The 57,671-nt window shown below is 50.0% G+C and carries 55 protein-coding genes and 1 pseudogene (2 of these 56 cut by a window edge); 39 read left to right on the top strand and 17 right to left on the bottom strand.

Features of this window, described 5'->3' with window-relative positions; translation table 11 throughout:
* Both BUB67_RS05295 and BUB67_RS05290 read left to right on the top strand, forming a co-directional pair.
* On the top strand, positions 1-427 hold the 3' end of the coding sequence (locus BUB67_RS05295; RefSeq protein ID WP_073236949.1) for a sulfite exporter TauE/SafE family protein. Its footprint begins 494 nt before the window's first position; 427 of the gene's 921 nt are visible here — the last part of the coding sequence; its start codon lies off the left edge, out of view; its stop codon occupies positions 425-427.
* Positions 424-1,227 carry a TIGR02186 family protein gene (locus BUB67_RS05290; RefSeq protein ID WP_073236866.1) on the top strand — a complete coding sequence of 268 codons (804 nt, stop codon included), beginning with the start codon at positions 424-426 and terminating at the stop codon, positions 1,225-1,227. The genes BUB67_RS05295 and BUB67_RS05290 overlap by 4 nt, the downstream gene beginning before the upstream one ends.
* 25 nt (positions 1,228-1,252) lie before the next feature.
* Here the strand turns inward: BUB67_RS05290 and BUB67_RS05285 are convergent, their stop codons facing one another.
* A complete protein-coding gene (locus BUB67_RS05285) occupies positions 1,253-2,578 on the bottom strand; it encodes an acetyl-CoA hydrolase/transferase family protein (protein ID WP_073236863.1) in 1,326 nt (441 codons plus the stop codon).
* 393 nt (positions 2,579-2,971) lie between these two features.
* Here BUB67_RS05285 and BUB67_RS05280 point away from each other — a divergent pair, with 393 nt between their 5' ends.
* Positions 2,972-3,130 (top strand): MFS transporter, encoded by a 159-nt coding sequence (locus BUB67_RS05280; RefSeq protein ID WP_073236860.1) that lies wholly within the window; start codon positions 2,972-2,974, stop codon positions 3,128-3,130.
* 20 nt (positions 3,131-3,150) lie between these two features.
* Positions 3,151-4,173 (top strand): sulfite exporter TauE/SafE family protein, encoded by a 1,023-nt coding sequence (locus tag BUB67_RS05275; RefSeq protein ID WP_073236857.1) that lies wholly within the window; start codon positions 3,151-3,153, stop codon positions 4,171-4,173.
* A gap of 56 nt (positions 4,174-4,229) precedes the next feature.
* Here the strand turns inward: BUB67_RS05275 and uraA are convergent, their stop codons facing one another.
* From uraA to BUB67_RS05260, 3 genes are all read right to left on the bottom strand, one after another.
* Positions 4,230-5,504, bottom strand: coding sequence for a uracil permease (uraA, locus tag BUB67_RS05270; RefSeq protein ID WP_073236854.1), 1,275 nt, complete (start codon positions 5,502-5,504; stop codon positions 4,230-4,232).
* A 168-nt stretch (positions 5,505-5,672) separates the two neighbouring features.
* The gene (gene upp / locus BUB67_RS05265; RefSeq protein ID WP_073236851.1) at positions 5,673-6,311 is read right to left on the bottom strand and encodes a uracil phosphoribosyltransferase; all 639 of its coding nucleotides are present in this window, start codon (positions 6,309-6,311) and stop codon (positions 5,673-5,675) included.
* Positions 6,312-6,602: 291 nt separating this feature from the next.
* On the bottom strand, positions 6,603-6,860 hold the full coding sequence (locus tag BUB67_RS05260) for a thioredoxin domain-containing protein (protein WP_073236848.1): 258 nt from the start codon (positions 6,858-6,860) through the stop codon (positions 6,603-6,605).
* Between the two features lie 173 nt (positions 6,861-7,033).
* Between BUB67_RS05260 and BUB67_RS05255 the strand changes: the two genes are divergently transcribed.
* Entirely contained in the window at positions 7,034-7,507 is a 474-nt protein-coding gene (locus BUB67_RS05255; protein WP_073236845.1) for a cell division protein SepF, read from the top strand.
* Positions 7,508-7,537: 30 nt separating this feature from the next.
* Here BUB67_RS05255 and BUB67_RS05250 read toward each other — a convergent pair whose 3' ends face one another.
* Entirely contained in the window at positions 7,538-8,296 is a 759-nt protein-coding gene (locus BUB67_RS05250; protein ID WP_073236842.1) for a tRNA lysidine(34) synthetase, read from the bottom strand.
* A gap of 172 nt (positions 8,297-8,468) precedes the next feature.
* Between BUB67_RS05250 and BUB67_RS05245 the strand changes: the two genes are divergently transcribed.
* The 16 genes from BUB67_RS05245 (at position 8,469) to BUB67_RS05170 (ending at position 28,636) form a co-directional block, all read left to right on the top strand.
* Complete coding sequence (locus BUB67_RS05245; RefSeq protein WP_003543540.1) at positions 8,469-8,627, top strand: small, acid-soluble spore protein, alpha/beta type; 159 nt, start codon at positions 8,469-8,471, stop codon at positions 8,625-8,627.
* Between the two features lie 603 nt (positions 8,628-9,230).
* Complete coding sequence (locus tag BUB67_RS05240; protein ID WP_073236840.1) at positions 9,231-9,506, top strand: hypothetical protein; 276 nt, start codon at positions 9,231-9,233, stop codon at positions 9,504-9,506.
* A 51-nt stretch (positions 9,507-9,557) separates the two neighbouring features.
* Positions 9,558-10,118 carry a 4Fe-4S dicluster domain-containing protein gene (locus BUB67_RS05235; protein WP_073236837.1) on the top strand — a complete coding sequence of 187 codons (561 nt, stop codon included), beginning with the start codon at positions 9,558-9,560 and terminating at the stop codon, positions 10,116-10,118.
* A gap of 48 nt (positions 10,119-10,166) precedes the next feature.
* A complete protein-coding gene (locus tag BUB67_RS05230) occupies positions 10,167-11,024 on the top strand; it encodes a CoB--CoM heterodisulfide reductase iron-sulfur subunit B family protein (protein WP_073236834.1) in 858 nt (285 codons plus the stop codon).
* 20 nt (positions 11,025-11,044) lie between these two features.
* Positions 11,045-15,490, top strand: a complete 4,446-nt coding sequence (locus BUB67_RS05225) for an FAD-dependent oxidoreductase (protein WP_073236831.1) — start codon at positions 11,045-11,047, stop codon at positions 15,488-15,490.
* 19 nt (positions 15,491-15,509) lie between these two features.
* Entirely contained in the window at positions 15,510-18,533 is a 3,024-nt protein-coding gene (locus BUB67_RS05220; protein ID WP_073236828.1) for a CoB--CoM heterodisulfide reductase iron-sulfur subunit A family protein, read from the top strand.
* 20 nt (positions 18,534-18,553) lie between these two features.
* Positions 18,554-19,000: a hydrogenase iron-sulfur subunit gene (locus BUB67_RS05215; protein ID WP_159431810.1), complete on the top strand. Its 447-nt coding sequence runs from the start codon at positions 18,554-18,556 to the stop codon at positions 18,998-19,000.
* Between the two features lie 18 nt (positions 19,001-19,018).
* Positions 19,019-20,137 carry a 4Fe-4S dicluster domain-containing protein gene (locus BUB67_RS05210; protein WP_073236825.1) on the top strand — a complete coding sequence of 373 codons (1,119 nt, stop codon included), beginning with the start codon at positions 19,019-19,021 and terminating at the stop codon, positions 20,135-20,137.
* A 401-nt stretch (positions 20,138-20,538) separates the two neighbouring features.
* Positions 20,539-21,540, top strand: a complete 1,002-nt coding sequence (locus BUB67_RS05205; RefSeq protein ID WP_073236822.1) for a glycoside hydrolase family 130 protein — start codon at positions 20,539-20,541, stop codon at positions 21,538-21,540.
* Positions 21,541-21,682: 142 nt separating this feature from the next.
* Positions 21,683-22,726: a nucleotidyltransferase family protein gene (locus BUB67_RS05200; RefSeq protein ID WP_073236819.1), complete on the top strand. Its 1,044-nt coding sequence runs from the start codon at positions 21,683-21,685 to the stop codon at positions 22,724-22,726.
* A gap of 21 nt (positions 22,727-22,747) precedes the next feature.
* Positions 22,748-23,923: a glycosyltransferase family 4 protein gene (locus tag BUB67_RS05195; RefSeq protein WP_073236815.1), complete on the top strand. Its 1,176-nt coding sequence runs from the start codon at positions 22,748-22,750 to the stop codon at positions 23,921-23,923.
* Positions 23,923-24,936 (top strand): glycosyltransferase, encoded by a 1,014-nt coding sequence (locus BUB67_RS05190; RefSeq protein WP_073236812.1) that lies wholly within the window; start codon positions 23,923-23,925, stop codon positions 24,934-24,936. Before BUB67_RS05195 ends, BUB67_RS05190 begins: the two co-directional genes overlap by 1 nt.
* A gap of 25 nt (positions 24,937-24,961) precedes the next feature.
* Positions 24,962-26,323: a phosphomannomutase/phosphoglucomutase gene (locus BUB67_RS05185; RefSeq protein WP_073236809.1), complete on the top strand. Its 1,362-nt coding sequence runs from the start codon at positions 24,962-24,964 to the stop codon at positions 26,321-26,323.
* A gap of 97 nt (positions 26,324-26,420) precedes the next feature.
* Entirely contained in the window at positions 26,421-26,981 is a 561-nt protein-coding gene (locus BUB67_RS05180; RefSeq protein ID WP_073236806.1) for a 50S ribosomal protein L25, read from the top strand.
* Between the two features lie 129 nt (positions 26,982-27,110).
* Entirely contained in the window at positions 27,111-28,214 is a 1,104-nt protein-coding gene (locus BUB67_RS05175) for a type I phosphomannose isomerase catalytic subunit (protein ID WP_073236803.1), read from the top strand.
* A gap of 131 nt (positions 28,215-28,345) precedes the next feature.
* Positions 28,346-28,636 carry a TM1266 family iron-only hydrogenase system putative regulator gene (locus tag BUB67_RS05170; protein ID WP_274377222.1) on the top strand — a complete coding sequence of 97 codons (291 nt, stop codon included), beginning with the start codon at positions 28,346-28,348 and terminating at the stop codon, positions 28,634-28,636.
* Between the two features lie 119 nt (positions 28,637-28,755).
* On the opposite strand, the gene BUB67_RS05165 is transcribed toward BUB67_RS05170, so the two are convergent.
* Complete coding sequence (locus BUB67_RS05165) at positions 28,756-28,938, bottom strand: hypothetical protein (protein WP_073236801.1); 183 nt, start codon at positions 28,936-28,938, stop codon at positions 28,756-28,758.
* A 115-nt stretch (positions 28,939-29,053) separates the two neighbouring features.
* On the opposite strand from BUB67_RS05165, the gene BUB67_RS05160 reads away from it, so the two are divergent.
* A complete protein-coding gene (locus BUB67_RS05160; RefSeq protein ID WP_084127649.1) occupies positions 29,054-30,475 on the top strand; it encodes a sodium:solute symporter family protein in 1,422 nt (473 codons plus the stop codon).
* Between the two features lie 14 nt (positions 30,476-30,489).
* Here the strand turns inward: BUB67_RS05160 and BUB67_RS05155 are convergent, their stop codons facing one another.
* Positions 30,490-30,735 carry a hypothetical protein gene (locus tag BUB67_RS05155; protein ID WP_073236798.1) on the bottom strand — a complete coding sequence of 82 codons (246 nt, stop codon included), beginning with the start codon at positions 30,733-30,735 and terminating at the stop codon, positions 30,490-30,492.
* Positions 30,736-30,964: 229 nt separating this feature from the next.
* Here BUB67_RS05155 and BUB67_RS05150 point away from each other — a divergent pair.
* Positions 30,965-31,591: pseudogene (locus BUB67_RS05150) on the top strand (cell wall hydrolase).
* Positions 31,592-31,642: 51 nt separating this feature from the next.
* Here BUB67_RS05150 and BUB67_RS05145 read toward each other — a convergent pair.
* Both BUB67_RS05145 and BUB67_RS05140 read right to left on the bottom strand, forming a co-directional pair.
* Positions 31,643-32,638 carry an asparaginase gene (locus BUB67_RS05145; protein WP_084127648.1) on the bottom strand — a complete coding sequence of 332 codons (996 nt, stop codon included), beginning with the start codon at positions 32,636-32,638 and terminating at the stop codon, positions 31,643-31,645.
* A 221-nt stretch (positions 32,639-32,859) separates the two neighbouring features.
* Positions 32,860-33,117, bottom strand: a complete 258-nt coding sequence (locus BUB67_RS05140; protein ID WP_073236793.1) for a DUF1294 domain-containing protein — start codon at positions 33,115-33,117, stop codon at positions 32,860-32,862.
* 404 nt (positions 33,118-33,521) lie between these two features.
* On the opposite strand from BUB67_RS05140, the gene BUB67_RS05135 reads away from it, so the two are divergent.
* From BUB67_RS05135 to BUB67_RS05110, 6 genes are all read left to right on the top strand, one after another.
* Positions 33,522-33,923, top strand: coding sequence for a DUF134 domain-containing protein (locus BUB67_RS05135; RefSeq protein ID WP_073236790.1), 402 nt, complete (start codon positions 33,522-33,524; stop codon positions 33,921-33,923).
* Between the two features lie 43 nt (positions 33,924-33,966).
* Positions 33,967-34,815, top strand: a complete 849-nt coding sequence (locus tag BUB67_RS05130) for an Mrp/NBP35 family ATP-binding protein (protein ID WP_073236787.1) — start codon at positions 33,967-33,969, stop codon at positions 34,813-34,815.
* A 255-nt stretch (positions 34,816-35,070) separates the two neighbouring features.
* Positions 35,071-35,430 (top strand): NifB/NifX family molybdenum-iron cluster-binding protein, encoded by a 360-nt coding sequence (locus BUB67_RS05125; RefSeq protein ID WP_073236784.1) that lies wholly within the window; start codon positions 35,071-35,073, stop codon positions 35,428-35,430.
* A 12-nt stretch (positions 35,431-35,442) separates the two neighbouring features.
* Positions 35,443-36,291 carry an ATP-binding protein gene (locus tag BUB67_RS05120; RefSeq protein ID WP_073236781.1) on the top strand — a complete coding sequence of 283 codons (849 nt, stop codon included), beginning with the start codon at positions 35,443-35,445 and terminating at the stop codon, positions 36,289-36,291.
* Positions 36,288-37,148 carry a nucleotide-binding protein gene (locus BUB67_RS05115; protein WP_073236778.1) on the top strand — a complete coding sequence of 287 codons (861 nt, stop codon included), beginning with the start codon at positions 36,288-36,290 and terminating at the stop codon, positions 37,146-37,148. Before BUB67_RS05120 ends, BUB67_RS05115 begins: the two co-directional genes overlap by 4 nt.
* 152 nt (positions 37,149-37,300) lie before the next feature.
* The gene (locus BUB67_RS05110; protein WP_073236775.1) at positions 37,301-37,687 is read left to right on the top strand and encodes a NifB/NifX family molybdenum-iron cluster-binding protein; all 387 of its coding nucleotides are present in this window, start codon (positions 37,301-37,303) and stop codon (positions 37,685-37,687) included.
* Between the two features lie 54 nt (positions 37,688-37,741).
* Here the strand turns inward: BUB67_RS05110 and BUB67_RS05105 are convergent, their stop codons facing one another.
* A complete protein-coding gene (locus BUB67_RS05105; protein WP_073236772.1) occupies positions 37,742-39,067 on the bottom strand; it encodes an acetyl-CoA hydrolase/transferase family protein in 1,326 nt (441 codons plus the stop codon).
* Positions 39,068-39,242: 175 nt separating this feature from the next.
* On the opposite strand from BUB67_RS05105, the gene BUB67_RS05100 reads away from it, so the two are divergent.
* A complete protein-coding gene (locus BUB67_RS05100; protein WP_073236769.1) occupies positions 39,243-39,701 on the top strand; it encodes a CBO0543 family protein in 459 nt (152 codons plus the stop codon).
* Positions 39,702-39,751: 50 nt separating this feature from the next.
* On the opposite strand, the gene BUB67_RS05095 is transcribed toward BUB67_RS05100, so the two are convergent.
* A complete protein-coding gene (locus tag BUB67_RS05095; protein WP_073236766.1) occupies positions 39,752-40,459 on the bottom strand; it encodes a gamma-glutamylcyclotransferase family protein in 708 nt (235 codons plus the stop codon).
* 191 nt (positions 40,460-40,650) lie between these two features.
* Here BUB67_RS05095 and hslO point away from each other — a divergent pair, with 191 nt between their 5' ends.
* The 3 genes from hslO (at position 40,651) to BUB67_RS05080 (ending at position 43,064) form a co-directional block, all read left to right on the top strand.
* Positions 40,651-41,553: an Hsp33 family molecular chaperone HslO gene (hslO, locus tag BUB67_RS05090; protein ID WP_073236943.1), complete on the top strand. Its 903-nt coding sequence runs from the start codon at positions 40,651-40,653 to the stop codon at positions 41,551-41,553.
* Entirely contained in the window at positions 41,550-42,716 is a 1,167-nt protein-coding gene (locus BUB67_RS05085; RefSeq protein WP_073236764.1) for a glycerate kinase, read from the top strand. The genes hslO and BUB67_RS05085 overlap by 4 nt, the downstream gene beginning before the upstream one ends.
* A gap of 63 nt (positions 42,717-42,779) precedes the next feature.
* The gene (locus tag BUB67_RS05080) at positions 42,780-43,064 is read left to right on the top strand and encodes a Dabb family protein (protein WP_073236763.1); all 285 of its coding nucleotides are present in this window, start codon (positions 42,780-42,782) and stop codon (positions 43,062-43,064) included.
* A 62-nt stretch (positions 43,065-43,126) separates the two neighbouring features.
* Here BUB67_RS05080 and BUB67_RS16360 read toward each other — a convergent pair whose 3' ends face one another.
* The 4 genes from BUB67_RS16360 to BUB67_RS05060 form a co-directional block, all read right to left on the bottom strand.
* Positions 43,127-43,270 (bottom strand): SdpI family protein, encoded by a 144-nt coding sequence (locus tag BUB67_RS16360; RefSeq protein ID WP_159431809.1) that lies wholly within the window; start codon positions 43,268-43,270, stop codon positions 43,127-43,129.
* Positions 43,271-43,311: 41 nt separating this feature from the next.
* Positions 43,312-45,315, bottom strand: a complete 2,004-nt coding sequence (locus tag BUB67_RS05070; RefSeq protein WP_073236758.1) for a molybdopterin-containing oxidoreductase family protein — start codon at positions 45,313-45,315, stop codon at positions 43,312-43,314.
* 110 nt (positions 45,316-45,425) lie between these two features.
* Complete coding sequence (locus BUB67_RS05065; protein ID WP_073236756.1) at positions 45,426-48,158, bottom strand: sensor domain-containing protein; 2,733 nt, start codon at positions 48,156-48,158, stop codon at positions 45,426-45,428.
* A 139-nt stretch (positions 48,159-48,297) separates the two neighbouring features.
* Positions 48,298-48,837: a YpiB family protein gene (locus BUB67_RS05060; protein WP_073236753.1), complete on the bottom strand. Its 540-nt coding sequence runs from the start codon at positions 48,835-48,837 to the stop codon at positions 48,298-48,300.
* A 269-nt stretch (positions 48,838-49,106) separates the two neighbouring features.
* On the opposite strand from BUB67_RS05060, the gene BUB67_RS05055 reads away from it, so the two are divergent.
* Positions 49,107-50,009 carry an RluA family pseudouridine synthase gene (locus BUB67_RS05055; RefSeq protein WP_238456964.1) on the top strand — a complete coding sequence of 301 codons (903 nt, stop codon included), beginning with the start codon at positions 49,107-49,109 and terminating at the stop codon, positions 50,007-50,009.
* On the opposite strand, the gene BUB67_RS05050 is transcribed toward BUB67_RS05055, so the two are convergent.
* On the bottom strand, positions 50,004-51,212 hold the full coding sequence (locus tag BUB67_RS05050) for an MFS transporter (protein ID WP_073236750.1): 1,209 nt from the start codon (positions 51,210-51,212) through the stop codon (positions 50,004-50,006). The two genes, BUB67_RS05055 and BUB67_RS05050, sit on opposite strands and share 6 nt — an antisense overlap.
* A gap of 86 nt (positions 51,213-51,298) precedes the next feature.
* Complete coding sequence (locus tag BUB67_RS05045; RefSeq protein ID WP_073236747.1) at positions 51,299-51,448, bottom strand: peptidase; 150 nt, start codon at positions 51,446-51,448, stop codon at positions 51,299-51,301.
* Positions 51,449-51,627: 179 nt separating this feature from the next.
* Here BUB67_RS05045 and glpX point away from each other — a divergent pair, with 179 nt between their 5' ends.
* The 5 genes from glpX to BUB67_RS05020 form a co-directional block, all read left to right on the top strand.
* Positions 51,628-52,596, top strand: a complete 969-nt coding sequence (glpX, locus tag BUB67_RS05040; protein WP_073236744.1) for a class II fructose-bisphosphatase — start codon at positions 51,628-51,630, stop codon at positions 52,594-52,596.
* Positions 52,597-52,729: 133 nt separating this feature from the next.
* Complete coding sequence (locus tag BUB67_RS05035; protein WP_073236742.1) at positions 52,730-53,266, top strand: RNA polymerase sigma factor; 537 nt, start codon at positions 52,730-52,732, stop codon at positions 53,264-53,266.
* The gene (locus BUB67_RS05030) at positions 53,266-54,735 is read left to right on the top strand and encodes a TolB family protein (protein WP_073236738.1); all 1,470 of its coding nucleotides are present in this window, start codon (positions 53,266-53,268) and stop codon (positions 54,733-54,735) included. The genes BUB67_RS05035 and BUB67_RS05030 overlap by 1 nt, the downstream gene beginning before the upstream one ends.
* A gap of 3 nt (positions 54,736-54,738) precedes the next feature.
* Positions 54,739-57,081, top strand: a complete 2,343-nt coding sequence (locus BUB67_RS05025) for a hypothetical protein (protein WP_073236735.1) — start codon at positions 54,739-54,741, stop codon at positions 57,079-57,081.
* A protein-coding gene (locus BUB67_RS05020; RefSeq protein ID WP_073236732.1) for an ABC transporter ATP-binding protein crosses the window boundary here: on the top strand, positions 57,078-57,671 show its 5' portion. The gene runs 336 nt beyond the window's last position; 594 of the gene's 930 nt are visible here — the first part of the coding sequence; it begins with the start codon at positions 57,078-57,080; its stop codon lies beyond the right edge, outside the window. Before BUB67_RS05025 ends, BUB67_RS05020 begins: the two co-directional genes overlap by 4 nt.

The following is a 57,671-nucleotide window of genomic DNA, read 5'->3' as shown; positions in this document are numbered from 1 at the left end:
CATTCCCGTGGTCCTAGGCATGGTGTTTGCCTTTACCGGTAAACTATGGGGTCCGGTGGCCGCTTTTATGGTGAGCCCCTTCCTGATCGTATGTTTGGATATGCCGGTAATGATGGCTGTAGGGACCGCTACGGCGGCAAACTTTATCGGCATGTTGGCTGTGGCCCTGGGTAGCGGCTTTCTGGCTCTGCCCATCAACTTACAAATTTTGTTGTGGTTATTCCTCGGTTCATCCCTTACCGTGCTGGTTCTCTCTGCCTTCATGCAGAGGAAACCCTACCCCGTGCCCGTGGCCGCAGTTTTAGTTTTAATTACTTCGGTTACCCTGTGGGTTCTCACAACCAGCCAGCCCGGCCTTCATTTACTGATCCAGCATTTTAGTTTCCCTGTTAACCTGTTGGGTTGGTTTGGGGGTGTTCAAGGGTGAAGGTGGCCATTGTGCTGTGCTTAACGCTAGCCCTTTTATTTCCTGCCACCGTGTGGGCGGCAGATTTGACCTGTCAGCTGTCTAAAAAAGAAATCGAAGTGGGGTTGAACCCCGCCCGGGAAACCGTCACGGTGTTTGGTCAGGCCCCGGAAAACGCCCCTGTCATTGTTAAGGTGGAAGGACCGGACCGGCCGGTGCTGGTGACACTTTATGAAAATGATTCTTTGATCAAGTTTAACGAAGCGGAAGTTCAGGGTTTACCCGGATTTTACCAGGTTTTAACCTCTGTGCCCACGGATCGGATAAAAGAAAACCATTGGCAAGCGCTGGGGATCGATCCGGAATACCGGCATTTGGTCCCCGGCGCCTGGGTAAGAATGCGTCAGGACATCGAAGAGGCGTATCAGAAAAACCAGCAGGATTATATTAACCTGGCCCTTAAAATCAAGAATGAAAAACACCTGTTTTCCATCCGCCAGGGCGTGGTAAACATAGACGGACGGCATTATTGGGCAGAAATCCCCCTGGTGGCAGGTATGCCACTGGGACAGATGAAAGTTACTGCTATGGCGCTGGATCATGATAAACTTCTGTCTTCCGAAGTACAAATCTTACACCTGAAACCATCTTCCATTCTCACCCTTGGGTCCCAGGAATTGTCGGTTTCCGCAGTAATGGTCATTTCCTTATTTATGGTGCCGATTCTTCTTTTAACCGTGGCACAGGTTCTGGAGATCATCGAATATCGCAGGGAACAGGAGAGAAGAGCAAGACTTCTCAGGGAGATTTGCCAAAGGTAAAGCCGTGATGCAATTGCATCACGGCTTATCTGGTTAAACCGAATTTTTTGGCTGCTTCCGACAGCCCGTCCCGGTGGTCCGGATGAGCGATGGCAATGAGGGCTTCCGCCCGCTGGCGGTAGGTTTTACCCCTTAACTTGGCAATGCCGTACTCGGTCACTACATAGTCTACGTCATTTTTACTGAGACTGACCACAGAACCGCTTTCCAGCATGGGGACAATTTTGGTTCTGCCCTTATGGGTTGAATGCAGCACCACGATGCTTTTGCCGTTGTTCGAATTCATGGCCCCCCGGGCAAAGTCAACCTGTTCTCCGGTGCCGGAATAGAGCTTGGGGCCAACGGGTTCTGAGGCACACTGACCTAACAGATCAATTTCATCCACTGAATTAATGGCCACCATATTGTTGTTTTTGGCAATGATCATCGGGTCGTTGGTATAGGAGATGGAATGCATTTCAAACAACGGGTTATTGTTCATAAACTGATACAGTCGTTTGCTCCCCACAGCAGAACTGCAAATAATCTTGCCCTGATGAATGTTTTTCCGCCGGTTTGTCACCGCGCCGCATTCCACGAGATCCACAATGACATCGGTGATGAAGTGAGTATGGACACCCAGGCCTTTTTTTACACTCAAGCACTGGGCCGCCGCATTGGCCACCGAGCCCAGGCCCAGTTGAATGGTGGAACCGTCATCAACCAGCTCACAAACATAATCGCCGATTCGTTGGTCCACTTTACTTAATTCGGGTTTTTTTACCTCCAGCAGGGGAGATTGATCCTCAACTATCATATCCGCCTGGGAAATGTGGATGAAGCTATAGCCCATGGTGCGGGGCATATTGGGGTTAACCACCAGAATTACTTTTTTTGCACAGCCGGCGGCGGCAATGGTGTAGTCAACGGATACTCCGAAACTGAAATACCCGTGCTCATCCATGGGAGAAACCGTTCCCATAAAAACATCCACTTCCATCTCACGGATAAATTTGGGGTACTCGTACAGGTAACCGGGCATAACACCCGCCCGCCCTTCTTTGACGCCCCTTTTAACGACGCTGCTGGTTAACCAGGAAACATGTCGGAAGTGACGTTCCATACCAGGCTTAAGATAACTGGCCTCCCGTAAAGGCAGCATCTGATGAATTCTCACATCCTTTAGCTCACCACGACGGTTTGCCAGGGCTTCCATTAAGACTTCCGGTTCAGCGGCGCCGGGAGGTACCACAATATTATCGCCGGAAGAAATAACAGAAACAGCTTCTTCAGCTGAAACACATTTTTCTCTATACATGGCGGTTAATTTTTCAGAGTCTTCAAATAGCGGCCCTGCTTTAAACCAGACCAAATACTTCACCTCCCAATCTACGTTACTAAGTGAATTATATCACGTAAAATTAGGCAATGGAAGAATGTGTTGTCATACTTATCAAGGGTTTTTTATGCAAAAACTAAAAAATAACTATGAGCGGATTTTGCAATAGCGATTCCATGTTGCAAGATTATTTTTGTGCTGAAATGCTTAAATCCATTGAAAATATTACATAAATATGCTAGCATGGCGGTGAAAAAAGAGAGGGTTTAGTGATACAAGCAAAGAGTCTCCTTTATTAAAAATAAAGTGAATTGATTCACAAAATTGTCACTACAAAGAGTTAATAAAAGCCTTAAAATTAATTAACAATAATATTATTTTGTCACTACTTTATTCCAGGGGACCGGAATTCAATGAGGTGAGAAAATGATTGAATCCATCAATGAATACCTGGCGGCCATTTATCATCTTAATAAAGCACAGTATGCATTACTTGTGGTGGCTCTCATGTCGGTGGTGGGCGTTTCGGTAGGGCTATTTACAGAAATTATACTAAGGACGTTGGGGATCAAAGGGGAACAATAAGTGGAGAGGGGGGCACAGCCATGCTGCACTTGCCCATTGCCAATGCCGATGTAAACGGTTGGGCTTTGTTAATGATTGGCTTTTTTGTCGGCATCCTGGGAGGATTTTTCGGGATCGGGGGGGCCTTCATAGTCACCCCTGCCCTCAATATATTTGGCTTTCCCATGGCCTTTGCCATTGGTACGGATATTGCTCATATTTTTGGCAAGTCTATTGTGGCCACTTTTAAACACGCGCTGCTTCGCCATGTGGATTTTAAATTGGGTTTGATTATGGGCTTGCTGGGTATGTATGGTGTTTCCCTGGGCAAGCAATCCATTCTGTATCTTGAGAAGATCGGGCAGGTGGGACCCACCGTAAGAATCATTTATATTGTTCTCCTGTTTGCTGTGGGAATTTTTATGATTAAGGATTATTACCATTACTCACGGTTAAATGAAGAGCAAAAGGTAAATGTCGAAAAAGATAAATCAAAACTGGTCAACTGGGTACAGGGATTAAGGATGGGTCCTTATATAAGTTTTCCAATCTCCAATGTGAAGGCCATTTCCATTTGGGTGATCGTGTTCCTGAGCGTTTTCAGCGGGTTCATCTCCGGTTTTCTGGGGGTAGGCGGCGGATTTGTCCGGGTTCCCATTTTAATTTATTTTCTGGGACTTCCCACCGTCATGGCTGTGGGAACCGACCTGTTTGCCATTCTCATCACCAATTCCTGGGGCGCTTATATTTATGCTCTGGCAGGCAAGGTAGAGATCATTGGCGCCCTGGTGATGCTGGTGGGCGCCGCCGTAGGAGCCCAAATCGGATCGGTGGCTACGGCCTATATCAAGGGTATGAAAATACGCCTTTATTTTGGCATTACATTATTGCTGGCCGGTGCGGCGGTTCTCCTTAAACAACTGCTTTTACCCACCCTGGCCGGTTATCTGATGCTTGGTTCTGCAGCGGTTCTGAGCGGCATTATCATTTACATGTTAATCACGTCTGTGCGGGCCCGGGCCGGGCTGACCGACCCGGCGGATCATACGCAACTGAGTAAATAAAAAGGGGACATACAAAACCCCCCCGCCACAGCAGGTGGTTTTTGTATGGATAATTTTTAGTGCCCGTCGCTTTCATTGCTCAACCTGGCCTTTTCCAGCAGACGGAAGAAGATACTAAGGATCATGGCCACCACGGTTGCCAGACCCATGCCCCGCAGACTGACGGCACCCAGCTGAATTTGGGCGCCGCTGACGCCGATGATCAGAACCACAGAGGTTAGAATCAAATTGGTTGCTTTGCTGTAATCCACTTTGGCTTCCACCAGCATACGAATACCGGAAGCGGCGATGACGCCGAACAGCAACAGGGAAACGCCGCCCATGACCGGCGTGGGAATGCTTTGGATGGCTGCAGAAAGTTTGCCCACAAAGGAGAGAACTATGGCGATGATGGCGGCCCCGCCAATGACCCAGGTGCTGTAGACCTTGGTAATGGCCATGACACCGATGTTTTCGCCGTAGGTGGTGTTGGGGGTGGAACCAAAGAAACCGGATAATAAGGTTGACAAACCGTTGCCCAGCAGTGAGCGGTGTAAGCCGGGTTCTTTGGCTAAATCCCGGCCCACTATGTTGCTGGTAACAAACAGGTGCCCGACATGTTCGGCAATGACCACCAGAGCTGCCGGAATGATAATCATAATAGCGTCTAAATTAAAGGTCGGGCTATAGAAGGTCGGTTTGGCAAACAAGGGGGCTTTGGCAATGGCTTCTGTGCTGACAAGGCCCATGAAGACAGAAAGGAGATAGCCGGAAACCACTCCTACCAGGATGGGAATAATGGCGAGAAAACCACGAAAAATTACAGAGCCCAGGACGGTAACGCCAAGGGTAAACAGGGATACGGTAATTACTTTGGGGTCAGCCACATAGGGTTTGCCGGCTTCCGCCGCCAGGCCGGCCATCTGGGCGGCCACAGGGGCCAGTTCCAGACCGATCACCGCTACAATGGCGCCCATCGCTGCCGGCGGAAAGACCACATCAATCCATTTGGTTCCCACCGCACCGATCATTAATGCCACAGCCGAGAAGATAACACCTACTACAATAAAGCCTCCCAGCGCGGCGCTGTAGTCATACTTGCCCAGGACTACAAATACAGGCGATAGGAAGGCAAAGCTGGAACCTAAGTAGGCGGGTATACGGCCTTTGCATATAAACAGGTACAATAATGTGCCGATACCGTTAAACAACAAGACAGTGGCGGGATCCACCTTAAATAAAATCGGTACCAGTACGGTGGCCCCAAACATGGCAAATAAGTGCTGCAGGCTGAGGGGCAGGGTTTGCATCAGGGGCAGCCTTTCTTCCACTTGAATCTCTCGTTTAACCATCATCATTCCTCCCTGAAAATAGCATAAAATGTAAAAAGCTCCTTACAGAGTCCTGTAAGGAGCGCATTACCATAAGGATACAATTATCCTATATCCTACGCCGCTACCTTATTAGTCTCTCTGTACTAATTTAAAGGTGCCTTATATCCTATGAAATTATCCATTGTCTTAGAGTAAGTATAACCTGTCCCCGGCATCTCCGCAACCCGGGGAAATATATCCAATATTGTTAAGAATTGGGTCAACCACCGCAGCTATCACTTTTACCCGGGGGAACTTGCTGCCAATCTGTCCCAGCCCCTCATTAACGGCAAAGGCGCAAATGACTTTCACCTTGGCGGGATCGGCTCCGGACTCTGCTAAAACTTCCAGGGTCTTGACGCAGCTGTTGCCGGTGGCCAGCATGGGGTCCAAAACAAAAATCTGTTCAAAATCCGCCAGGTTTTTGGGGAGACTGTTGACGTAGAGTTTGGCTTTAAGGGTTTCATGATCCCGTGACATACCGATATGAGCAACTTTGGCCTTTGGCAAGAGAGTGAGAAAGCTGTCCACCAGGCCCAAACCGGCTCTCAGGATAGGAACCAGCAAAATTTTATCATCCTGAAGAACAGTAACGGGAGTTTCAACTTCCATCGGTGTGGTTACCCTGGATTCAGTGACGGGTGCATCTTTGGTCGCTTCAACGGCCAGTAAATATCCCAAACGGGTCATGGCGGCCCGAAAGACAGCAATATCGCTTTCTTTATTTCTGAGTAATTGAAGCTGTTCATCCACCAGGGGATGACGAAGAACGGTTACTGATTCCATGACCAGACTGCCTCCTTTATAATTCCGGCAGTTCCATACGCAGTGTGTAAGACTCGATAGGAGTTGCCAGATGAATTCCAAATACCCAAAGTTCGATATAAAATAACAAATTCCTCTTTTTTTCTACCTGAAAATTTCTTGAGAGGAAAACCTGAGGTCATGAGAGGACTCTTCGTGTACACCGGAAGTAATACGTATTTTATGCAGCAGGAAAGAATGAACGAATTGCAAAGTAATAAACAATAGGTGGGAAAATTTTCTTCCCACCTCTAACCTTTTGCTCCTCGCGTCTCAAGTTAGTTCCAGTGGTTCCTTGCTCAATAAGTGATCCCACTTGTTGGGAAGAAAACCGACAACGATGTGCCCGTTCACATCAAGGGTAGGAGTATCCAGGCCGCCGGTTTTATTGATTAATTCCCCGCGGGCGCCATGATCCCGGGTGCTTTTTAACTCATAGTTGATTCCCTTGTTCTCAAGGTATTTCTTTGCCTCATCACATGCAGTTTTGTTCCATGGGGATACAAAAAGTGTTACGTGATAGTCGCCCATAACAATACCTCCTTTATGCTAAAACTAGTGTACCCATTAGATAGGAAAAACTTCACTTGTAAATAGGACATTGGTCCTATAGAAAAACAGAAAAATTTTCCGCATAATAAAAATAAAGTATTATTTTGTAGTTTATGGGAATATATTCAGTTGATTCGAAAGGAGATTTTAGTTTGTCTAAAGGATTCGTGGACAAGTTTCTCAATTTTATAGGTTTCGAAGAAGTGGAAGAAGAAAGCGAAAAGACGCCTGAACTGTCTTCGTCCAGAGAGATTAAAAACAGCAAAAATCAAACTCGCACTGAATTATCAGCGGTACCTGCAGCCCGGCAAACCAAAATTGTTTCCACCCAGCCCAGAACCTTTACCGATGTACAGGTGGTGGCAGAACACTTAAAGGGCGGCCAGCCGGTTATCGTGAATCTTTCCCAGGTTCATCCGGAAGAGGCCCAGCGTATTCTGGATTACGCCAGCGGTGTGGCCTTTGCTTTAAACGGTTCGGCCAAGAAGGTTAACGCAGAGATTTTTTTATTTGTTCCCAGCGGAGTGGATATTGTCGGTGCGGGTGATATAAGGACCTTTAGTCAGATCGTTGAACCGGTGGAAGAGAAAGTAAAGACCCGCTGGTTTAAATCCGAAACTGCTTAATCGTCCTAAAAGATAAGGGTCGCAGGGAGGTTATCCCCAACGACCCTTTTTATTTTCCTTCACAGGCCAGAGGTTATTTGCATCAAAGTTGTGCAGCGAAGTTAAAAATTTCTGGCGGATATCCGGGTACTGTTGAGCCAGATTGTCGATAAGGCTTTTGATTTCTTCCCGTTTTGTCTTTTTGTTCGCCGGGCAAGGGTTCTGGATGACGGGGATGTCTTCCAGCGGCAGCAATTGCTGTACCTGAGACTCGGTAACATAAACAAAGGGCCTGATCAAAGTCAGGTTTGTGCGGTCCAGATAGGTCTTGGGAGAGAAAGTTTTCATCATGCCGTTAAAAATTAAGCTCATCAAAAATGTTTCCACCACATCATCCAGGTGGTGCGCTAGGGCTACCTTGTTGAAGCCCAGTTCCAGGGCCGTGTTGTGAAGGGCGCCTCTGCGCAGATTGGCGCACAGGGCACAGGGATTGGTCTCCTTTCTGATGTCAAAAAGAATGGCTCCAATACCTGTGGGTTTAATGGTTAAAGGAACCTCCAGCCTCCGGCAGAATTCTTTTAACGGGTCCAAATTTGCCCCCAATCCCATATCCAAGTGAACGGCATGCAGCTCAAAGGGAACCTTTTTTAAATACCTGCGGCGGTACATGTTAAGACAAAACAACAAAGAATTGCTGTCTTTACCGCCGGAAACCCCTACGACCACCTTATCACCGGGATCAATCAGGGAAAAATGAGTGATGGCTCTGGTAACATGGGTTAACATTGTCTTTTGCAAAATTTTGCTCATGGGCATGTCTCCTGCTGTAAAATCTCTTAGATAATGCACTGTAAATTTTGTCCGGATCTGCGCGTACATAATATATTATTTATGTTTTACCCTTTATTTGTCCAGTGAAACATTTTACCTGGTATAGTAAATGTTCTTTGCGGTCAAATTAAGTGTTAAGGGGGGTAAAAACATGGCGAAATATATGAGTGATGCCCTGAAGTACGAGCTTGCCCGGGAAATGGGCGTAGCGGACCGTATCCAAGGCAACGACTATGGTAACCTCACCTCGCGAGAGTGCGGTAACTTCGTTAAGCTGGCGATACAGAGGGCGGAACGCAGCATGTTGTAACTTCCCCGGCGCTGGTCCACGTTTGTGGGCCAGTTTTTCTGTGAACTTGGGAGCAGGTATTCTGCACACATTCCATCAGTACCTGCGAAAGGCTTCTTTATATAAAAAAACCAAAAACATAAAGAAAAATAATAACATTTAAGGTGCAAGAATGTTCATGCCGGGGCCTTGTGAAAAAAAGCACTTTACCAAAATTATAAAAGGAGGTATACTCTCTGTATACAGGATGCAGGGGGGTGCCGAATGATAGGCAGAGAGTATGAGCAGTACCTTCAATCATATGCCAACGCTCAGCAACATAGTTTTCATTTCCGTTTTTGGTTAGTCGTAACGGGTGTTGGTTTTGTTCTCCCGTTGGTTGGATTTCTCTTGAAAGGCTAGTTAAGGGGAGCAACCCGTTACGCCGTCCTTATGCATGAAGGATGATAAATCTCATAAAAGAAGGGGTCAGGCAGATTGATCAGCCTGGCCCCTTCTTTTTCTGGAGTGGAACCTTCCGGATTTTTTAGCAGTGGGCTTAAAATCAATCTTTTAAAAAACAGTAATTCCAGCTCCTAAATATTTCATTTTCACAGCCGCACTATTGTCATGCGGACGACCGCTTTGGATTTCGCCAGCGAAATTAGTTTTAGCGAAAAAAGACGTTTTTTTTCACCAGGGACAAAGGGAAATGAATTGCGAAGAATTCCTGCGGCAGTTAATAAAGCCTTAAAAATCAAGGTGCGCAAAATTTGTCGATTATTCTTAATTAAGCCAAATAAAGTAAGAGCGAGAAAATTATTGAACGACAGCGAATGGCAAAATAAAATGAACCAGGACCCATTTTATAACAAAATATGGGTTCTAGTCCATACCTTTGAAGGTTTGTTCCAACTATAGCCTGTGATAAACTTAACTAAAGTAAAATCGAAAACAAGGAGGGGTGGACCTGTGTATATTATAACCGAAGGAGGCCCCAGGGCGCTAGACCTAAATTTCACAAAAGTGGTTAGTGAACGTAGTGGACAGGAAATTGAGGCCTGTTACCAATGCCAGAAATGTGCCTCCGGGTGCCCCATTGCTGAATACGGAGATATGGATACCAATCAAGTGCTCCGTATGATTCAGTTTGGATTAAAGGATGAAGTTCTCAAGAGCAAAGCTATCTGGATTTGTGTAGGCTGTGAAACATGCGGCGCCCGTTGTCCCAATGGCATACGCATTGCCGCCGTGATGGATACCTTGCGAGAAATGGCCATTGAAGAAGGAGTTACTCCAGCGGAAAAGGATATTTATTTATTCCACCAGTGCTTCTTGGATTCTGTAAAATCTCACGGCAGAGTTCATGAAGGTACCATGCTGATGAGATACAAACTGAAAAGTGGTCATTTAATGGATGACGTGGGTGTGGGTTTAAAAATGTTCTTAAAAGGAAAGCTTGCCCTGTTCCCGCATAGTGTTCCCAGTAAGACAGAAGTTCGCCGCATCTTTGACTGGGCTAAGAAAAAGTAGAGTGTAAATATTGCCAATGGGTTTCTGCGGAAGGTAGGGGATAAACAGATGAAACTGGCTTATTATCCGGGGTGTTCCCTGGAGGCGACAGCCAAAGAATTTGACAGCTCGGTACGGGCTGTCAGCAAAGCGCTGGATGTGGAATTGGTAGAAATCCCGGAATGGACCTGCTGTGGGGCCACCTCCGCCCACGCCACCAATCACAGCCTGTCAGTGGGTCTGCCTGCTCTAACTATTAAGCAAATACAGAAGATGGGGCTTGACTGTGTAGTACCCTGCTCGGCCTGTTTCAACCGCCTAAAAACAGCGGAGTATAACATGATCCATGATGCCGGGATCCGGCAGGAAATGGAAGAACTGTTGAATTTTAAATTTGACGGACAACCCAGGGTATACGACCTGTTAGCATACTTTGTGGAAAAAATCGGATTGCCCACCATTAGCAAAAAGGTTCAGAAACCTTTGAAAAATCTAAAGGTGGCTTGTTACTATGGTTGTTTGTCCGTTCGTCCCAGGGAAATAACCGGCATCGACAGCGCCGAAAACCCCATGCAACTGGATAAGCTGATGAAAGCTCTGGGGGCTACGCCGGTTAACTGGTCCTATAAAGTGGAGTGCTGCGGTGCTGGCCATTCGGTAGCCAAGGCGGCCATGGTGACCAATTTGTCAGGAAGAATCCTGGCCAAGGCTCGTGCAGCAGGGGCTGATGCGGTGGTGAACTCCTGTCCGCTGTGCCAAACCAACCTGGAGATGCGTCGTTCCCCGGGAGAGGATTTGCCGGTCTTTTACTTTACTGAGTTAATGGGATTGGCCTTGGGACTGCCGGAAACCCGCGACTGGTGGAGCAAGCACCTGGTGGATCCCAGTAAACTGGCAGATTCTGTACAGGCTGGGGCAACTTCGTAAAGGGATGGAGGTTAACGTAAATGAGCAACGTCCAAACCGATAAGAAACTAACCGGTGCGGCGATGGTTGTGGGCGGCGGCATCTCCGGTATGCAATCCGCCCTTGACCTGGCTGAATCCGGTTTTAAAGTTTATTTATTGGAGGAACAACCTGCCATTGGGGGCACCATGGCCCGGTTGGACAAAACCTTTCCCACCAACGACTGTGCCATGTGTATTATGTCACCCAAACTGGTTGATACCGGCCGGCATAAAAATATTGAAATCATTACCGGTGCCAAGGTCAAAGCAGTAACCGGTGAACCGGGCAATTTTAAGGTGACGGTACAGCAAAAGGCCCGGTACATCGATATTGCTAAGTGTACCGGCTGCGGTGATTGCGCCCGGGTTTGTCCTGTTGAACTGCCCAACGAATTTAATGGTGGCATTGATACCCGTAAAGCCACCTACAAACTGTATGCTCAGGCTACACCAAACGCCTTTGCCATAGACAAGCGAGGGGTTGCTCCCTGTAGAGCTGCCTGCCCGGCGGGCATTAATGTACAGGGTTATGTGCAGTTAATTAAATCCGGCAAATACATTGATGCCTGGAAAATGATCTATCAGGAAATGCCCTTCCCGGCCATTTGCGGCCGCATTTGTGCCCATCCCTGCCAAACCGCCTGCAACCGGGGCAAGGTGGATGAACCCATCCAAATTGCTACCCTTAAGAGATTTGCTGCTGATCATGCTTATCAAAAAGATATCAATGAATTACCCTTGCCGCAAAAAGAAACTGAACGGGATGAAAAGGTAGCGGTGATCGGTTCCGGTCCAGCCGGTTTATCCTGTGCTTATTTCCTGGCTTTAAAGGGATACAAAGTGACAATATTTGAAGCGCTGCCGGTTACCGGTGGCATGATGCGGGTAGGTATACCGGAATACCGGCTGCCCAAAAAATGGGTTGACCTGGAAATCGATTTAATTAAGCGCCTGGGTGTGGAAATCAAGGTAAATACCGCCCTAGGTAAAGACATTACCATTGACGGCTTATTTAAAGACGGTTATCGAGCCATCTTCCTGGGAGTTGGCGCCCAGAAGGGATTCAACCTGCGGGTGCCGGGCAGCGATTTGGATGGCGTAATTACTGCCGTAGAGATGCTGCGCAAAGTAGGACTGGGTGAAAAAGTTTCCGTAGGGAAAAAGGTTGCCATCATCGGAGGCGGGAACGTGGCCATGGATGCCGCCCGTGTATCCCGCCGGCTGGGTGCCGAAGTCCATGTTTTTTCCCTGGAATCCGAGGGGAAATTACCTGCCAGTTCGGAAGAAATCCATGAAGCCTTAGAGGAAGGTATTATTTTCCACTATGCCCAGAGCGTACAAGAAATTAAAGCAAGTAAGGGCAAGGTCAGCGGCCTGGTAACCGCCAATGTACTCAGCGTCTTTGATGAACAAGGTCGTTTTGCACCCCGTTGTGGCGATGTTATTACCCAATGGGATGGCTTTGACGGGGTAGTGGTGGCCATCGGGCAAACGCCTGATCTATCCTTTGTCGGTGACAAACCCTTAACCAATCAGCAGGGCAACCGTATTGCGGCAGACCCGGATACCCTGGCCACCAACGTGCCGGGCATATTTGCCGGTGGTGATGCATTCACCGGCCCGGCCCTGTTGATTGATGCAGTGGGTGCCGGTAAACGAGCCGCTGAAAGTATTCATCGTTACATTCAAGGAGAGGATCTCAAAACCGGTCGTCAATTTAAAGTGCCCCAAGAAAAAATAGCGCCTATTCCACGGCAAGTGGAATCCTATACCAAGCAGCCCCGAGTGATGCAGGCTTATGCGCCGGCCGAGCGGAGATCCACCAATACCGAAGAGGTTTGCCTGGGTTTCACACCGGAACAAGCTCAAGAAGAAGCAGCCCGCTGTCTAAATTGTGCCATTTGTTCCGAATGCCTGCAGTGTGTGGATGCCTGCCTGCCCAAGGCCATCGACCACAGCATGCAAGACCGGGAGTTTGACATCGAAGTAGGGGCATTAATTATGAATCCCGGCTTTAAACCCTACGATCCGTCAGAATTGCAACTATATGGTTATGGTAAATTGCCCAATGTGGTTACCAGTATCCAGTTTGAACGGATTCTATCCGCCAGTGGTCCCTTCGCCGGACATATGGTACGTCCTTCGGATCATAAAGAACCCACCAAGATTGCCTGGATCCAATGCGTTGGTTCCCGTAACGAACGGATCGGTAAAGGTTACTGCTCCTCGGTATGCTGTATGTATGCCATTAAGCAGGCCATTATTGCCAAGGAACATAGCCACGATCCTCTAGAAGCAAAATTGTTCTATATGGATATGCGGACCCCCGGTAAAGACTTTGAACGTTATCTGAACCGGGCCAAGGAAGAGCATGGTATTCAGTTTATTCGCTCTCGTATTTACGGTATTGATCCTGCCCGGGACGGCAGTGATGATGTATTAATTCGTTACGCCGACGAAGATGGCAACCTTTACCACGAAACCTTTGATATGGTTGTTCTGTCAGTAGGTTTGTCGGCTCCCGAGGGGGCCAGGGAACTGGGCCAAGCCGCTGGCATCGAGCTGGACCAATACGGTTTCTGCCGTACGGGTACTTTTACGCCGGGTTGTAGTTCCAGAGAAGGTATTTACGTCAGTGGTGCCTTTGGCGAACCCAAGGATATTCCCGAAACGGCAGTGGATGCCAGTGCGGCAGCCGCCATGGTTTCCCGTTTGCTGGCGCCGGCCCGCGGCACCATGACAGCTGTGCAGGAATTCCCGCCGGAAAAGGATGTTACCAACCAACTGCCCAGAATAGGGGTATTCGTCTGTAACTGTGGTATTAACATCGGCAGTGTGGTAAAAGTGTCGGAAGTAGCGGAATTTGCCAAAACACTGCCGGGAGTAGTTCATACCGAAGAATTCCTGTTCACTTGTTCCCAGGACAACATTATTAAGATTAAAGAACGGATTCAAGAACATAACCTCAACCGGCTGGTAGTAGCATCCTGCACCCCCAGAACCCATGCGCCGCTGTTCCAAAGCAGCATGCGGGAAGCCGGTTTGAACCCTTACCTTTATGAGCATGCCAACATCCGTGAGCAGTCCTCTTGGGTACACAGGGAACATCCCGAGGAAGCCACCGAAAAAGCCAAGGATCTGGTTAAAATGGCCGTATACAAGGTACGGTTATTAAAACCTGTACAAACCACCTTTATTGATGTCAACCAGCGGGTTCTGGTGGTAGGTGGTGGCGTCGCCGGCATGACCAATGCCCTGTCACTGGCAGAGCAGGGTTATGCCGTAACCCTGGTGGAGAAGACCGGCAGCTTGGGCGGCCGGGCCACCGAACTGCGTTACAGCCTGCAGGGTGAAGATATTCCGGCCTTTGTGGCTAAACTAAAAGCCGATGTGGCAGCCAACCAGTTAATTGATGTTGTTCTCAACGCCCAGGTGTCAGAGGTGTCCGGTTATCTGGGCAACTATAAAACCACTCTGGTACAGGACAGCGGCAACAAGCTGGAGGTAGAACACGGTGCGGTTGTCATTGCTACCGGCGCCGATGAAGTTGTACCGGACAGCTACCTCTATGGCAACAGCCCGGCGGTTATGACCCAGACCCAATTGGAGCAAAAATTAGCTGACCAGGGGTTGGGGGATGCCAGGACGGTTGTTATGATTAACTGCGTTGGTTCAAGGGAACCGGACAGACCGTACTGCAGTAGGGTTTGCTGTACCCAAGCTATTAAGAATGCGCTGAAGGTGAAAAAGCTGAATCCCGCTGCCCAGGTGGTAATCCTGTACCGTGACATTCGTACTTACGGCTTCAAGGAAGAATATTACACCGAGGCAAGGCGGCAGGGCGTTATCTTTATCCGCTACAGCGTCGATGATAAACCGCAAGTGGTTGCCAACGGCGACAAAGTAACCGTTACCGTTACCGATCATGTGTTGAAACAGCCCATTAAAATTGATGCCGACATTCTGGCCCTGGCCAACGGTATTAAACCCAGGCCGGATACCGAGACACTGAGCCAGATGTTTAAAGTTCCCTTAAATGCGGACGGTTTCTATCTGGAGGCTCACATGAAGTTAAGGCCGGTTGATTTTGCGGCAGACGGACTTTATCTCTGCGGTCTGGCCCACGGGCCCAAGACCATCAGTGAAACCATTGCCCAGGCCAATGCAGCATCCATCCGTGCGGTAACCTTGCTGTCCAAGGGAAGGTTGGAATCCCTGGGCATCACCGCCGAGGTGGACCTGGAACTCTGCAAGGGCTGCGGCATCTGTGTAAGCGCCTGTGCTTACGGTGCCAGGGTGTTGGACGAACGCAGGGGAGTTGCTTATGTACGGGAAGTGCTTTGTCAGGGCTGCGGTGCCTGCGTGGCAGCTTGCCCCAGCGGCGCTACCCAGCAGAAAGGATTCGCCAAAGATCAGCTGCTGGCCATGATGGATGCGGCTCTGTGATAGGAGGTTGGAGAAACCTATGACGGATAAAAAACAAATCGGTGCGGTTCTGGTTGTGGGCGGCGGCATCTCCGGGATGCAGTCCGCCCTGGACCTGGCCGAATCCGGCTACCGAGTATATCTGGTGGAGAAGAAACCCGCCATCGGTGGGACCATGGCCAGGCTGGATAAGACCTTCCCCACCAACGACTGTGCCATGTGCACCATGTCACCCAAACTGGTTGACGTGGGACGTCACCTGAACATTGAAATTATCACCGGGGCTGAACTGGTTAGTTTGGAAGGGGAGCCGGGTAACTTTAAGGCCAAGGTGCTGCAACAGGCCCGCTGTGTCAGCCTGGAAAAATGTATCGGCTGCGGGGCCTGTGCCGAGGCATGCCCGGTGAAGGTGGATGATGACTTTGACGGCGGTTTAGGCAAGCGCAAGGCCATTTATAAGCTGTATGCCCAGGCTACTCCCAACGCCTACGCCGTGGATAAAAGCAAATGCTTGAAGATTAAAAACCCCAAAGCCTGCGGCAAGTGTCTCAAGGCCTGCCCTGCGGGGGCCATTGACCACAGCATGCCTGACACTATGCTGGAGCTGGAAGTGGGCGCGGTGGTCTTAAGTCCCGGCTTTGAGCCCATGGACGGCGACCTCAGGGAAGAATTTGGCTGGGGACGTTATCCCAACGTGCTCACCAGCCTGCAGTTTGAGCGGCTGCTTTCTGCCAGCGGCCCCACCATGGGTCACCTGGTACGTCCTTCGGATCATGTGGAGCCCAAGAAAATAGCCTTTATTCAATGCGTCGGTTCCCGTGACAGCGCCAAGGGCAACCACTATTGTTCCGCTGTTTGCTGCATGTATGCCACCAAGCATGCCATCATTGCCCAGGAGCACGAACCGGGTCTGCAAACTAAAATTTTCTATATGGATGTCCGGGCTTACGGTAAAGACTTTGAGAAATATTACGACCGGGCCCGCATCCAGCACGGCGTGCAATATGAAAAAGCCATGATTTCTTCGGTGAAAGAAGACCCCACCACCAACAATCTGATTATCAAGTACCGAAATGCTGATGGTTCCTTTACCGAAGAAGAGTTCGATATGGTCATTTTGTCGGTAGGTTTGAAACCCTCCTCAGGCAATGCCGACCTGGCCAAGGCCTGCGGCATAGAACTGGATGAATACGGCTTCTGCAAGACTTCCGAATTTATACCGGGTCAGACCACCCGGGCCGGGGTGTTTGCCGGCGGCGCCTTCTGTGCCCCCAAAGACATCCCGGAAACCGTGGTGGATGCCAGCGCCGCCGCAGCCAATGCCTCCCGCTTACTGAGCGCCGTCCGGGGGACCCTGAGCAAGGTGAAGGAATACCCGCCGGAAAGGGATATTACCCAGGAAGAACCCCGGGTGGGAGTGTTTGTCTGCAACTGCGGTATCAACATCGGCAGTGTGGTCAGGGTACCGGAAGTGGCCGAGTTTGCCAGGACCATTCCCGGTGTGGTGCACAGCGAAGAATTCCTCTTCAGCTGTTCCCAGGACAGCATTGAAAAAATCAAAGAACGGATCAACGAACATAAACTAAACCGGGTGGTGGTGGCCTCCTGCACGCCCAGAACCCACGCCCCCCTGTTTATGAGTAGCCTGAAAGAAGCCGGGCTTAATCCCTACCTGTTCGAGCAGGCCAACATCCGGGAACATTCATCCTGGGTGCATAGAGATCATCCCGATGCTGCCACTGAAAAAGCCAAAGATCTGGTGAAAATGGCGGTGGCTAAGGTAAAATTGCTGAAGCCTGTGCATACCTCTTTTATGGATATTAATCGCCGGGCTCTGGTAATTGGCGGCGGTATCGCCGGGATGACGGCTGCCCTCAACCTGGCTGGTCAGGGCTTTAAGGTCATCCTGGTGGAACAAACCGATAAACTGGGCGGCAATGCCCTGGAAGTAAAGTACACCATGAAGGGTAATGATCCCGCCCAGTTAGTAAACCAACTGATTCAAGAGGTACAAAACCATCCCAACATAGACCTGAACCTCAATTCTACCGTCAAAGAAGTGTCCGGGTACTTAGGAAATTATAAGACCACGCTGAACACGCCCAACGGCGACCAACCGGTGGAACACGGTGTAGTAGTTATTGCCACCGGCGCCGAGGCTGCCACCACCACCGAATACTTCTATGGACAGCACAAGGGTGTGCTAACCCAGCGAGAACTGGAGCACCGATTGGCGGGGCCCGGTATTGGTAACGCCAAAAACATCGTGATGATTCAGTGTGTGGGCTCCCGTAACAGTGAGCGGCCCTACTGCAGCCGTATTTGTTGTTACAGTGCTGTAAAAAATGCCCTCAAAATTAAAGAACAAAATCCCGAGGCCAATATATTTATCCTTTACCGGGATGTTCGTACCTACGGATTCTATGAAAAATATTACGCCGAGGCCAGAAAGAAAGGGGTCGTATTTGTACGCTACACCCTGGAGGAACAACCCAAGGTGGAGGCTAACGGGGAAAAATTAAAGGTAACCATAACCGATCATATTTTAAAGAAGGAACTTCAGTTGGATACCGACCTTTTGGTATTAAGCACCGGTATTATCCCGGCCAAAGGAACCGAAGCCCTGAGCCAGACTTTCAAAGTATCCCTGAACGCCGATGGCTATTTCCTGGAAGCGCACATGAAACTGCGTCCGGTGGATTTTGCTGCTGACGGTTTATACCTGTGCGGACTGGCCCACTCACCCAAACTCATTGAAGAATCCATTGCCCAGGCCAACGCCGCCGCCATCCGGGCGGTGACCCTGCTGTCCAAGGACAAACTGGAATCCCTCGGTCATGTGGCGATGGTCAATCCCAAGTGGTGCAAGGGGTGCGGCCTGTGCGTCGAGGCTTGTCCCTACGGGGCGAGGGTTCTCAATGAACTGACCCGAGTAGCGGAAGTACTGGATGTGCTTTGCCAGGGCTGCGGCGCCTGTGTGGCTACCTGTCCCAGCGGCGCCTGTCAGCAAAAGGGCTTCGAAAAAGGGCAAATCATCGCCATGTTGGATGCCAGTAACAGTTAGGCTTAAAGGAGGGTAATGAAATGAGTGTTCCTGAACAAAAAATTCAATCGGAGTTCGAACCCAAAATTATCGCCATACTCTGTAACTGGTGTTCCTACACCGGTGCGGATTTGGCCGGCACAGCCCGTATCCAGTATCCCCCCAATGTGCGGATTATCCGAGTTATGTGCAGCGGTTCGGTGGATCCGTTGTATATGATTAAACCCATCCTGGATGGTGCCGACGCCGTTTTGGTGGGTGGCTGACACGAAGGTGACTGCCACTATGGTAGTGGCAATTACAAGGCACGTCGTAAGGTGGCCATTGCTAGAAACGTGCTCCAACAGCTAGGTATCCCCGATGAGCGGTTATGGCTGCGGTTCATCAGTGCTTCCCAGGGTGCCTACTTTGGTGAAGTTATCACAGAAATGACCCAAAAACTGAAACAACTAGGACCTAACCCGCTGCGTAAGAACTGGGAAATCTAAGGTGGGAGGCGTTATAGCATGAAAACTTACACGTTAAAACCAAGCGGTGGTGACACCCTCGGTACCGTTCAGGAGTTTTTCAAGTCATTGATTACCTCCGGGAAGGTTAGTGCTGTTTTAGTCCCCCGTGAGGTTGCAGCTAAAACCAATGTTGTTCCTGCCCTGATCAAAAACCCGGAAATGTTCGGCGCTGCCAACCCCTTTGCTCCGGTCAGCGGCCTTAATACTGCCAGACTGGTGGCCAATCTTTCCCGCAACCTGCCGGAAAAGGTGGCTGTGGTGCTGCGTTCCTGTGAACTTCGTGCCTTATACGAGTTGGTTAAACTGCAGCAGGCCAAATTGGATAACCTGGTCATCATCGGCGTAGACTGTGCAGGCACCTTTGCCGCCAAGGACTACGCCGAGATGGTAAAGCAAAATAAAGTGGATGCCAGGAAATGGGTAAGCCAGGCCGCCGACGGCAAGAACCCCGCCGTAGTCGAGCTGCGCCGGGCCTGCACCGTATGTGCCTATCCCGAAGCCGGCAATGCGGACATTGTCCTGGGCTGGCTGGGTATGGGCGGCAACCTGCTAATAGCCGCCAAGGACAGTGTTGACCTGTCCGGTGTGGCCGGTCTGGAATCCGCCAATACGCCCGACACCCGGGTCAAGCTGCTGGAAAAACTGGCGGAAGAGAAGAAACAGGCTAAAGCCAAGGCTGTTTCAGAATTTAAGAGTGCCGTGTCTGATATGGAAAAACTGGCCGAAGTGCTGGCCACCTGCATCAAATGCCAAAACTGCCGACAGGCCTGTCCCATCTGCTTCTGCCGTGAATGCGTGTCCGCCGGTCCCATTTTCGACCATAACGGCGACAAATACATGGAATATGCCAGGAGAAAGGGCGCCATCGAACTGCCCACTGATACCGTTTTATTCCACCTGACCAGGTTGAACCATATGGGCCTCTCCTGTGTGGGTTGCGGCCAGTGCGAAAACGCCTGCCCCATGGATATTCCCGTGGGCCTGATGTTCCAAGCCCTGTCCCAAGCCAACCAGGATCGTTTTGAATACGAACCCGGCCGCTCCCTGGAAGAACCTATTCCCATCACCGTTTATAAAGAGCACGAACTGGAAGAACTCAATACCGGTAAACACTAAACCAGAGCGAGCCACCCTCCGGGGTGGCTCAATTCAAATCGAATTCAAGTCGGGGACGGTTCTTGACTTGAATTGGAGCTTTGTTTTTTTGAATAAATCCGGAAAAATTCAAACAGGGACAGCTTTTAAGTACTATGAAAAATGGGCAAAAGACATCTTCTTTACGCGATAAAACGCCAACGCTGTTGTGAACAGGATCTTTTTTAAAACATTTGAGCGACATTAACCAAATTGTGCTTTTATCAGTCGAGAAAATCCTTGACAGGAAACAAAATCATAAAATAGCATTTAATTACCAGCACTCATTAACCATGAGTGCTAACAATAAACCATATTAAAAAAGCTCCCACTGATTTTAAATGCACAGCATTTTTAATTGGTTGAAGGAGGCTTTTTTATTTATGGGCAAAGGTTTTCAAAGCAAGTTAACAAGCGGAAACAATACATACAGGGAACTCTTTAAAAGACATCCCCGCAACCCCATCCTCACTTCCAAAGACTGGCCTTACCCGGCCAATACCGTGTTTAACCCTGCGGCAACGGTTTATCAAAATAAGGTGCTATTGCTGGCCAGGGTGGAAGATAGGCGCGGTTTTTCTCACCTCACAAAAGCCATCAGCGAAGACGGCGTGAGCAACTGGCAGATTGACTCTTCCCCTACACTAATGCCTGAACCGGACCTTTTTCCCGAGGAAGAATGGGGGATTGAAGACCCCAGGATTACCTGGATGGAAGAACTGAACCAGTGGGCTGTGGCTTATACCGCTTATTCCCGGGGAGGACCCCTGGTGTCCCTGGCGTTGACCAAAGATTTTAAAACCTTTGAAAAGCTGGGGGCGGTTATGCCTCCGGAGGATAAAGACGCAGCGCTTTTCCCCCGCAAGTTTGACGGCAAATGGGTGATGATCCACCGGCCGATCCCCGCCAGTCACGCCCCCAGCGCCCATATCTGGATATCACGATCCGAGGACTTAAAATACTGGGGGGAACACCAGATTTTAATCAACGCCCGCCGGGGAGGCTGGTGGGATGCCAATAAGGTGGGCCTTTCCGCACAGCCGCTGGAGACGCCGGAAGGCTGGCTGATCCTTTATCACGGCGTCAGAAAAACCGCCGCCGGCGCCATTTACCGCCTGGGGCTAGCCCTGTTGGATTTAGAAAATCCTTTCCGGGTGTTAAGAAGAAGTGATGAATGGGTATTTGGACCTTCCGAGTATTACGAAAGGGAAGGGGACGTAGACGATGTGGTGTTTCCCTGCGGTTGGATACTGGACAACCGGACGGGGATGATCAAGATGTACTATGGCGGGGCGGACACCTGCATTGCCTTGGCCACCGCTTCCCTGAGCGATCTCCTGGAGTATATTAAAAGATGCCCGGAGACTAAAGAGGAGGAGTTTTAACAGCAAACAAATCACTGATAAAGCATTCTACCGGCGCAGAGATGTTTGTCATGAAGTGGATAACAGGGTTTAACCTTTGACAATTGGCTTTTATGCGGGTTTTCACGGCAAACAAAGTTAACGTTGTGAAGGGGGAATGCATATGAAAGCGTTATTCCTGGCAGGGGGCAGGGGGACAAGGCTCCGACCCCTGACCAACCAAATTCCCAAGCCCATGGTGCCTGTCATGGCAAGACCTCTGCTGGAAAGGACCCTGACCGAGTTAAAAGGATATGGCATTGAACAAATCGTTTTGAGCACTTGCTATCAACCACAGCAGATTGAGGAATATTTCGGCGACGGGGGCCGTTTGGGGCTTAAAATTGAGTATATTCGGGAGGATATTCCCCTGGGGACCGGTGGCGCCATTAAAAACACCGAAAAATTTTTCCACGGGCCCTTCATTGTGTTCAATTCCGATATTCTCTGTGATATCAATATTGAGGAGCTAATCAGATTTCATAGAAGCAAATCAGCCGTTGCCACTATCGCCGTAACACAGGTGGATAACCCTTCCATGTACGGAGTCATTGAGTTTGATCGGGACGACTATGTTGTTTCTTTTAAGGAAAAACCCCATCCCAGTGAGATTACATCGAATTATATCAATGCAGGTATCTATGTTTTTGAACCGGAGGTCCTGCGAGAAATCCCTTCCGGCAGGGCGGTTTCGGTGGAGCGGGAAGTCTACCCCTCACTGCTGCAAAAGGGTTATAAAATCGCTGTCTATAAGGGCGGTTCCTACTGGATGGATATCGGTACGCCGGCCAAGTATCTGCAGGCCCATAAGGACATTTTAAGCGGCAGGTGCAAAATTCCGGAAGCAGACTATACCAGCAACATAATTTTTACAGGAAAAAACTCTAAGATTCACCCCCATGCCCGGGTTATCGGACCGGTGTACATTGGAGAACATGCTGAAATCGGCGCCTTTGCCACCATCGGTCCTTACACGGTAATCGGGAACCATTGTGTGATTGGCAGGGGGAGCAAGGTTGCCGGCAGTATCGTTTGGGACAAAGTAACAGTGGACAGCGGCGCCAGGTTGATTGATACCATTGTGGCTGCCAACTGCCGGATTCACAGGAATATGGAGTTCCGTAAAACGGTTTATACCGAACAGGTAAGCCACCCGATGGCCATGTAACGGTTTAAGGAGTGTGACGGTATGGTTTCAAGGAACAGGATAGGGAAAGTGGCCTTTCTCAGCACCTATCCGCCCAGGGAGTGCGGGCTGGCCACCTTCACCCAGGATCTTGTGAGCGAACTTGACCGGGCAGGACTTCTCCACGGGCCGCAAGTTATAGCCGTTAGCGATGCCCGGTATGACTATGATGAGCCAGTCGTGATGGAGCTTCAGCAGCATGAGCGCAACAGCTACCGGGACATCGCACGGGAGATCAACCGTTCAGGGCTGGAACTCCTGGTTATCCAGCATGAGTACGGTATCTTTGGCGGAGAATGCGGAGAGTACCTGCTGGATCTCATTGACGCACTGCAGGTGCCGCTGATCACCACGGTACATACCGTACTGCCGAACCCCATGCCGAAACAACGGGAGATTCTTAAAACCCTAGGCGCCAGGAGTCAGAAGGTTGTAACCATGGCCAGGAATACGGTGGACTTGTTAAAGACGGTCTATGAAATACAGCCCGACAAAATTGAGGTAATCCATCACGGAGTACCCTTCAGGGTAATGGAGTCCAGAGAAAAACTGAAAGAAAAGTACGGCATGCAGGGCAGGCAGGTGATCAGTACCTTCGGACTGATCAGCCCGGGAAAGGGCCTGGAATACGGTATAGAAGCCCTGGCCAGGGTGGCCCGGGAGCACAAGGATGTCCTTTACCTGATTCTTGGGCAGACACACCCCTGTGTAAAAAGGGAATACGGGGAGGCCTACCGGGAAAAACTGCTGGACCTGGTGGAACGCCTCGGCGTCAGAGATCATGTTCAGTTTGTGAATAAGTACCTGACAAAGGAGGAAATCATTCATTATCTCCAGTTGTCCGACATCTACATGACCCCTTACCTGGGCAAAGACCAGGCGGTCAGCGGCACCCTAGCCTATGCGGTGGGGTACGGCAGGGTGATTATAGCCACTCCTTACAGTTATGCCCGGGAAATGCTGGCCGACGGCAGGGGGCTGCTGGCAGAGTTTGAGGATGCCGATTCCCTGGCCAAATGCATCAAGTTTGTATTGGAGAACCCGGATAAAAAGAAAGAAATGGAGCAGAAAACCTTAAGTATCGGTAAGACCATGATGTGGGGGAATATCGCCAACCAGTATACAAGACTGTTTCTTAACATACTGGAAAAGAGCCGGAAAGCCGGGGTTGCGGTGTAATGTGCCAGCCCTTGAGAGACTCTCATATCTTCCGGCTTACCGATGACACAGGGATGTTCCAGCATGCCAAATACGGTGTTCCCGACCCCACTAGGGGCTACACCACCGACGACAACGCTAGGGCCTTGATTATGGCGGTGATGTTGTATGAAAGGTTTGGCCAGGAAAAATACCTGGCTCTGGTGTACCGATACCTGTCCTTTGTACTGAATGCCCAAAACAGGGAGGGGCGGTTTAAAAATTTCATGGGCTATAACCGGGACTTTATGGAAGAGTCAGGTTCCGAAGATTGTTTTGGCAGGTGCCTGTGGGCCCTGGGGTATACTTTGGCCAGCGCCAAAACCCCCCGTAATGTCAAGGACACCTGCAGGTACCTGCTGCAGAAAGCCCTTCCTCATGTTGCAAGCCTCCGCTGGCCCCGGGCCAAAGCCTATTCCCTCATTGGGCTCACCTGTTTGGATATGCAAGAAACAGAGGAACATGTGCGGAATTTGGCTGCATCCCTGGCAAAACAGTATGAAGAGCACCGAGATGACAACTGGAACTGGTTTGAGGACAGGTTGACATACAGCAATGCGGTACTCCCGTGGTCCCTGCTGGCAGCATATAGGGTTTCGGGAGAACAAAGACTGCTGGACATCGCCAGGGAAAGCCTGGCCTTTCTGGAAAGGATCACTTTTGGCGAAGGGTATTTTAAACCGGTGGGTTGCCACGGCTGGTTCTTAAAAGGCCAGCCAAGAGCGGAGTATGACGAGCAGCCCTTGGAGGCCTGTGAAATGCTGCTGGCCTATTTGGAGGCCTACCGCATTACCAGCCACAAGCGGTATTTAGATAGGGCCCGCAAGTGTTTGGCATGGTACCATGGCTACAATTCAAAGGGCCTGTGCCTGATCGATCCGGAAACCGGCGGCTGTTACGACGGCATTACGGAAAAGGGCCTCAATCTGAATCAGGGAGCGGAAAGCATCATTTCATATTTTATTGCTTGCTTGGCTCTGGATGTATATCAATAATCCGGACAAGGGGGAATGAAGCGGAATGGCTGTCAACGAGCGCATTTTTCGGCAATACGACATCCGGGGAATTTTTGGCGAAGATTTAACCGTACAAGACGCGGCATTGATCGGTCGGGCCTTCGGTACCTTTCTCAGACAAAAGGGTGAATCCAGCGCCATTGTGGGCCGGGACAACAGAGAATCTTCTCCGGTTCTCCACGAACATCTGGTGAAGGGGTTGCTGGAGACCGGCGTCAATGTTATAGACATTGGTGTGGTCATATCTCCCATCTTTTACTATGCTACCCACCTGTACGGAATCAATGCCGGCATCATGATCACCGCCAGTCACAACCCTGCAAAGTATAACGGGTTTAAAGTCCAGTATGGAGGCAGAACGCTCTACGGGGAGGAACTGCAGCAATTAAAAACAATGGCCGAACGGGGAGATTTTGAGAAGGGTAGCGGCCGGTTGACCTGCCGGTGGCCGGTTGAAGACTACATCAACATGATGAAAGAGAAAATTGTCCTGGGAGGCAGAAAGATAAAGGTGGTGGTGGACTGCGGCAACGGCACCGCCGGCCTTTTTGCCCCCACAGTAATCCGGGCGCTGGGATGCGATGTGATCCCGTTGTACTGCGAATCGGACCCGGCATTTCCCAACCATTTCCCTGACCCGGTGAAGCCGGAAAATCTGAGGGACTTGATTGCGGCAGTCAAAGAAAACAAGGCCGACCTGGGTATTGGTTTCGACGGAGACGGCGACCGACTGGGCGTGGTGGACGAGCAGGGCAACATCCTGTGGGGGGATATGCTGATGATCCTTTTCTGGAGGGAAATTCTGCCCCAATACCCCGGGGCCGATGCCATTGTGGAGGTTAAATGTTCCGACCTGCTTGTCAATGAAATCCGGCGGCTGGGGGGGAAGCCTTTCTTTTACAAGACAGGCCATTCATTGATTAAAGCCAAGATGAAGGAGTTAAATGCGGTCTTTACGGGTGAAATGTCCGGGCATATGTTTTTTGCAGATGAATATTACGGCTATGACGATGCCCTCTACGCCGCCGCAAGACTGCTGAGAATCCTTTCTAACAGCGATAAACCTTTGAGTGAACTGCTGTCGGATGTGCCAAAAACCTACTGTACGCCCGAGATCCGGGTTCCCTGCGAGGAAGACAAGAAATTTCAGTATGTCAGCCATGCCAAAAACTATTTTAAAGACAAGGGCTATCCCTTTATTGACGTGGACGGCGTCAGGGTGCAATTTGCCAACGGGTGGGGGCTTGTCCGGGCCTCCAACACAGGCCCGGAACTCATCATCCGGTGTGAAGCATGCAGCCAGGACCAGTTGGAAACCATCAAGCAGGAAATCGCCCGATCCATATTCCCGTTAAAAGTTGCCTGATACCTTTGCACGGTTCTGTTCCAACAATTGTAAACCGGTCATCATTTACTCTTGTTGTTTAGCACCCGCACAAAAAAGAAACAAAGGAGTAGATGGTATGAGTGAATCCCTTCTGAGAGCCATGGAAAGAACGGAAAAAGCCAATAAGGCCCGGAGAAAAGGTTTTACGCCGGGAGTCATTTATGGAGAAGGAATGGCAGAGGAACTTTGTGTCAAGTTTGAAATGAAGAAATTACTGCGATTGTTGAGAAACCACCGGGAAGGCGCCAAAGTGCAGGTGAAAATTGGAGAGCACATTAAGCAGTGTATCGTCAAGGAGGTCCAGCGGGATCCTATCACCGGTGAGGTTCTGCATATCGATTTGCAGACAGTGACAGACAACGATACTGTCAGGGTGAAAATACCGGTTTTGTTTAAAGGCAAGAACCGGTTGGAAGAAAAGAAATTGCTGCTGCAGGTGTTCTTGCCGGATGTGGAGGTGGCCGGCAAGGTCAATTTGCTGCCCGAGTTTATTACTGTGGATGTGGAAAGCAAAGAACTCGGGGATAAAATTACAGTGAAAGATCTCAAGGTTAATGATGAAATAAAGATTCTCAATGAAGAAGATGAAATCCTGGCTGTAGTCAGCATCGGAAAAGAACTGGATATTGCGAGCTAATGATTTAGTCAATTGGCTTGTGATATTTAGGAAATAAAAAATTTAAGAAACTAAATCATTGGCAAAGAAACATGCCTTTGATTTAGTTTCTTTTTTGCCTTAAACAGGGACTTTTAAGGAGGCGTTTCTATGTTGTATCCTTTGAAGTTTGAACCTGTTTATAAAAATTATATCTGGGGAGGCAGAAATTTAGAACTTTTGGGGAGAAAATTACCCGATGGCAAAATTGCCGAAAGCTGGGAGGTTTCCTGCCACCCCTGCGGACTCAGCACCATTGCCAACGGCGATTATAAAGGAATTTCATTGCTTCATTTTCTTAAGAAGTTCAAGAGACGGGCGCTAGGAATAGCACTGGAAGAAAAGTATGCCATTAAATTTCCCCTGCTGGTTAAACTCATTGATGCCAATGACCGGCTTTCGGTGCAGGTGCATCCGGACGATGACTATGCCAGGTCCCGTGAAGGGGAAGCATACGGCAAGAATGAAATGTGGTATGTCTTGAGGGCAAAACCGGGCGCCGGTATCATTTATGGTCTGGCTCCGGGGGTAACACGAGATACCTTTGAAAAAGCCATTACTGACGGAGATTTAGAGAAATGTCTTCGTTCTGTTCAGATGTCTGCCGGGGATGTTGTCTACATCCCTGCGGGTACCGTGCATGCGCTGGGGGAAGGCCTCCTGGTGCTGGAGATTCAGCAAAACTCAAATATCACGTACCGTGTTTATGATTATGACCGTGTATGTGAAGACGGTACCAAAAGACCCCTGCAGATTGAGAGAGCCCTGGAAGTCATGCATTTTGCAGAAGAGGCAAGCCCAACCGGTAAAATTAAAGGACTCCACATTGCACAGGGAGACAAGTGTACCGTCCGATATTTGGCAGCCTGTTCGAGCTTTGCTGTAGAACTGTATGATGTCCGGGTCAGTATGCAGGAAAATACAGAGGGTGAAAGGTTTTTTGTTTATACTGTTATTGAAGGGGAAGGAGAAATAGTTTTTAACGGCAAGCAGAGGATGGCCTTTCGGGCGGTAGAATCTTTCCTGGTCCCGGCCTTCCTGGGGGCATACACACTGTACGGGGATTTTAAGGCAGTTAAATCTTATCTGCCCGATCTGGAAAGAAATGTCATCCTGCCTTTAAGGAAGGCTGGGTATTCCGATTATGACATCTGTCACCACATCGGAGGTTTAGCCGCCTGCCAAAAAACGTTCCGAAAAAATTACAGCGCCTGAGTGACAGGCGCATTTTTTATGGGAGTGTAATCTGTAAAACCCTGAAAAAACACTGTTTTCACATGTCCTTGCGAATCTTAAGGCATAAAACAGACATAATAAACGAAGAAAGAAAAAAGGAGGATTTTACAGTGCAGAAGGAGAAGGATATTTTCGTGGTGGGCCTGATGGTGGATGAACGTGGAACCAAAGCGCCGGATGTGCAGCAAGTCATTACCCGTTATGGAAGTCATATATTATGTCGAAACGGTATTCCCAGCCCAAGCAGGGATAGAGGCATTATCACCCTGACAATGGAAGCCACAGAGGAAGAATACCGTAAAATGGAGCAAGAACTGAAGGAACTTCACGGTGTTACCGTGGACAGCATTCATTTCCGTCAACCAGAATCCTTCCAGGTCTGCCAAAACAACCAGGCATAACAATTCAAGTGGGGGAAATTCAAGTTGGGGACGGTTCTTGACTTGAATTCGTGTATTACGAATTCAAGTCAAGAACCGTCCCCAACTTGAATTTTAAAAAGGCACTCGGAGCGGGGAGGTTAATAGTTGTCAATGGCTTCTTCCAAAATGTCCCGGTTATCCAGCAATCGCATAATTTTTTGACCGTCTTGTTCTATCCGGAGTAAGTCATTAATTGTTTTTAACAGTTCCTCCATCTCATCTTTCGTCATGAGCGGCAGGAATTCTTTTAGTTCAGATGGGGCGGCGAAAGGGGAGATCATTTAATTCACTTCCTTTACCCGTTCTCGTGTTAAAATATGCAAGAGAAGCGGGGAAGGTTACAAAGCAAGACTATTTTGGATTGCAGAAAACTGTACTAATAGGAGATATGGCAACATGATTACGGCACAACACTATTTTGGTTTTCTTATGACCCTGGCTGTAACTGCCGTGGTGGGCATATATTCCTTCCGGCTGATAAAAACAGCGTCGGATTTTAACGTCGGGGGAAGAAAGTTAACCACCTGGTTGGTTACAGGCTCCTTAATTGGCGCCTTTGTGGGAGGTACCTCCACTGTGGGAACGGCGCAGGTGGCTTACCAATTTGGTCTCAGCGGCATATGGTTTACCCTGGGGGCGGGGATCGGCTGCCTGTTTATGGGATTCTTTTTGGTGAAACCTATGCGTCAGGCGGAAGTGGAAACCATTCCGCAGTATTTAGGTAAATATTACGGCCCCAAGGCGGTTACCTGGTCCAGCATCTACACCACCATGGGCATGTTTATTCAAATTATTGCGCAGGTTTTGGCTGCCATTCCCCTGTTAATGGTGATGCTGCCCGTGACCTCGCTGGAAGCAGCCCTGCTGGCCACTGCCTTCATGGTTCTTTACATTTTCTTTGGCGGATTCTGGGGCACCAGTTTGGTAGGTCTGTTTAAGACAGTTTTAATTTATGCTTCCTTGGGCGTGGCCGGAGTCTTCAGCCTCAAGTTAGCCGGCGGTTTTACCGGGCTGCAGGAAAACCTTCCTGTTTTTCCGTATTTCAGTCCTTTCCCAGGGGGCATGAGCAAGGAACTGGCGTCGGTGTTTTCTGTGGTAGTAGGTTTTATTTCAACCCAGACTTACATGCAGGCGGTTTTTGCGGGTAAGGATGTGCGGTCCTCCAGAAACGGGGTATACCTGGCCGGGTTGTTAATTCCCTTCATTGGGGCTGCCAGTGTGGTCATCGGTATGTTTATGCGTGTTCACTATCCCGAGATTAACGGGGCAATGGCCCTGCCAATGTTTATTATCAATCACCTGCCCCCCTTGTTTGGCGGCGTAGTACTGGCCGGGTTGCTGATTTCGCTTATCATGACCGGAGCTTCCTTAACCCTGGGGGTTTGTACTACGTTATGTCAAGATATTTACAAAAAACTGTTGCGGCGGGAGGCCTGTGACAACGAATTGTTGCGGATCTCAAGAGTGCTGGTCTTACTGGTGGCGGGCGGCGTTTTACTGGTGGTCTTGAGCAATTTTAACTCCCTGATCCTGCAATGGGCCTTTTTATCCATGGCCCTGCGGGGTGTAACCGTATTTTTTCCTTTATTGGCTGCTGTTTTCTACCCGGGCAAGATCCCACCAAGGGCAGCCCTGGCGGCCATTGCCCTGTCGCCACCGGCGGCCATCATCTGGCCCTTCTGGAAGCCGGTTCACGTGGAACCGTTGTATTTGGGCATGGGGATTAGTTTATTAAGTCTTTTCATTGGCGGGATGACCATATATAGCAACCCCACAAAGAACATGAAAATAATTGAAAGAGACGGTCTCGGTAAATAGACCGCCTCTTTCAATTATACCCTTTTGGCTGTTCTCCTGGCCTTAAGAATGTATTCGTTACCGTCATGGCTGCCAACGGGCTGGAAATCAAAGTGATTTTTTGCCAGCAAATCTGATATTTCATCAGAATGACGGGCATTCACAGACTCCATAATAATGGTCAGTTCATCTGCAAAGCCCACCTGGTTCATGGCATGCTCCACTTGTTTTAAGGCATCTTGACCATCCACCCGGTCAAGACGGATACTGATATTTGGCACAAATTACACCTCCTATAGTTTTCAACGTTAATGTATCCTTTATAGGAAGTGAATATACGGCAGGCTGGCAATGGTAAGGCTGCCAGCAATTGTGGGTTTATTTCTGTGGGCAAGCTGTGTTAGTGTATAAACCGACCCGCCGCCCGAAAAATTTTACTTGTTAACAGGTGAAACTCCGGACAACGTAAGCTTTGTGTAAAAGAAGCTTCAGGAAAGGAGTGAATCCAGAATGAAAAAGTCGATCATGTTGTTGATGCAATATATAGGAACAAAAGGCTTTATAAAAAAAGCCATGGCATCAACGCTGGCGTTTTCTATACTGACAATGTCCTTTTTCCCTTTTTACCAGCCAACGCAAGCTGACAATAAAACCATACAAATGGCTGAGGAACAAAAAGGCTCTAAAAAAATAGCGGGAGTTCAAGAGGCAACAACTTCTTTTAAAGATTTGTCATGGAAGCACAGGCCTGAAAGAAAATCCCGGGTCTCCAGGGGAAACTTAAATCGTGATGAAGTAATCCTGCTGGCTATGGTCATTGAGGGCGAAGCAGCTGATGAACCTTACAATGGAAAAGTGGCGGTGGGAGCTGTCATTCTAAACCGTATGGAAAGCGATAAATTTCCAAATACCTTGTCTGGAGTTGTATATCAGGACCGGGCCTTTGAGTCGGTTATGAACGGCCAGTTTAAACGACCTTTAACAACCGAATCCATTAAAGCGGCCCAGGCTGCCCTGCAGGGATGGGATCCCACCAACGGGGCCCTGTATTTCTAGAATCCGGCAATGGCCCAAAGTAATTGGGTTTGGTCGAGACCGGTAACCGGTCAAATCGGTCGACATGTATTTGCCAAATAAAATACAAAAGGGATGTTTCCGGGTTACAACCAGGAAATGTCCCTCTTTGTTTTAGAAAGCAGCTTCCAAATGGCCGATTTCGTCTCCACGATGGTTTTTTAGTTTGGGCCGCCACAAATGACGCAGGGCCTCAAACTCGGCATCGGTAATATAATTTAATTGTTTGAGCGCCTGAATCACCACCGGGTCAATGGCCCTGTAATTCCCATCCTCAATTTTCAGGGCCAGACCGATACCCCGGTTCACAATACCGATGCAGTAAACGCCTTCGGAACCCAGCTTGGCCACAACTTTGCCTTTGGTAACTTCCATGAGAACGGTATCCAGGCGGTCTGTGCCGGCCACAAAATAAGGATGAGAGGTCATGGCGTCACGTATGGTATGGAGGGCCTTAATCCTGGCCGGGTTAAAATACCCCTCGGGTAAGGATAAACGTGCATAGGCCATGGCCATATTGCGGACGGGCAGACCAAAGACCGGCACCCCGCAGCCGTCTATGCCCAGATATACCTGATCAGGAGAGAGGGCAGCGCATTGGCAGACGGTGTGCAGCATTTCCTGTTGCACCGGATGCTCCCTGTGGATGTATCCGGTCAGAGGAGCATCCAGAAGCAGAGACAGGGCCAGCATCCCGCTGTGCTTTCCTGAACAGGCATTATTTAAAGCTTCAAATTCTTTGCCGGAAGCCACAAGCTTTTTGGCGCTGGGGATGTGCATGGGAGCGGCGGAGCCGCAGTCCAAGTTGGATTCCGCAAGACCAAGCTTGTGCAAGAGGTTCCGGACTGCCTCAACATGCCGTTCTTCCCCGCCGTGGGATGAAGTGAAGAGGGCAATCTCCGGCCCGGTTAAGCCGAATCTTTCCACCGCGTTCCGTTCAATTAAAGGAATCGCCTGAAATGGTTTGGCAGCGGACCGCCAGTAAGTGACGTGGTCGGGGTTGCCAAGACTGAAGAGGATCTTGCCGTCCCTGTCGGTAACCACCAAGTGGCCCCGGTGCTGGGATTCAACAAGGTCTCCCCGGATAACTTTTACCAGTATTTCTGCCAATTTTTTCCTCCCGGTATTAACATGCATTTAAATCATGATTTCTATCAAAACACCAGAGTTCTTTCTAAAACCCAGTTATATCATAACTCGACGTAATGATTTCAACCCTTGACGCCGGGGGATAAAAAAATAAACATACAACATGGAAAAGACAATTTAAATTACCAAAAAAGCAAAAACCCACTACTTTGGGCAGTGTGGTGAAGGATAAGCCGTTTTGGTTAAAGCACCCAGATAAAAAATACCAGCTGGACAATTCCCAGGGCGGGTACGCCAAAGGTAAACAATGCTTTTCTGGTTTTGTGACGGGCGTATTTCATACCCAGGTATCCGCCCAACGCGCCACCGGCTAAACAGGCAATGAAGAGATTTCTTTCGGATATACGCCACCCTCCGGTGGAGGCATACCACTTATCCAGATTGAACATGATGAAAGTCAAAATATTGATGCCGATCAGATATATTAGTAATACTTCCATCCGTATCCCTCCTCATCGACCAATCACTAGTTATTGAATTATTAAAATAATTATTAAATATAGTATAAAGTAATATGATTTATTTTGTCTAATAATTTTTTAACGAGTCATTTTTTGTTATAAAAAAAGGTGAATTGGGCCCCGTCCAGGTTTTTATAACCTCGACGGGTTTTATTTTTATATTGCAGAACTTTGGGTATTGTGCGGCAAAAAAACCCGCATTCATGTCCGGGTATTTTATAGGCAGGGGTATTAATTTGTCAAAGAATGATTTGGGCAATTATCAATGAAGAATTGATGTTTACCCCAAAAATACTCTTAAAAAAACAAAGCATTTTTATTGACATATGTTCAAATTGGTTATAATATGGTTATGAACAGGTGTCAATAAAGAGGTGTAAAAAGTGGTCAGACCCCGCAAGTGCCGCCTGGTCGAAAGGTTGCCGACAATTACATATTTTAAACCCCAGGGAATTCCCATGAGCCAACTGTCCGAGGTTGTTCTCACAGTGGAGGAACTGGAAGCTATTCGACTCCGGGACTTGGAAGGTCTGGAGCATGAAGCATGTGCGGAAAAAATGGCTGTGTCCAGGCCTACTTTCCATCGAATCATTGCAGGGGCTCGAAAAAAAATCGCAGACGCCCTGATTAATGGTCAGGCCATTCGGGTAGAGGGGGGGAACTTTCGCGTTACTCTACTAAAGTTAGAATGCAAGAAATGCGGCCATACTTGGGAAGGTACTTTTTGTCGGCGCCACACGAAATGTCCCAGCTGTAAGTCAAGCGACTGGGCAAAGGTTGAATAAGAATAACCGTCAAAATTGTTTATAGGTGAGGAGGAAGTTGCACGTGAGTAGAGACAACGGACAATGTTCAACCTGTGAAGAAATGAGAGATGGAACCTGCGGAGGCGAGAAATGCAGTCCCCCGCCCAAACTTTACCCCGGCGGCCAGAGTAAAATCGGGCGGGTCATTGCGGTTATGAGCGGCAAAGGAGGCGTTGGAAAATCTTCCGTAACCTCTCTTATGGCAGTGAACTTGCAAAGAATGGGCCACAAAGTAGGAATTTTGGATGCGGATATCACTGGTCCCAGTATTCCCAGAATGTTCGGGATAAAGAGGGCTCCTCAAAGCAGAGGGATGTTGTTGCCGGCCAAAAGCCGCACCGGGATATCCATTATGTCACTTAACTTACTGCTGGAAAAAGAAGACGAACCTGTTATCTGGCGGGGTCCCATTCTTGCCGGTGCGGTAAAACAGTTTTGGACTGATGTAAACTGGGGTGAATTGGACTACCTGTTATTGGATTTGCCGCCCGGTACCGGGGATATTCCCCTGACCGTGTTGCAGCAAATTCCCGTAGATGGCATTGTGGTGGTAACATCTCCCCAGGACCTGGCCGTTATGGTGGTGAAGAAGGCCGTTAAAATGGCCGGCATTATGGAAACTCCCATCCTGGGATTTGTGCAAAACATGGCCTATGTAACCTGTCCCAAGTGTGGGGAAAAGTTTGAAATTTATGGCAAGTCCCTGCGAAAGGGAGATACCCTTGAAGAACTGCCGGTTCTTGAGGTGTTGCCCATTGACCCGGAATTCACCAGGTTATGTGATAACGGACTGGTTGAAGATACTGCCACGGTAGCATTTAAAGATATTCCTAATCTGATAAAGAGTAAGACCCGGGCCAATGTAAATTAAAAAATACAAGGAGGGTTGCCGGATGCGAAAACGCGGATTATCATCCTGTGGCCATCAATGGGCCACTGTATTTGGCAACGGCAAAGGTAGACGGCGGTTGGCAAAAGTTCGGGAAATGTCTGTTTGTGGAAAGGGACCGGGTCAAGGCTTCGGTCGGGACCTAGGCTTGCAAGGACAAAGACATCAAGGACTGCGGGGAGTGGTAGGTTGGTTAAAAGGCCGATGCCCTTTTCTTACCCAAAGGAGTGAGAAAAAATGAGAATTGCCATTTCCGCTTCCGGCGAAACCCTGGAAGATTCATTGAACCCGCGGCTGGGAAGATGTGAGTATTTTGTTCTTTATAATGATGACACCGGTGAAACCTTAGCCATAGAAAACACCGGACGTTTTTCGGTGGGAGCCGCCGGTATTGCCACAGTCGGCTTGCTAAACGATCACGGTGTGGACGTTTTGATTACAGGCAATGTAGGACCCAATGCTTTTACTGCGCTTCAAGCCGCCGGTATTCAAGTTTACACCGGGGCGTCCGGCAAGGTGAGAGATGTGCTGCAAGATTATAAGGACGGTAAGTTGAATGAGGCTAAAGGCCCCAATGTGGGGCCCCATGGGCGTTAGGCGGTGTTGGAAATGATCATATCCGTTGCCAGCGGCAAAGGGGGCACTGGCAAGACGCTGGTGGCCACCAGCCTTGCATTATCTTTATTAGATGAACAAAAGCAGGTTCAACTGCTGGACTGTGACGTTGAAGAACCAAATGCGCATATTTTTTTTAATTCACAGCCGGTCTATGAGGAAGTTGTTACGCTTCCCGTCCCTCAAGTAGAATACGCCAGATGCCAGTACTGTGGGAAGTGCTCTGAAGTTTGTCAGTTTAGAGCCATTGCCCTCCTGAAAAGAACCCTAGTCATTTTTCCGGACGTCTGTCATAGTTGCGGCGGTTGCTGGCATCTTTGCCCTGCCGGAGCATTGGAACCGGTGGCCAGGGAAGTGGGGAATGTCAGAATCAGCCGGGCAGGCTCTTTAGAGATTGTCAGCGGCAGTTTAAAGTTGGGTACACACATAAGTCCTCCGGTGGTAAAAGCCGTGCGGCAGAAAGAAAATCGAGAAAATATTGTGATAATAGACGGCCCCCCCGGCAGTTCTTGCCCGGTGATGGCCGCAGTGGCAGGCACCGATTTCTGCATCCTGGTCACAGAGCCAACTCCCTTTGGTTTGAACGACTTGTCCCTGGCCGTGGAAATGCTTCAAGTATTAGGAGTGCCCTGTGGAGTTGTAATTAACCGTGATGTGCCGGGCAACGATATCATTGACCGTTTTTGCCAAGAAAAGGGTTTGCAAATCTTGCTGCGTATTCCCTTCCAAACGAAGATTGCCAGGGCCTATGCCAGAGGCATTCCCCTGGTAAAAAGCGATCCCCTATGGCGGGAAAAGTTTAGGGATCTCTACCACCGGGTGGCCAGGGAGGTGCAGCAATGAAAGAATTAACCGTTATCAGTGGTAAAGGGGGAACCGGCAAAACCAGTATTTTAGGAGCTTTTGCCACGCTGGCCGAAAACTCTGTGGTCTGTGACTGCGACGTGGATGCTGCCAACCTGCATATTCTTCTTAAACCAAACATTAAAGAAACCCATCCGTTTTACGGGGAAAAGAAGGCGGAAATTTTACCCCATCTCTGTACACAGTGCGGATTGTGTGAAGACCTTTGCCGATTTCAGGCTATTAAAGAATATAAGATCAACCCCTATGCCTGTGAAGGGTGCGCTCTTTGCCAGCATGTCTGTCCGGTGGGAGCCGTAGTATTACATGACCATCTGTCTGGACACTGGTATGTATCCGATACCCAATGGGGGCCGATGGTTCATGCCAAATTGGGAATTGCCCAGGGCAATTCAGGTCTGCTGGTCAATGTGGTACGTAAAAAAGCCAGAGAGGTGGCCAGGGATAAAAGGATTCCCTTGATTCTCAGTGACGGCCCACCTGGCATCGGATGTCCTGTTATCTCCTCCCTGGCAGGCACGGATATGGCTTTAATTGTTTCAGAGCCCACGGCATCCGGTATTCATGATTTAGAAAGGATCGCCAAAGTGGCCGGGACCTTTGGCTGCAAAACAGCCGTGTGTATTAACAAATATGACTTGGATGAGGCGAACTGCAGGCACATCGAAGATTTGGCCGGCCAATTGGGTGTGCCAATTCTAGGAAAAATTCCCTTTGATCCTATCGTCACGGAAGCAGTATTAAGAGGAATCCCAGTAACGCTCTTAGGAAATGGAGAGGCCCAATCTTCTGTTCGAAATCTATGGGAGCAAGTGGTAAATATGCTGGGAGTTTGATAAGATGGTAAGGTATAAATGTGAACAGTGCGGTAAAATTGTCGAGTATCTTAAATCTTTCGGCAAGGGCCCCAAGTCTTCTGCATGTAGTTGTGGCGGGCAATTAAAACCCATCGATAATCTTTCTGAACAGAGTAAAGGAGGAGAACCTTATGAAAATCGCCATCCCGGCAAGGAACGGCCAAGTGAATGAACATTTCGGAACAACCCAGGAATTTGCCATTATTGAACTGGAAAACGGCAAAGTAAAGAACACCCGGATTATTTCCAACGAAGGGCTGCAGCATAATCATGGCGGTATTGCCAATATGTTAAAGAATGAAAAAATTGATGTGATCATTTGCGGCGGTATTGGCGGCCACATGATACAGGCTCTGCAGCAGCTGGGCCTGAAGGTTGTCACCGGGGCCACGGGTCCCCTGGAAAGTGTTGCTGAGGCCTATGCCGCCGGCACGCTGGTAACCCGCCCTGTTCAATGTGGCTGTGGCGGCGGACACCACCACCATCACCATCATCACGGCGGCGGCTGCCATCACTAAAAAGTCAGTAAAGGACCCTGTGCCTGGCACAGGGTCTTTTACCTATCCATTTGCTTACAACAAACCCATTTTCTTAGCAGCTTCCCGTAATTCGGCACGGTGGTCCGGGTGAGCGATGCTGATCAGCGCCTCCGCCCGTTGTTTAAAGGTCCGGCCGGATAATTTGGCTACACCGTACTCGGTCACCACATAATCCACGTCGTTTTTACTGGTGGTGATCACCGTACCCTCCCTGAACATAGGAACAATTTTTGACTTGCCCTTAACAGTGGAATGCAGAACAATAAAGGCTTTGCCGCCGGGTGCCTGGACAGCGCCCCGGACAAAATCTACCTGCCCGCCGGTACCGCTGTATTGAACAGGCCCGATGGTTTCCGAAGCGCATTGGCCCAGCAGGTCAACCTCTACGGTGGCGTTAATGGAAACCATCTTGATATTTTTACCGATAATATTGGGGTTGTTGGTATAAGAAACCGGGTGCAATTCAAACATCGGGTTGTCGTTGATAAAATTATACAGTTTCCTGGTTCCTAAGGCGGCACAGGCCACAGCTTTGCCATGGTGAATGGACTTGGCATTATTGGTTACGGCTCCGGCCTCTATTAAATCCACCATACCGTCTGTGAGAATCTCGGAATGAATGCCAAGGTTCCTTTTGTTTAACAGTGCCTGGGCCACAGCGTTGGGGATTTTGCCAATGCCAAGCTGCAGTGTTGAACCGTCTTCAATCAACTCTGCCACATATTGCCCGATGGCCAAATCCTCGGGACCGGGTTCCTTGGCGGGCAACTCGGGTAGCGGGGAATCATCTTCCACGATATAATCCGCTTGGGTAACGTGAATAAAGGTATTGCCGTGGGTCCTTGGCATATGGGGGTTTACCACCAGGATAATCTTTTTGGCCTTTTGGGCCACGGTGGTTGTATAGTCGATGGAAGTACCAAAACTGAAGAAACCGTATTTATCCATGGGAGAAACAGTGGCCATCAATACGTCCACTTCAATGTATTCTGCAAAAAGACGGGGGGAGAGATAAAAATAATTGGGCATGATATCAAAACGCCCGGTTTGTACCCCGTTGCGGCTGGCGCCGCTGGTAAACCAGGAAACGTGGGTGAAATGTTCTTCCATACCGGGTTCTAAATATTTTACCGTGCGCATGGGGATCATCTGGTGAATGCGGACATCCCTCAGTTCATCCTTGCGGCTCACCATGGCATCCAAAAGCACAGGGGTTTCTGCTACGCCAAAGGCCACCACCACGTCGTTACCAGATTGAATGCATGTTACGGCTTCAGCTGCGGTTACCAGCTTGGCATTATACTGATCCCTTAATAAAACAGGATTGCTGGTTACATTTCCACGGTCCTGCCAGGCCATATGAAAGACCTCCTCATGTTTGACAAGAATAGTGTAAAGAAGTAGATCAAGACAAGCCAACACTAAGTCTTCTACATCATATTCCAGAAATCCTTTTTCTAAACCGGTAGGGAACTGAATAGATGGGGGCAATAATTGCCACAATAAATTTGTGAAAGAGAAAGGTGGCGATACCGTGCCCTGGGTTATTACAGCAATCGTATCGTGGGTTATTTTTTACTTTCTGGTGGATGTAAGTCAATTAAAGAGGACCATATTTGGAGGGATTTTTACCCTGACCCTTGGTTCCCTGGTAGATTGGGGCGGCCAGCATTTAAATCTTTATAAATTTTATGATGTCATCATTCCCTGGGCCGGTTGTTCAATTTTTTATAAGTTTGGCCCCGTTTTCATCATGGGTATACTTTTTACCCAGTATCTACCGAGGAAAAAATCTCTGCAAATTATTAATATTTTTGTGGTTTCCCTTTTGTATTTGGCACTGGAGATTTTAATCTTACAAACTCATGCTGCAGAGTATAGAAACTGGCATTATTTAGCCAGCTTTACTGTCGACATCGGAGCGTTTACCGCATTGACATGGTTTGCTGAGACCTTTCGATTGGCTCCGTATTATAAAGGACATCTTTTTTAAAAGATAAATAGCCCCGGTTTCCGTGAACCGGGGTTCTGTGTCCATGAGGCTCAGTTGCCGATGGGGAGGGTCACCAGCCAGCGCAGATATTGTTGGGGCAATCCGAAAAACTGGGCGCCGCTGTACATTTTTTCCAGGTATTGCCGGCTTGGCAGGAAAGCGCCTTCGGAAGTTGTTTTGAAACTGTCACAACAAAGGGTACCAAAGGATGTTTTGACAGCCGTCCGGATCTTGCGGTATTGGCCTGCCTGGTTTTGGTTCTGATCCAAAACTGTATGACCGTTGACAGGCAGACAGTACACAACCCCCCAAACCGAGTCCCCGGGGGATCTTTCCAGGCCGGCGATGCCGCCGCCCTGGCTGGAGCGACTGTTAAAGACAAGCCTGTGTCCCTCTAAAAGGCCCCGGCAAAGGAAGTGACTTCCCGGACAACGTTCACGATACATCTGGTCGGGATTGAGATTGGCCCCGTAGGCGAAATACAACCTTCCCTCCCCGGCTAACTCAGCCAGGTAATCTGCCACCATCAAATCAACCTTTTGTTTGCTCTCCTTGGAAGTAAGGTAACGGCAGGATAGCGGGTCTCCGGTTTCCTCATCAAGGGAAAAGATTAATTGCTGGTCCTTCAGGGTTTCAATCACATCGGTAAGTTCTTCGGCGGTAAAATTCCCCCGGCTGGCAATGGCCTGAAAAGAAGGGGCATTGTCTGCCTCTCGAATAATGCTTAAAACAGCAATGGATTTATCGATATCGGTCAAAACGAAATCACCATCCCCCGGATGAAATCAATAACTATTAGTTCTACCTTGCCGGTATGATTCCCTCTTTGTATACTATGCAAATAACGGATTTATATTTTCCCTCTATCAAAGGGTAAAAATTGACATGAAAACTGTGTGATTGATAGAATAACTCTGTATTCTAAAAACATTGGGGGTTCATGATTTATATGAGTGATTACTTAGTAAGGGGGGTCGCTGCCGACGGCAGCTTTCGTATATTTGCGGCCAGAACCACCAAAACGGTTGAAGAAGCACGGGTCAGGCATAATTGCTGGCCGGTGGCTGCGGCGGCCCTAGGCCGCACCATGACCGCAGGGTTGTTGCTGGGCGCCAATTTAAAAGGAGATGACATACTTACCATCCGGGTGCTGGGTGACGGTCCCCTAGGCGCCATTATCGTAACAGCCAACGCCAGGGGGGAGGTAAGGGGTTATGTCCAGGAACCCCAGGTGCATTTACCCAGCACCCCCGAAGGGAAACTGCCGGTGGGAGCGGCGGTGGGACAGGGTTACCTGCACATAACCAGGGATTTGGGCCTCCGGGAACCCTTTACCGGCAGTGTTGAACTGGTATCCGGGGAAATCGCCGAGGATATCGCCCATTACCTGACCACTTCCGAGCAAACTCCTTCCGCCGTTTCCCTCGGGGTTTTGGTAGACACCGACAATTCAGTGGCAGCTGCCGGGGGCCTGTTGTTGCAGCTGCTGCCCAATACCGGTGAAGAAGTTTTGAACAAGTTGGAACAAAACCTGGCCCGGTTGCCTCACCTCAGTTCTCTGATCAAAGACGGGGAAACACCGGAAGATATCATCCACCGGGTCACCCGGGGACTTGAGGTGAAGATACTGGAGACCAGGCCGGTCTGTTTTTGCTGCCAGTGTTCCCGGGAAAGGTTGGAAGATTTACTGGTGGGGATTGGCAAAGATGAAGTGGCTTCCATGCTTCAGGAACAAGGCGGGGCAGAGATCAGCTGTCACTTTTGCGCTGAGCAGTACCGCTTCGGGCGGGAGGATTTACAGAAAATTTTAGAGAGAATTGAAAGAGAGAATAAAGCGGGGATGGAAAAATGAACATTTTAGTGGCATCGGATTCCTTTAAAGGCAGTCTTTCCAGTATGGAAGTGGCGCAGGCTGTCACCACAGGTATACACCGGGTTTTTCCCCAGGCCCGGGTGCTGGCGGTTCCCATGGCTGACGGCGGGGAGGGAACCGTACAGGCGCTGGTGGCGGCCACCGGTGGTAAACTGGTAGATGTAAAGGTCACCGGTCCCCTTGGTACACCGGTAACAGCCCGGTTTGGTTGGCTGCCCGACGGCACGGCTGTATTGGAAATGGCCGCTGCCTCCGGATTGACACTGGTGCCTGAGGAAAAAAGAGACCCAACAATCACCACAACCTTTGGCACCGGTGAATTAATCAAAGCGGCCCTTGACCGGGGAGTGTCCAAAATTGTCATGGGTATTGGCGGCAGCGCCACGAACGATGGAGGGGCCGGTATGTTTCAGGCCTTGGGAGGACGTTTACTGGATGAGACGGGAAGAGATTTGGGCTTTGGCGGTGGTCAGTTAGATAAGTTGCATAAAATTGATACCACCGGTTTGGACCCGCGCTTAAAAAAGGTTCAAATCTTGGTAGCTTGCGATGTGCAAAACCCCCTCTGCGGTCCCGGGGGTGCCTCTGCGGTATACGGTCCTCAAAAGGGAGCAACTCCGGAGATGGTTCAATTATTAGATGCCAATTTAAATCATTTTGCAGAAAAAATTAAAGAGCAGCTGGGGATTGAAGTGAAAGATATTCCGGGTGCCGGGGCGGCAGGCGGATTGGGTGCAGGGTTGATGGCTTTTACCGGAGCGGCATTAAGATCCGGTGTGGAGATTGTGCTGGATACCATCAACATCGACCGTTTCCTGGAACAGGTAGACCTTGTTATTACCGGCGAAGGACAAATCGACAGTCAGTCTGCTTATGGTAAAGTGCCCGTGGGAGTGGCTGCCAGGGCTGCCAGGTACAATGTACCGGTCATCGCCGTGGCCGGCAGCATCGGACAGGGAGCTGAAAGGCTATTTGATTACGGGATCCAGTCTATTATCACCATTGTCAAGGGCCCTGTGAGCCTGCAAGAAGCCATGGCCAACGGTGGGGCTTTAACGGCAGATGCCGTAGAACGTGCTTTTAGATTATTTAAAGTAGCGAACAAGATGAAAGGGATTTTCTGTTGCGATGATGAAGAATGAAAAGTAATTTTTCTGGTCGTTATCAGATAATAAAAAATTTTAAGATTAGGAGTGGTGGAACAATTGATTACACATATTGTATTTTTTAAATTTAAAGATGCCTCTCATATTGCAAAAGCAAAGAATGATTTACTCGCATTAAAAGCTAAAATCCCACAGATACGTTACCTGGAAGTGGGGGTTGATATCCTCCGCACGGAACGATCCTATGACCTGGCGCTGGTTACTAAATTTGATTCTTTGGAAGATCTTCAGAGCTATCAAGTACATCCGGCTCACCAGGAATTTGTCAAGTTTATTGCAGAGGTTAAAGAATCCGTGGTGGCTGTGGATTATGAGTCTGCATAAGTGAAGGGGTAAAAATAAAGAGCAGTAACTTCCGACCGCATGCCGGGGTTACTGCTCTTAGTTTATTTAACCAGCTTCCTGTATAACATGTAGGAGTAAATGACGGTCACGATTAAGGGGACGAACAAGCCGGCCATAAGTATAAAAAAACCGGTGGACGGCGGCGCCAAAACAGACAACAGTGCAATCAGTCCACCTGTAACCATCAATTTGCCGCCCAGGCGGTCCCCGACTTGAATTTGGGTTGTCAGGGTTTCGGGGTTACCCGGCAAAGGCAGTCGTAGTAGGGGGTGCCGAGGCCCATGTCCGGGATGTATTGGGGAGTCAGGTGATTTACCCCGTTGCCGTGGCGTGCCCAGTGCCCCTGGTGAATCAGTGCCGTGTCCGGGCGTACTTTGTCGCTGATGACCGCTTTAAAAACAGCCTCGCCCCGCCGGGTTGCCACCACCACTTCCTGGCCCTGCCGGACTCCCGTAGAGGCTGCGGTGTCCGGGTGCAGGTAGACGGGCTGAATTTGCCGGCCCTTTTCCGTGAGGTTCCAGAATTGAGAATGCAGATAATCCGGGTGGTGGGCAGAAATTAAGTGGAGCGGGTAGCTTTCTGCCAGTGCAGCATCCCGTAAAGGGCTTTCTGCCGGTTCCTCATAGACCGGCAGAGGGTTCACCCCGTCTGCCTCCGCCAGCTGGGAGTACAGTTCGAACTTTCCGCTGGGGGTGGCAAATTGGCCGTCCTGCCAGGGAACATCCGGCGCCAAGGGGTGCCGGACCGGCCCTTTCTTTAACTGCTCCAGGCTAATGCCATACCGGGACAAGGGGGTCAGGGCCTCTGCCAGCCATTGCTCCGGGCTTCGCTGGGGAAAATTCGGCAATCCCATCATTTTTGCCAGCCCGGCGAAGATGTGATGATCCGAACGGCACTGTCCCACGGGGGGCACCACCCGGGGCGAATAGGCCAGGTAATGGTTCCAGGAGGAATAAATCACGTCCTCTTCCTCCAGGAAGGTTGTGCAGGGCAGCACCAGATTTGCCATCTCGGCAGTATCGGTCATAAACATATCAACCACCACCGTAAACCGGGACTGACCGAAGGCCTCCCTGACCCGGCCGGTGTGAGGAAGTTGAGTTACCGGGTTGGAGCGGGTGACAAAAATGCTTTTCACAGGGGGGTCGCCGGCTTCCAGGATGGCATCAGCCAGAGTAGGCCAGGGCAACGAACGTGTGGTCATAGGCAGTTCGCGCCCGTCTATGGGAGTGAACAATCCTTTCCAGTGTCCTCCGGCATAGTTGACGCCGCCTCCCGCTATACCGATATTGCCGGTGACGGCAGCCAGGGCGTCAATGGCCCGCACCGTTTGGCCCCCGTTGGTATAGCGTTGCAACCCGTAGCCCAACAAAATACAGGCGGGGGAGGTGGTGCCGTATATTTCAGCCAGTTGGCGAATTTGCTCTGCCGGAACGCCTGTGATGGAGGCAGCCTTTTCCGGTGTATAGTTCCGTACCAGGTCACAGTACCGGTCAAAACCGTAGACATGTTGATCAATAAAGGTCTGGTTCACCCGGTTATTTTTGATTATTTCATGGGCCACGGCCAGGGCCAGTGCCCCATCGGAACCGGGACGGGGAGAAATGTGCAGATCGGCCAGAGAGCAACTGGCTACTTTCAGGGGGTTAATCACAATAATCCGGGCTCCCTTTTTCCTGGCCTGCTGCAATAAAGGCATCATTTGAATGTTGGTGCTGGCCGGATCCCGTCCCCAGAGCAGGATTAACCGTGAGTTTAAGACATCCTCCCAACTGTGCAGCTGCAATTTGCCAAAATCATAAACCTGGGCCTGGTAACCGCTTCCCCAGCAAATGCTGCCGGTGGGGCGGGTGCAGCCCCCCAGAGCGTTAAAGAAGCGGTGGGACAGGGTTTTCAAGATGCCTTCGGAACCGCAGTTATCATGGTGTAAAATGGCCAAGGGGCCGTAGACATCCAGTATTTTTGTCAGTTCCCCGGCGATCATCTCGTAAGCGTTTTCCCAGGACAAGGGTTGCCAGCCACGGCTTGTTTTGTGCAAGGGCGTAGTAATGCGTTCCTCGCTGTACAGTCGCTGCAGATGCTTGAAACGGCCTTTCGGACAAATTAAACCTTTATTAACCGGGTGTTTTTCGTCCCCGGTAATTTTTATTATTTTACCGTCCGCCACATGGGCCACCAGCCCGCAATGGGCGTAACAGTCCAGCGGGCAATTGGTTCTGATTTGCTCCATTTCTTGATCCTCCTTTATATCCTATTGTAACACAAAAAGAAATGGCCGGGATTCGGCCATCTTATATAACTTATATAAGTGGTTGGAATAGGCTTTTGTTTTCTCCTCTTTCATAGTACCTTGGCAACTGCTAACAGCCCCTCCAGGTCTTTTGCCAGCAGGGGACCGCTAAACAAATAACCCTGCATCCCATCACATTGCTGCTGCCGTAGGAAGCTTAACTGTTCTTCTGTTTCAACCCCTTCAGCTATCACCTTCATTTTAAGGTTATGGGCCAGGACAATAATGGTGCTGACAATGGAGGCGTTATCCGGGTCGCTGGTAATGTCGCGGATAAAGGAACGGTCAATTTTGATAGTGTCGATGGGCAGGCGCTTGAGGTAGCTTAAAGAAGAGTAGCCGGTCCCAAAGTCGTCGATGGCGATGGTGATACCCATCTTTCTCAGCTCAAACAGGTTTTTCCCGGTAAACTCCACATCCTTCATGGCCAGGCTTTCGGTGATTTCCAACTCCAACCACCGGGGATCCAGGCCTGTTTCCCGGAGTATCTGGGCCACATGCTTGACTAAATTTTGCTGCTGGAATTGACGGGCGGAAAGGTTTACCGATACCCGCAGGGGAGGGAAGCCGGCATCCTGCCATGATTTGTTTTGTGCACAGGCGGAGCGCAGCACCCGTTCACCAATGGAGACAATCAACCCGGTATCTTCCGCCACCGGAATAAATTCTCCGGGGAAAATCATACCCAAATGGGGGTGCTGCCAGCGAACCAGGGCTTCCATCCCTATGATTTTACCCGATTGAATTTCTACCTGGGGCTGGTAGTAAACAACGAACTCATCCCGCTCCAAGGCCCGGCGGAGGTTGTTTTCCAGTTCCAGCCGTTTTAGTGTTTTGGCATTCATGGCAGGCGTATAAAACTGGAAATTATTGCGCCCCGCTTCCTTGGCATGGTACATGGCGGCATCAGCATTCTTCATTAATGTTTCAACATCCTCCCCGTCATTGGGGTACAGGGCGATGCCGATGCTGGTGGTAATATGAAACTCGTGGCTGCCGATAATCCAGGGTTCCTTAAGAGTATCAATAATTTTTTGCGCCACTGTGGACGCACCCTCGTGCCTGGTAATGTCATTTAGCAGAATGGCAAACTCATCCCCACCGATGCGGGCAATGGTATCCCCTTTGCGCAATAGGCGGGTCAACCGGTTGGCAATTCCTTTTAACAAACGGTCACCTATATCGTGGCCCAGCGTATCATTGACCAGCTTAAAATAGTCCAGATCCAAAAACATAACGGCCAGCATTTTCCTGTTACGACCGGCTTGGATAATTGCCACCGAAAGACGGTCGTTGAACAGCAGCCGGTTGGGCAGCCCGGTGAGAGAATCGTGGTAGGCCATGTGTCTCAGGATTTCTTCCATCCGCCTGCGTTCAGCCAGTTCCTGCTGAGCGGCATTGTATAACCTGGCATTATCCAGGGCAATGGAAGCCAATTGGGCAAAGCCGGTTAATAGGGATAAGTGTTCGGAACCAATTATTTTCTCTTCCTCCAGGAAAGCCATACCGATAACCCCGATGACCTCTTGTCCTGATTTTAGCGGCACTGCCACTGCGCCGTGAACATCCGGGACGTTAAAATTGGGTGAACGGCCGGACCAGGTGGAATAGTCATCAATAATGATCGGTTCACCGGTTTCCCAGACTTTGCCGGACAAGCCTTCCCCGGTTCTCATGCGAAAACCGGCAAACTTTTTATAAATCCCAATACCCAGGCGCAGGACGATTTCCGACCGGTCAGTGGTGACCAGGTAAATCCAGCCGTGTTCAGTGCCCAGAAGGGCAGCGGCCCGGGAAGCAATGGCTTCCAACAGTTCATCAAGGTTCAGCCGGTTCATTAAGGCTAGGGCTGTCTCGTGAAGGGAGGTCAGGTACTGGTTTTGATAGAATAATTTTTCCTGAGCCAGCTTGTATTCGGTAATATCATGGAAATAAACGGATAAACCGTCCGGTGAAGGATAAACATGAATGTTAAACCACTTTGCCCCGGGTATGTAGAAAAATTCAAAATGGGCATAGGTTTGCTCTGCCATGACCTTATTGAGTTGCTTGTAAAGAAACGTGTCAACTAACTGGGGGAACTGCTCCCACAGGTGTTTCCCAATGACCTCCGCTTTCTTTATTTCCAATAACTTTTCGGCTTCGCTGTTCATATACGTTATTTCCCATCTGTGGTTTACCGCAAAGAAAGCGTCGGTGATGCTTTCTAAAATGTTGTAAAGTTTTTGGTGGGCACGGTAAATTTCTTCATTGGAAATCCTTAGCTCCTCTTCGATGGCAACAAGTTCTTCATTAATAGCCACCAGTTCTTCGTTTGCCGCCATCAGATTCTGTTCCATTAATTTTCGCTCGGTGATGTCCCGGCCCTCTGCCACCAGATAAAGCACTTCATTATTTTTATCAAGAACAGGGTTAAGGGTAAAATCCAGATAGATAAATTTATCCGGGCCAATGAAATTCTTAGCTTCAAAATAGACGGTTTGTCCCGAGGCAGCCTTTTGAACGGCATTTTTCAGTTGTTCAATGACTTGAATGTCATAATTCCACCAGGGAGTGTCCCATATTTTTTTACCCACCAGTTCTTCGGGACGCATATGAATATACCCTGCTGCCGTTTCGTTGACCAGTAGCAGAGTGCCGTCGGGAGCTACTTTGGCATTGAGAGTAATCAGGTTGTCAATATAGTCCTTCAACTCTCGTTCCTGATGCTTGGGTTTAGAAAGCAGCAAGGTTAATTTTTTTGCCCGGGTAATAAATACACGAATAAAAAATCGAAGTTTCATAAAAAACCTCTCGATAAATTAATGGAACATATTTAATAAATACTACAAATGGGTACATTTACCTTTTTATGACAATGTATTTTATTGAATCAAATTAATACAAACCCCCGGTTTCCCGGGGGGCTTGCCAATCATATCTTTATTCATAAGAGAGTCTTTGCAGTTCCTCGGTTAAGCGTTTAAACTCCTGCAGGTTCTTTTCATCCAGAGACTTGTCAATCCTTGCCATTAACGCTTTCCGGCGGGCCTCTCTGCGGTTAACCGTTCGTACTGCCTCCACCAGCATTCTGTGGGCTGCCGAGACCGGGTTGGGCATGGCTTTAACCTGTCTTTTATTGGAACGGGCGCACAGTTTGCAGCCCGGCGGGCTGGCATAGGAAAGCCACATAAATAACTTTTTGGGAGGATTATTTTTTAGCTGATGAAGAACTTCATCCACTGAGCCATAACTGACATTGTTCAATCGGAAATCAAAGGGGAAGGTGTTGGTATACACCGCGGAAACAAGCAGGGCATCCTTTTTGTCAGACAGCTTGTTGGTGAATTCGACTCTGGCCAATAAATTCTTGTTATCCCTGATGTACTCCAGTATACGGGCCGCTTCAGGTTTTTTCAACCGGTTGGTACGCAGAAACCAGACAATCAATTCCCTTTTTTCTGCCAGACTATTGGCTAGCATTGGTGGTCCCCCCTTTTAACAGAATAGTTCAATCTAAACATTAATAATTAGACTTTGGAACCCTTAAATCCTGCCTTTAAAACAACGGTAAAATGTTACATTTGTATTAAACCAGGGGTAGCATCATGTTTTCATTTTTATTCGCCCTCGTCTTGCAGATTGCCTAAATAACAAGAATTGATGGCTGCCAATTTTAACATTGGAAAATACCCTTTTACAGACTGTTCAGGCTATAATAGTATGAAATATGACTGGGAGGGCCTTTGACGGTGGAACAAAAACCAGGGGATGCCCGAATTAAAAAGTGTATCGATGAGCATATGGATGGTTGGACAGTGGAAAGGGTGCTGAGACAAGGGTTAGGGGTGTCTCGCAGTTTAATGCGCAGCGCCAAAAGAAAAGGAAATATTTTACTAAACGGCATACCGGTCAAAACCAATGTGTCTGTGAAGCCCGGGGAGGTGCTGGAACTGTTAATGGTAACCCGGGGGACAAGCATCATTCCCCAGAAGATGGTCCTGGAGTTTATCTATGAGGACCAGGATCTTCTGGCCGTCAATAAGCCCCCGGGGATGCTGGTGCATCCTCTGACCACGGAAACCACAGGAACCCTGGCCAACGGCGTTCTTTATCATTGGCTGGGGCAGGGAGCGACGGATTGTTTCCGGCCGGTGCATCGACTGGACCGGGATACCTCCGGCATGGTTCTGGTGGCAAAAAACCCCTATGCCCAACAGCAATTGCAAAGGCAGATGAATCAAGGCTTGTTTACACGCCGCTACCTGGCTTTGGTGGAAGGACGATGTCAATCCCCGAGGGGGGTTATCAACGCGCCCATTGGGCTGGCGGAAGGCAGCATTATCAAACGGGCCGTTACTGCCTCCGGCAAGCCTGCCCTGAGCCGTTATACCGTACTGCGCCGATTTGCCGGGGCGAGCCTAGTTTGTGTAGAATTGGAGACAGGCCGAACCCATCAAGTGCGGGTTCATATGGCCCACCTGGGTCATCCCTTACTGGGGGATACCCTCTATGGAGGTGATGACAGCCAGATAAAACGCCAGGCTCTGCATTGCGCATACCTGGCCTTTCGGCATCCTGGCAGTGGTGAACCTGTAAAACTGGCTTGCCCGTTGCCGGCGGATATGAGAAAAGTGATGAAGGTTTTGCTATAAGTCAGCGCTTACAGATGATTGCCGGGCCATAGATCTGGCAGTAGGAATTTTTAGGGCTGCGAAGAAATTGAGCAGGGCAATGGCCGCTGCCACCAGGAAAACATACTGGTAGCCAAGCTTCATCCACAACAGGCCCCCGAAGAAGGGGATGGTCATGGATACGGCATGGTCAATGGTAAGACCCATGGACAGGGTGGGTGTTAAATCGTCCGGAGAGTCGGCAATTTTATTTAAATAGGTGGCCCGGGCCATGTTGCAGGCAAAAAGAAGCTGGTCCCCCACGTAGCACAAAAAGACAAGCCAGATGGCCAGGCTCCCCAGCCCAAGTTCTTTGGCAAAACCGTAGCCCAGGCATACCAGTGCCAGCAAAAGGGACTCGGTGACGATGACGGCCCGTTCGCCAAACTTATCGATGGCTCTGCCCAGCAAAGCCCGGAAGGGAATACCCGCTATTGTGCACACCAGTCCCAGCGCCGCAAAGGTTGTCACCGGCTGGTTAAAGACTTTAATCAAAACCCAGGGTGCAAAGGTAAGAAAGACCTGTTTACGGGCGCCAAAAAGTACGTTAAGCCAGTAAAAAAGCATATATTTGCGCTTAAAGAGCAGTCTCTGACGCCTGGTCTTACTTGGTCGTGGCGTCATCAACAGCAGGCAGACAGCGGCGGCAACGGCACAAAGCCCAGCCAGTGTAAAGATCAGACTGTAACTCATATTAAAATAACGAAAGCCCAACCACACCAGCAAGAACCCCCCCAGGGAGGCCGCGGTCTTGACGGCGCCCAGTTGGCCCAGACGCTTGCCTTCCTCGCCGGGTTTGGATAAAGCCACCCCGATGCTGGACTCCAGGGGCATATAGAGGTGAGCCCCCACACTCCAAACCATCATCCAGACAACCACCCAGGTAAAACTGGGGGAGAGAAAACCCAAACCCAACAGTCCAAGGGCCAAAATCAGGTTTGCCACCATGGCAATTCGCACGTCGGGCAGAAAAAGCAAAAGTCCGGTGGTAAACACCACTAAAAACCCGGGTAGTTCCCGGGGAAACTCCAAGCCTCCCCTGGCCACCTCGCCGATATGAAATACATCGTTTAAATAGTTATTAAAGGACGGGTCATAAAGGCCGGCATACAGCCCCAGAAAAGCCCCGGTTAAAATAAAAAGAAAAAAGTCCCGTTTTCGCCGGGCCTCTGTGTATTCCTGCATTTCTTAATCCTCCGTTAACCAAAATTGCAAAACCTACAGTTCTATTTTAGCATCTATCTCCAAAAAGGCAATAAAAAAAGGCCTTCCTAAGCCTGTTGCAGGAACTTTATTGCTTTCATCAAGTCATTGTTCAAGCGGGTGAACCAATCCTTCAACTCCTGCTGTTTCTCTTGACGCGCTTCGTTCTGCGCAATAATTTGAGTGAGCGCCTGAATGGCTTTTTCCTTTTCGGACATATCTGATGCCTCCTTTCCTTTGCTTCTATATTACCACCTTAAAATGAATTTGGAATTAATATTGGGTTAAGTTTAGATAATATCGGTATTTGTGTCAAGTGAAAAAATTCGTTCTATCTTGTTCCGGGGGTGCTATAATAGTAACAAAAGAGTGTTCAATTTCTAAGGAGGTCTTTATTGTGGATAGAGAGCTTGCTCTGGAGATTGTCAGGGTCACGGAGGTGGCAGCCCTTGCCTCTTCCCGCTGGATGGGAAGAGGCAAGAAACATGAGGCGGACCAGGCGGCCACCAGTGCCATGAGGGCGATGTTTGATTCCGTCAATATAAATGGCACCGTAGTCATAGGGGAAGGGGAGATGGACGAAGCCCCGATGCTCTATATCGGTGAAAAGGTCGGTACCGGCCAGGGACCGGAAGTTGACGTGGCTGTGGATCCCCTGGAAGGCACCAACATTGTGGCCAAGGGCCTGAACAACGCCCTGGCGGTGGTGGCTATTTCCGACAAGGGCAACCTGCTGCATGCCCCGGATATGTATATGGAGAAAATTGCCGTAGGGCCCAGGGCCGCCGGGTTGATTCATATCGACGACCCCATTCCCAGAACCCTGGAGATTGTTGCCCGGGCCAACCGCAAGAGAATTCAGGATTGCACCGTAATGATTTTGGAGCGGGAGAGACACGCCCAAATTATTGAGGCGGTACGCCGTACCGGCGCCAGGGTTAGATTATTCAGTGACGGGGATGTGGGGGCTGCCATTGCCACCTGCTTTGAGGAAACCGGTATTGATCTTTATATCGGCACCGGGGGAGCACCGGAGGGTGTCATCTCCGCCGCCGCCATTAAGGCTCTGGGCGGCGAAATGCAGGGACGCCTGGCCCCGGCCAATCAGGAAGAATATGATCGCTGCGTAAAAATGGGTCTGAAGGATCCCAGGCAGATCCTGATGATGGATGACATGGTACGGGGGGAAGACGCCATCTTTGCCGCCACCGGTGTCACCGACGGGGAACTCCTCAGGGGTGTCCGGTTTGTGGGTAACGACCGGGCGGAAACCCACTCCATCGTTATGCGGGCCCGCACCAAAACCGTCCGCTGGATTAGGGCCTTGCACTGCATTCCCAATAAGCCTCATTTAGTAATGGAGTAATTTGATAACCGGAGAAGGTCCGCCGCAAATTGTGGCGGCCTTTTCTGTTCCAGGCGTTACATTTATTTGACATCTGCCGTCTTTATGGTTGAGTACTCAAAAATACCGTACAACCGCGAAATGAGGTAGAAAAATGACCCCAGCAACCAACCAGCGTCATCCGGACGGGGATTTACCCTTTGAAGAACTCTATGACCGTTACTTTGAACCGGTGAACCGGTATCTCCGCTACCGGGTGGACAATACCTGGGATGCTGACGATCTGACCACCGCCGTCTTTATGAAGGCGCTGGAAAATTTTAGCAAATACCGGGCCGATGGGCCCTTTGCGGCCTGGATCTTTCGTATAGCCCACAATGTATACGTGGACTACATGCGAGGCCGCCGAGAGTACGCTACCCAGGATGTCATGCTGGAACTGGTCGCGGGTTCCGATGACGGTCCCGAAGAGGCTGTCCTGCAGGGTGAAGAGGTTAAAAAACTTCGCCGGTTATTGAAGGGTTTGGCCCCGGATTACCGGGATGTGGTGGCGTTGCGTTATGCCGGCGATTTACGCTTTGGTCAAATTGCCGAGGTTCTGGGCAAAACAGAATCCGCCGTCCGCATGCTGCATCACCGGGCCCTTAAACAACTCAGGCAGAAATATGTTCGGGAAGGGGGAAGCGCCTGATGAGTGAAGAGAGGTTCAATGATCAGGAGAACAAGGTTCTTCCCATTGAGGCGTATCTCAAGGCCCGGGAAGAAGGGGAAGACGGCATTTCTCAATTATTAAACCATATGCGGCAGGTCAGGGAAGCAGTGCCGGTAAACCGCCGCCTGCAGGTTGAGTTGCGTAAAAAGCTGCTGGAACGTCAGAAGGAACTCCGGAGCCGTAATAACCAGGCCAACTTCCAGGCTGCACCGACGAGAGACGAACAAAAGTTGACAAATAAATGGCGCCCCTGGTTAACCCCGTTCCTGGGAGTGGCAGCGGTAATCCTGGTACTGTTTGCTGTCACAGGTCTATGGCGTTACACCAACGGCGTTGTTCACCTGGAAGCTGCCGGATCACCCCAGGAGCTTACCAGGTTCTGGACCGAAGCGATGCCCCTCCAACCGGCTGTCAGCCCTGATGGCAGCAAAATATTAGTGGTGCGGGGCGGCGGACTGGTCCTTCTTTCGGAAACAGGCGTTCAACTAGCCTACCTGGCCCCCCCTGAAGGAGCAGCCTTCCGTTCTCCCAGCTGGTCCCCTGACGGCCGGCAGGTTTCCTTTGTCTTGAGCACGGAAAGTACTGAGGAGATAAAACAAATACCGGCCGAAGAACTTCTTTCATCTGCCAAATCTAAAACCTTGACTTTTCAGCAGGCGGGTCCTGCCGCCAAAGAAGAAAAAGGTTTAACCATGGCGGATGGGCAAAGGGCCGGCGATGGCGGAGACCAAAGGATGTCGGCTCGCGGTAAAACGAAGTACTATTCCCATCTGGTCTATGCGCCGGACGGTAAAGGTCTGGCCTACGTGGTGAGTTCCATGGGAAAAACTTCCGAGGTATGGATCCGTTTTCCCAACGGTGAGGACAGACGAATCACCGAAGGGGATGCTCCTACCTGGTCGCCGGACGGCAAACACCTGGTGGTGCAAAGACCCGGCAGGTCCGGCAGTTATGAACTCTGGCTGGTGAATATCGAAACCGGCGGGGCCGACCTGTTGGGCCAGGGGGAAAACCCGGTTTGGAGTAACAACGGTTACCTGGCCTTTTGCACCGAAAAGGCCCAGGAACGGATCCTAACCTTTCTGTCCAACGGTGAGCCCCAGTACAGCGTGCGCCAGCAGGCGGCGGAAATACGGGTGGCTTACCTGGGTAAAGACGGCGCCCCGGCATTAAAGAAATTGAAAGAAGATGTGGGTTGGCTGGCCAACAGTCATCTGCTGGTGGCGCCGGAAAACCGTATTAGCGGGCTGGAGATCAACTGGCTGAGACAGCAGGAGTTAAGCGGTTCCCGCGGACCGAAAACACTGGTGTTGAATGAGGTCCAAAAATGTGAGGGTCAAGTTTTTGGCCCCGAGGGCAAATGGTTATTGTTTGCTCGCCGGGACGGCGACACCGTGGCTTTGCTCAAGTTGAGGCTGGAGGAACGGTGGGAAAAGGAGAGGGACTAAGATATGCAAGTGAGAGGGAAGAGAAACACTGTTATCCCGTGGCTGATCATATCAGTACTGTTACTTATAACCTTTGCGTTGCCTGCAGCGGCTTCTGCAGCAGACACCGCGCCGGTTCGATTGGCCGTCCAGCCTGGCCTGAGCGGCATCTACAAGTTGGGCCTTCCTGCATGGCTTACCATCACCATCTCCAACCAGGATGAAGCATTCAAAGGCCTGCTGGTGGTGGAGCCCGTTGATAATTTTCCGGAGCGTCCCAGCCAGAGCACACGGTACCAGAAAACTGTTAAAGTGCCTGCCAGGAGTTTGGTAACAACCACCTTGATGGTTCCCAGTGAACTGGTAAACAACGGGGCCAGGGCAGTGCTCCTGGTGGACGGGACCCCTGTGGCAGCCAGCTCCGTTCAAGGGACGGCGGTGAACGGTGGTTTCATCGCCCTGAGTCTGGGTGAAAAGCCCCTGAAAGGGGGTGTCAGCGCCTGGCTGGATCAAACCTTTGGCGGGCAAACAGCCATTAAATTTCTTCCGCCTGCCTATCTGCCCGGAGATCCTCTGGAACTATCGGTAGCCGACATCATTATCGTGGACGATGTTTCTGTGGCCCGGCTGAGTAAGGAACAGATCCGTCTGTTAAAGGATTGGGTATCGCTGGGGGGCATGCTGCTGATTTCCGGGGGAGCAGGAACTTCACCCGGCGGGCCGCTGACTGAACTTTCCCCTGTGACAGCTGCAGGCCGGCAGGTGGTTTCCGCAGACATGGGCGGACTTCGGGTGGTGAAAGGAACCATGGCCGTGACTACCGGCCCGTTAACCGATGGGGAAGTTCTGGCCAGGGTGAACGGGGTGATTGTGGTGGCAGCCCGGGATTATGGCAAGGGACGTGTGGTGTACAGCGGCATTCCCCTGGAAAACCTTACATCCGAATCAGCTGCCATCTGGCCGCTGGTGTTTGGACAGATATACGGCCCCAACAGCTTGGATGGCAAAATGAGGGAAAAAAGACAATACAACAACGACATGCTGGGGCACGCCGCCACCTACCTGCCCCAGTTAAAGACGCCGCCGGTGCCCCGGGTGGCCGTTGCCTGGGTGATCTACGTTCTGGTGGTAGGTCCGGGACTCTATCTTCTATTAAGACGTTATGACCGCCGGGATTGGATGTGGTGGATGATTCCCGTCGGCGCTGTCATTACTGCCGGCGTGGTTTATTTTATGTCACCGGCCCAGCGGATTCATGCTCCCATCAGTCAGACCCTGGCGGTGGTTGAGATCATGGACAGTGAGAGGGCGGAAGTGAATGCCACTGCGGCCTTTATCAGTCCCTACGGGGGCACCTTAAATGTGGAGGGTTCCCCAGGGGCGGTTCTCTGGCCTTCCAATAACTATTATTCCCCCAGACAAAAGTCACCCATCATTCAGTATGATGCCGAGGCCGGTCCCAGAATCTCCTTCCCGGATGTGGAGTACTGGTCCATGCGCCAGGCTCGGGCCACGGCAATTAAACACGATGTGGGCCAGATCAGCGGCAGCCTGGTGTTGGAAAACGGCTACATCAAAGGTGAAATTGCCAACCATACCAAAATGGACTTGCGGGACTGCCGGATTTTACTGGGCGGACGGTCCATTGCCCTGAACCGGATCCCGGCCGGCGGCAGTGTTGAGGTGAACCAGTCCCTGGCCAAAGGGCCGGGCAGTCTGGGACCTAACGAATTCAGAGACCTGCTGGTGCCGCCGGTGAGACCGGGTGAAAATGACATTTATGTTAGGGAAAGACAAATGGTGGATGTTGTATTGGGGCCGAGGATGAATGACCCCGGCAACCAACCGGTCTTCTTCGGTTGGACCGACGATTCCCTGGGCATGTTTAAAATACTATCGAACCAAAAGAATGTCCGGGACTATAACCTGGCGCTGGTGACCCAGGAACTGCAGTTGCATCTTCCTATCGGCAAGGTTGTCCAACTGGCCCCTGGTATGTATATGCCGAAAGTGATTGAGAGCAGGGGTGCCTTTAATCAAACACCCCTGGGGTACACCCTTTATGAAGGCAAGATAACCCTGGGGATTGACTTGCTGCGGCCACTGAATAATCGAAACTTTAAGGTGGTTTCCATCGAATTCCCGCCCCAGGAAAACAAAAATGTGGCCATGCGAATTTATGATTGGCAGGAAGAGAAGTGGATCGATGTGCCGTCCTCCGGTTTAAAGATCGGCCCGGAAAAACTCAAGCGCTACGGTTCACCGTCAGGAGAATGCCGGTTCCAGGTTGAAAAAACAACCGGTCTTGGTCGGCCTGACAAGGTAGACCTTCCCGCAGTGGCCGTGGAAGGAGTGGTGAGCCGGTGAATGCAATTGAAATAAAATCCTTGACCAAGGTCTATGGCACCAACTACGCTTTGCGGGAATTTACCCTCAACATTGAAGCGGGGCGGGTCTACGGTTTAATCGGCCCCAACGGGGCCGGTAAAACAACCGCCATGTCCATCCTGGCCACATTGCTGGCCCCGGACGGGGGAACCGCCACCGTGGGGGGGTACGATGTGGTGAAAGAACCCGCGGCGGTTCGCCGGTTGATTGGCTATATGCCGGACTTCTTTGGCGTTTATGACGGGCTCAAAGCAAGTGAATACCTGGAATTTTATGCCGCTGCCTACCGCATACCGGCGGGGGAGCGCCCCCGGTTAACCCGTGATTTGCTGGAACTGGTGAACCTCGCCGATAAAACAGATACCTATGTGGATTTGCTTTCCCGGGGCATGAAGCAGCGGCTGGCCCTGGCCCGCTGCCTGGTCCATGACCCCGCCGTTCTGATCCTGGATGAACCGGCCTCCGGCCTGGATCCCAGGGCCCGGGCGGAAATGAAGGAAGTTATCCGCCAACTGCGCAGGATGAATAAGACCATTTTAATCAGTTCCCACATTCTGCCGGAACTGGCC

It is taken from the genome of Desulforamulus putei DSM 12395, assembly GCF_900129195.1.
GTDB lineage: Bacteria > Bacillota > Desulfotomaculia > Desulfotomaculales > Desulfotomaculaceae > Desulfotomaculum > Desulfotomaculum putei.
The sequence above is the reverse complement of the archived record's forward strand: the minus strand, read 5'-3'. Positions and strand labels throughout refer to the sequence as shown.

What these genes read in the sequence shown, in the direction of transcription:
- BUB67_RS05105 (WP_073236772.1), bottom strand. Translation starts at nt 39,067, where the DNA reads ATGGCCTGGCAGGACCGTGGAAATGTAACCAGCAATCCTGTTTTATTA.
- upp (WP_073236851.1), bottom strand. Translation starts at nt 6,311, where the DNA reads ATGGAATCAGTAACCGTTCTTCGTCATCCCCTGGTGGATGAACAGCTT.
- BUB67_RS05025 (WP_073236735.1), top strand. Translation starts at nt 54,739, where the DNA reads ATGCAAGTGAGAGGGAAGAGAAACACTGTTATCCCGTGGCTGATCATA.
- BUB67_RS05045 (WP_073236747.1), bottom strand. Translation starts at nt 51,448, where the DNA reads ATGTCCGAAAAGGAAAAAGCCATTCAGGCGCTCACTCAAATTATTGCG.
- BUB67_RS05085 (WP_073236764.1), top strand. Translation starts at nt 41,550, where the DNA reads ATGAACATTTTAGTGGCATCGGATTCCTTTAAAGGCAGTCTTTCCAGT.
- BUB67_RS05205 (WP_073236822.1), top strand. Translation starts at nt 20,539, where the DNA reads ATGGGCAAAGGTTTTCAAAGCAAGTTAACAAGCGGAAACAATACATAC.
- BUB67_RS05225 (WP_073236831.1), top strand. Translation starts at nt 11,045, where the DNA reads ATGAGCAACGTCCAAACCGATAAGAAACTAACCGGTGCGGCGATGGTT.
- hslO (WP_073236943.1), top strand. Translation starts at nt 40,651, where the DNA reads ATGAGTGATTACTTAGTAAGGGGGGTCGCTGCCGACGGCAGCTTTCGT.
- BUB67_RS05165 (WP_073236801.1), bottom strand. Translation starts at nt 28,938, where the DNA reads ATGATCTCCCCTTTCGCCGCCCCATCTGAACTAAAAGAATTCCTGCCG.
- BUB67_RS05050 (WP_073236750.1), bottom strand. Translation starts at nt 51,212, where the DNA reads ATGCAGGAATACACAGAGGCCCGGCGAAAACGGGACTTTTTTCTTTTT.
- BUB67_RS05030 (WP_073236738.1), top strand. Translation starts at nt 53,266, where the DNA reads ATGAGTGAAGAGAGGTTCAATGATCAGGAGAACAAGGTTCTTCCCATT.
- BUB67_RS05115 (WP_073236778.1), top strand. Translation starts at nt 36,288, where the DNA reads ATGAAAGAATTAACCGTTATCAGTGGTAAAGGGGGAACCGGCAAAACC.
- uraA (WP_073236854.1), bottom strand. Translation starts at nt 5,504, where the DNA reads ATGGTTAAACGAGAGATTCAAGTGGAAGAAAGGCTGCCCCTGATGCAA.
- BUB67_RS05260 (WP_073236848.1), bottom strand. Translation starts at nt 6,860, where the DNA reads ATGGGCGACTATCACGTAACACTTTTTGTATCCCCATGGAACAAAACT.
- BUB67_RS05200 (WP_073236819.1), top strand. Translation starts at nt 21,683, where the DNA reads ATGAAAGCGTTATTCCTGGCAGGGGGCAGGGGGACAAGGCTCCGACCC.
- BUB67_RS05180 (WP_073236806.1), top strand. Translation starts at nt 26,421, where the DNA reads ATGAGTGAATCCCTTCTGAGAGCCATGGAAAGAACGGAAAAAGCCAAT.
- BUB67_RS05070 (WP_073236758.1), bottom strand. Translation starts at nt 45,315, where the DNA reads ATGGAGCAAATCAGAACCAATTGCCCGCTGGACTGTTACGCCCATTGC.
- BUB67_RS05175 (WP_073236803.1), top strand. Translation starts at nt 27,111, where the DNA reads ATGTTGTATCCTTTGAAGTTTGAACCTGTTTATAAAAATTATATCTGG.
- BUB67_RS05110 (WP_073236775.1), top strand. Translation starts at nt 37,301, where the DNA reads ATGAAAATCGCCATCCCGGCAAGGAACGGCCAAGTGAATGAACATTTC.
- BUB67_RS05280 (WP_073236860.1), top strand. Translation starts at nt 2,972, where the DNA reads ATGATTGAATCCATCAATGAATACCTGGCGGCCATTTATCATCTTAAT.
- BUB67_RS16360 (WP_159431809.1), bottom strand. Translation starts at nt 43,270, where the DNA reads ATGGTTACAGGTGGACTGATTGCACTGTTGTCTGTTTTGGCGCCGCCG.
- BUB67_RS05035 (WP_073236742.1), top strand. Translation starts at nt 52,730, where the DNA reads ATGACCCCAGCAACCAACCAGCGTCATCCGGACGGGGATTTACCCTTT.
- BUB67_RS05065 (WP_073236756.1), bottom strand. Translation starts at nt 48,158, where the DNA reads ATGAAACTTCGATTTTTTATTCGTGTATTTATTACCCGGGCAAAAAAA.
- BUB67_RS05160 (WP_084127649.1), top strand. Translation starts at nt 29,054, where the DNA reads ATGATTACGGCACAACACTATTTTGGTTTTCTTATGACCCTGGCTGTA.
- BUB67_RS05245 (WP_003543540.1), top strand. Translation starts at nt 8,469, where the DNA reads ATGGCGAAATATATGAGTGATGCCCTGAAGTACGAGCTTGCCCGGGAA.
- BUB67_RS05210 (WP_073236825.1), top strand. Translation starts at nt 19,019, where the DNA reads ATGAAAACTTACACGTTAAAACCAAGCGGTGGTGACACCCTCGGTACC.
- BUB67_RS05185 (WP_073236809.1), top strand. Translation starts at nt 24,962, where the DNA reads ATGGCTGTCAACGAGCGCATTTTTCGGCAATACGACATCCGGGGAATT.
- BUB67_RS05250 (WP_073236842.1), bottom strand. Translation starts at nt 8,296, where the DNA reads ATGAGCAAAATTTTGCAAAAGACAATGTTAACCCATGTTACCAGAGCC.
- BUB67_RS05120 (WP_073236781.1), top strand. Translation starts at nt 35,443, where the DNA reads ATGATCATATCCGTTGCCAGCGGCAAAGGGGGCACTGGCAAGACGCTG.
- BUB67_RS05275 (WP_073236857.1), top strand. Translation starts at nt 3,151, where the DNA reads ATGCTGCACTTGCCCATTGCCAATGCCGATGTAAACGGTTGGGCTTTG.
- BUB67_RS05140 (WP_073236793.1), bottom strand. Translation starts at nt 33,117, where the DNA reads ATGGAAGTATTACTAATATATCTGATCGGCATCAATATTTTGACTTTC.
- BUB67_RS05230 (WP_073236834.1), top strand. Translation starts at nt 10,167, where the DNA reads ATGAAACTGGCTTATTATCCGGGGTGTTCCCTGGAGGCGACAGCCAAA.
- BUB67_RS05195 (WP_073236815.1), top strand. Translation starts at nt 22,748, where the DNA reads ATGGTTTCAAGGAACAGGATAGGGAAAGTGGCCTTTCTCAGCACCTAT.
- BUB67_RS05190 (WP_073236812.1), top strand. Translation starts at nt 23,923, where the DNA reads ATGTGCCAGCCCTTGAGAGACTCTCATATCTTCCGGCTTACCGATGAC.
- BUB67_RS05125 (WP_073236784.1), top strand. Translation starts at nt 35,071, where the DNA reads ATGAGAATTGCCATTTCCGCTTCCGGCGAAACCCTGGAAGATTCATTG.
- BUB67_RS05060 (WP_073236753.1), bottom strand. Translation starts at nt 48,837, where the DNA reads ATGCTAGCCAATAGTCTGGCAGAAAAAAGGGAATTGATTGTCTGGTTT.
- BUB67_RS05220 (WP_073236828.1), top strand. Translation starts at nt 15,510, where the DNA reads ATGACGGATAAAAAACAAATCGGTGCGGTTCTGGTTGTGGGCGGCGGC.